This is a genomic window from Gilliamella sp. B14384G10 (assembly GCF_016101685.1).
GTDB lineage: Bacteria > Pseudomonadota > Gammaproteobacteria > Enterobacterales > Orbaceae > Gilliamella > Gilliamella apis_A.
This window is the reverse complement of record NZ_JACFQA010000002.1, coordinates 807399-865069: the sequence shown is the minus strand read 5'-3', so window position 1 is coordinate 865069 and position 57671 is coordinate 807399. Positions and strand designations below refer to the sequence as shown.

48 protein-coding genes, 1 other RNA gene, 1 pseudogene and 1 CRISPR repeat array (1 of these 51 only partly in view) are annotated in these 57671 nt (G+C 34.8%); of the genes and pseudogenes, 24 read left to right on the top strand and 26 right to left on the bottom strand.

Annotation, left to right across the window (positions count from 1 at the left end; translation table 11 throughout):
- Window positions 1-214: 214 nt before the first annotated feature.
- The 5 genes and pseudogenes from H3T54_RS08145 to H3T54_RS08140 all read left to right on the top strand — a co-directional run bounded on the left by H3T54_RS08145 (window position 215) and on the right by H3T54_RS08140 (window position 3968).
- Entirely contained in the window at window positions 215-643 is a 429-nt protein-coding gene (locus H3T54_RS08145) for a universal stress protein (protein ID WP_110448364.1), read from the top strand.
- 116 nt (window positions 644-759) lie between these two features.
- Window positions 760-1139: pseudogene (locus H3T54_RS12090) on the top strand (VOC family protein).
- Window positions 1140-1352: 213 nt separating this feature from the next.
- Window positions 1353-1481, top strand: coding sequence for a hypothetical protein (locus H3T54_RS11985; RefSeq protein ID WP_255520633.1), 129 nt, complete (start codon window positions 1353-1355; stop codon window positions 1479-1481).
- Window positions 1482-1737: 256 nt separating this feature from the next.
- Window positions 1738-1866, top strand: a complete 129-nt coding sequence (locus tag H3T54_RS11980) for a hypothetical protein (protein WP_255520632.1) — start codon at window positions 1738-1740, stop codon at window positions 1864-1866.
- Window positions 1867-2137: 271 nt separating this feature from the next.
- A CRISPR array of direct repeats spans window positions 2138-3547; the repeat unit is 28 nt; unit sequence GTTCACTGCCGTGTAGGTAGTTTAGAAA.
- A 163-nt stretch (window positions 3548-3710) separates the two neighbouring features.
- A complete protein-coding gene (locus tag H3T54_RS08140; protein ID WP_110448363.1) occupies window positions 3711-3968 on the top strand; it encodes a helix-turn-helix transcriptional regulator in 258 nt (85 codons plus the stop codon).
- 53 nt (window positions 3969-4021) lie between these two features.
- Here the strand turns inward: H3T54_RS08140 and H3T54_RS08135 are convergent, their stop codons facing one another.
- Complete coding sequence (locus tag H3T54_RS08135) at window positions 4022-5392, bottom strand: MFS transporter (protein ID WP_198221953.1); 1371 nt, start codon at window positions 5390-5392, stop codon at window positions 4022-4024.
- Between the two features lie 246 nt (window positions 5393-5638).
- Entirely contained in the window at window positions 5639-7759 is a 2121-nt protein-coding gene (gene rlmKL, locus H3T54_RS08130; protein ID WP_198221951.1) for a bifunctional 23S rRNA (guanine(2069)-N(7))-methyltransferase RlmK/23S rRNA (guanine(2445)-N(2))-methyltransferase RlmL, read from the bottom strand.
- A gap of 358 nt (window positions 7760-8117) precedes the next feature.
- Between rlmKL and H3T54_RS08125 the strand changes: the two genes are divergently transcribed.
- Entirely contained in the window at window positions 8118-9776 is a 1659-nt protein-coding gene (locus tag H3T54_RS08125; RefSeq protein ID WP_198221949.1) for a hypothetical protein, read from the top strand.
- 299 nt (window positions 9777-10075) lie between these two features.
- Window positions 10076-10384, top strand: coding sequence for a hypothetical protein (locus H3T54_RS08120; protein WP_198221947.1), 309 nt, complete (start codon window positions 10076-10078; stop codon window positions 10382-10384).
- Between the two features lie 378 nt (window positions 10385-10762).
- Here the strand turns inward: H3T54_RS08120 and glmS are convergent, their stop codons facing one another.
- Both glmS and glmU read right to left on the bottom strand, forming a co-directional pair.
- Window positions 10763-12595 (bottom strand): glutamine--fructose-6-phosphate transaminase (isomerizing), encoded by a 1833-nt coding sequence (gene glmS / locus H3T54_RS08115; RefSeq protein ID WP_198221945.1) that lies wholly within the window; start codon window positions 12593-12595, stop codon window positions 10763-10765.
- Window positions 12596-12598: 3 nt separating this feature from the next.
- On the bottom strand, window positions 12599-13981 hold the full coding sequence (gene glmU, locus H3T54_RS08110) for a bifunctional UDP-N-acetylglucosamine diphosphorylase/glucosamine-1-phosphate N-acetyltransferase GlmU (RefSeq protein ID WP_198221943.1): 1383 nt from the start codon (window positions 13979-13981) through the stop codon (window positions 12599-12601).
- A gap of 148 nt (window positions 13982-14129) precedes the next feature.
- Between glmU and hemG the strand changes: the two genes are divergently transcribed.
- Together hemG and typA are read left to right on the top strand one after the other, a co-directional pair.
- A complete protein-coding gene (gene hemG, locus H3T54_RS08105) occupies window positions 14130-14666 on the top strand; it encodes a menaquinone-dependent protoporphyrinogen IX dehydrogenase (protein ID WP_370527369.1) in 537 nt (178 codons plus the stop codon).
- Window positions 14667-14820: 154 nt separating this feature from the next.
- Complete coding sequence (typA, locus tag H3T54_RS08100) at window positions 14821-16644, top strand: ribosome-dependent GTPase TypA (RefSeq protein ID WP_065578484.1); 1824 nt, start codon at window positions 14821-14823, stop codon at window positions 16642-16644.
- Window positions 16645-16702: 58 nt separating this feature from the next.
- On the opposite strand, the gene H3T54_RS08095 is transcribed toward typA, so the two are convergent.
- Window positions 16703-17101 carry an RnfABCDGE type electron transport complex subunit B gene (locus tag H3T54_RS08095; RefSeq protein ID WP_198221939.1) on the bottom strand — a complete coding sequence of 133 codons (399 nt, stop codon included), beginning with the start codon at window positions 17099-17101 and terminating at the stop codon, window positions 16703-16705.
- Between the two features lie 14 nt (window positions 17102-17115).
- On the bottom strand, window positions 17116-18816 hold the full coding sequence (locus tag H3T54_RS08090; RefSeq protein ID WP_198221937.1) for a formate--tetrahydrofolate ligase: 1701 nt from the start codon (window positions 18814-18816) through the stop codon (window positions 17116-17118).
- Window positions 18817-18966: 150 nt separating this feature from the next.
- On the opposite strand from H3T54_RS08090, the gene sohB reads away from it, so the two are divergent.
- Entirely contained in the window at window positions 18967-20055 is a 1089-nt protein-coding gene (gene sohB / locus H3T54_RS08085) for a protease SohB (protein ID WP_198221935.1), read from the top strand.
- Window positions 20056-20909: 854 nt separating this feature from the next.
- On the opposite strand, the gene H3T54_RS08080 is transcribed toward sohB, so the two are convergent.
- Window positions 20910-21605 (bottom strand): hypothetical protein, encoded by a 696-nt coding sequence (locus H3T54_RS08080; RefSeq protein WP_086363700.1) that lies wholly within the window; start codon window positions 21603-21605, stop codon window positions 20910-20912.
- A gap of 203 nt (window positions 21606-21808) precedes the next feature.
- Here H3T54_RS08080 and rnr point away from each other — a divergent pair, with 203 nt between their 5' ends.
- Genes rnr through H3T54_RS08065 form a run of 3 tightly spaced genes read left to right on the top strand, consistent with a single transcriptional unit; the run spans window position 21809 to window position 25637 of the window.
- The gene (rnr, locus tag H3T54_RS08075; RefSeq protein WP_198221933.1) at window positions 21809-24247 is read left to right on the top strand and encodes a ribonuclease R; all 2439 of its coding nucleotides are present in this window, start codon (window positions 21809-21811) and stop codon (window positions 24245-24247) included.
- Between the two features lie 7 nt (window positions 24248-24254).
- Window positions 24255-25016, top strand: coding sequence for a 23S rRNA (guanosine(2251)-2'-O)-methyltransferase RlmB (gene rlmB / locus H3T54_RS08070; protein WP_198221931.1), 762 nt, complete (start codon window positions 24255-24257; stop codon window positions 25014-25016).
- A gap of 18 nt (window positions 25017-25034) precedes the next feature.
- Window positions 25035-25637, top strand: coding sequence for a hypothetical protein (locus H3T54_RS08065; RefSeq protein WP_198221929.1), 603 nt, complete (start codon window positions 25035-25037; stop codon window positions 25635-25637).
- A gap of 48 nt (window positions 25638-25685) precedes the next feature.
- Here H3T54_RS08065 and H3T54_RS08060 read toward each other — a convergent pair whose 3' ends face one another.
- The 13 genes from H3T54_RS08060 to H3T54_RS08000 form a co-directional block, all read right to left on the bottom strand.
- Complete coding sequence (locus H3T54_RS08060; RefSeq protein ID WP_198221927.1) at window positions 25686-26231, bottom strand: 5-formyltetrahydrofolate cyclo-ligase; 546 nt, start codon at window positions 26229-26231, stop codon at window positions 25686-25688.
- A gap of 29 nt (window positions 26232-26260) precedes the next feature.
- A non-coding RNA gene (ssrS, locus tag H3T54_RS08055) (6S RNA) lies at window positions 26261-26443 on the bottom strand.
- 65 nt (window positions 26444-26508) lie between these two features.
- Complete coding sequence (gene zapA, locus H3T54_RS08050; protein WP_034903801.1) at window positions 26509-26793, bottom strand: cell division protein ZapA; 285 nt, start codon at window positions 26791-26793, stop codon at window positions 26509-26511.
- Between the two features lie 7 nt (window positions 26794-26800).
- Entirely contained in the window at window positions 26801-28666 is a 1866-nt protein-coding gene (gene dxs / locus H3T54_RS08045) for a 1-deoxy-D-xylulose-5-phosphate synthase (protein WP_370527357.1), read from the bottom strand.
- Window positions 28667-28678: 12 nt separating this feature from the next.
- The gene (ispA, locus tag H3T54_RS08040; RefSeq protein ID WP_370527368.1) at window positions 28679-29551 is read right to left on the bottom strand and encodes a (2E,6E)-farnesyl diphosphate synthase; all 873 of its coding nucleotides are present in this window, start codon (window positions 29549-29551) and stop codon (window positions 28679-28681) included.
- A complete protein-coding gene (xseB, locus tag H3T54_RS08035; RefSeq protein WP_065614071.1) occupies window positions 29541-29786 on the bottom strand; it encodes an exodeoxyribonuclease VII small subunit in 246 nt (81 codons plus the stop codon). Before xseB ends, ispA begins: the two co-directional genes overlap by 11 nt.
- 118 nt (window positions 29787-29904) lie before the next feature.
- The gene (gene rmuC, locus H3T54_RS08030; protein ID WP_198221923.1) at window positions 29905-31278 is read right to left on the bottom strand and encodes a DNA recombination protein RmuC; all 1374 of its coding nucleotides are present in this window, start codon (window positions 31276-31278) and stop codon (window positions 29905-29907) included.
- A 2-nt stretch (window positions 31279-31280) separates the two neighbouring features.
- The gene (gene epmA / locus H3T54_RS08025; protein ID WP_198221921.1) at window positions 31281-32255 is read right to left on the bottom strand and encodes an elongation factor P--(R)-beta-lysine ligase; all 975 of its coding nucleotides are present in this window, start codon (window positions 32253-32255) and stop codon (window positions 31281-31283) included.
- 64 nt (window positions 32256-32319) lie between these two features.
- Window positions 32320-34680 (bottom strand): glucans biosynthesis glucosyltransferase MdoH, encoded by a 2361-nt coding sequence (mdoH, locus tag H3T54_RS08020; protein ID WP_198221919.1) that lies wholly within the window; start codon window positions 34678-34680, stop codon window positions 32320-32322.
- A gap of 21 nt (window positions 34681-34701) precedes the next feature.
- Entirely contained in the window at window positions 34702-36261 is a 1560-nt protein-coding gene (locus H3T54_RS08015) for a glucan biosynthesis protein G (RefSeq protein ID WP_232351541.1), read from the bottom strand.
- A gap of 20 nt (window positions 36262-36281) precedes the next feature.
- Window positions 36282-36947, bottom strand: coding sequence for a hypothetical protein (locus H3T54_RS08010; RefSeq protein WP_198221917.1), 666 nt, complete (start codon window positions 36945-36947; stop codon window positions 36282-36284).
- Between the two features lie 168 nt (window positions 36948-37115).
- Window positions 37116-37358, bottom strand: coding sequence for a YecH family metal-binding protein (locus H3T54_RS08005; protein WP_110448341.1), 243 nt, complete (start codon window positions 37356-37358; stop codon window positions 37116-37118).
- Window positions 37359-37546: 188 nt separating this feature from the next.
- The gene (locus tag H3T54_RS08000; RefSeq protein ID WP_198221915.1) at window positions 37547-39487 is read right to left on the bottom strand and encodes an exoribonuclease II; all 1941 of its coding nucleotides are present in this window, start codon (window positions 39485-39487) and stop codon (window positions 37547-37549) included.
- Between the two features lie 122 nt (window positions 39488-39609).
- On the opposite strand from H3T54_RS08000, the gene H3T54_RS07995 reads away from it, so the two are divergent.
- The 3 genes from H3T54_RS07995 (at window position 39610) to H3T54_RS07985 (ending at window position 41548) form a co-directional block, all read left to right on the top strand.
- On the top strand, window positions 39610-40359 hold the full coding sequence (locus H3T54_RS07995; protein ID WP_198221913.1) for an alpha/beta fold hydrolase: 750 nt from the start codon (window positions 39610-39612) through the stop codon (window positions 40357-40359).
- Between the two features lie 369 nt (window positions 40360-40728).
- Window positions 40729-41265: a LysR family transcriptional regulator gene (locus H3T54_RS07990; protein ID WP_198222032.1), complete on the top strand. Its 537-nt coding sequence runs from the start codon at window positions 40729-40731 to the stop codon at window positions 41263-41265.
- A 31-nt stretch (window positions 41266-41296) separates the two neighbouring features.
- A complete protein-coding gene (locus H3T54_RS07985; protein WP_198221911.1) occupies window positions 41297-41548 on the top strand; it encodes a hypothetical protein in 252 nt (83 codons plus the stop codon).
- Here the strand turns inward: H3T54_RS07985 and H3T54_RS07980 are convergent.
- From H3T54_RS07980 to H3T54_RS07965, 4 genes are read right to left on the bottom strand one after another with little or no spacing between them, the layout of a single operon-like run.
- Entirely contained in the window at window positions 41520-41843 is a 324-nt protein-coding gene (locus tag H3T54_RS07980) for a prepilin-type N-terminal cleavage/methylation domain-containing protein (protein ID WP_198221909.1), read from the bottom strand. The two genes, H3T54_RS07985 and H3T54_RS07980, sit on opposite strands and share 29 nt — an antisense overlap.
- Window positions 41836-42216, bottom strand: coding sequence for a DUF2509 family protein (locus H3T54_RS07975; protein ID WP_198221907.1), 381 nt, complete (start codon window positions 42214-42216; stop codon window positions 41836-41838). Before H3T54_RS07975 ends, H3T54_RS07980 begins: the two co-directional genes overlap by 8 nt.
- Window positions 42217-42256: 40 nt before the next feature.
- On the bottom strand, window positions 42257-42820 hold the full coding sequence (locus H3T54_RS07970) for a prepilin peptidase-dependent protein (RefSeq protein WP_198221905.1): 564 nt from the start codon (window positions 42818-42820) through the stop codon (window positions 42257-42259).
- Complete coding sequence (locus H3T54_RS07965) at window positions 42814-43290, bottom strand: prepilin-type N-terminal cleavage/methylation domain-containing protein (RefSeq protein WP_198221903.1); 477 nt, start codon at window positions 43288-43290, stop codon at window positions 42814-42816. The genes H3T54_RS07970 and H3T54_RS07965 overlap by 7 nt, the downstream gene beginning before the upstream one ends.
- Before the next feature lie 219 nt (window positions 43291-43509).
- Here H3T54_RS07965 and dapD point away from each other — a divergent pair, with 219 nt between their 5' ends.
- From dapD to H3T54_RS07930, 7 genes are all read left to right on the top strand, one after another.
- Window positions 43510-44334 carry a 2,3,4,5-tetrahydropyridine-2,6-dicarboxylate N-succinyltransferase gene (gene dapD, locus H3T54_RS07960; RefSeq protein WP_065563367.1) on the top strand — a complete coding sequence of 275 codons (825 nt, stop codon included), beginning with the start codon at window positions 43510-43512 and terminating at the stop codon, window positions 44332-44334.
- A 107-nt stretch (window positions 44335-44441) separates the two neighbouring features.
- Window positions 44442-44933, top strand: a complete 492-nt coding sequence (locus tag H3T54_RS07955; RefSeq protein ID WP_034903574.1) for a YajQ family cyclic di-GMP-binding protein — start codon at window positions 44442-44444, stop codon at window positions 44931-44933.
- A gap of 248 nt (window positions 44934-45181) precedes the next feature.
- Complete coding sequence (gene bglX / locus H3T54_RS07950; protein WP_198199143.1) at window positions 45182-47458, top strand: beta-glucosidase BglX; 2277 nt, start codon at window positions 45182-45184, stop codon at window positions 47456-47458.
- A 53-nt stretch (window positions 47459-47511) separates the two neighbouring features.
- On the top strand, window positions 47512-49206 hold the full coding sequence (locus tag H3T54_RS07945) for a sensor histidine kinase (RefSeq protein WP_198221901.1): 1695 nt from the start codon (window positions 47512-47514) through the stop codon (window positions 49204-49206).
- Entirely contained in the window at window positions 49206-49925 is a 720-nt protein-coding gene (btsR, locus tag H3T54_RS07940; protein WP_110448330.1) for a two-component system response regulator BtsR, read from the top strand. The genes H3T54_RS07945 and btsR overlap by 1 nt, the downstream gene beginning before the upstream one ends.
- 286 nt (window positions 49926-50211) lie before the next feature.
- Window positions 50212-52359, top strand: coding sequence for a carbon starvation CstA family protein (locus H3T54_RS07935; RefSeq protein WP_232351540.1), 2148 nt, complete (start codon window positions 50212-50214; stop codon window positions 52357-52359).
- Between the two features lie 247 nt (window positions 52360-52606).
- The gene (locus H3T54_RS07930) at window positions 52607-54277 is read left to right on the top strand and encodes a bifunctional UDP-sugar hydrolase/5'-nucleotidase (RefSeq protein WP_198221899.1); all 1671 of its coding nucleotides are present in this window, start codon (window positions 52607-52609) and stop codon (window positions 54275-54277) included.
- Window positions 54278-54524: 247 nt separating this feature from the next.
- Here the strand turns inward: H3T54_RS07930 and H3T54_RS07925 are convergent, their stop codons facing one another.
- The gene (locus H3T54_RS07925; RefSeq protein ID WP_198221897.1) at window positions 54525-54989 is read right to left on the bottom strand and encodes an NfeD family protein; all 465 of its coding nucleotides are present in this window, start codon (window positions 54987-54989) and stop codon (window positions 54525-54527) included.
- A 92-nt stretch (window positions 54990-55081) separates the two neighbouring features.
- Window positions 55082-55990: an SPFH domain-containing protein gene (locus H3T54_RS07920; protein WP_086359750.1), complete on the bottom strand. Its 909-nt coding sequence runs from the start codon at window positions 55988-55990 to the stop codon at window positions 55082-55084.
- A 404-nt stretch (window positions 55991-56394) separates the two neighbouring features.
- Here H3T54_RS07920 and H3T54_RS07915 point away from each other — a divergent pair, with 404 nt between their 5' ends.
- On the top strand, window positions 56395-57671 hold the 5' portion of the coding sequence (locus tag H3T54_RS07915) for an anthranilate synthase component 1 (protein ID WP_198221895.1). 286 nt of this gene lie beyond the right edge of the window; 1277 of the gene's 1563 nt are visible here — the first part of the coding sequence; its start codon is at window positions 56395-56397; its stop codon lies off the right edge, out of view.

The window sequence follows — 57671 nt, the reverse complement described above, 5'->3', positions numbered from 1 at the left end:
TACTGTCGGTTTGAGGTCATGATGATAAATAATGTTCGTTATAGTTGATCTCCATCATGGTTTTGCAAAAAAATTATTTCAATCTTTTAAATTCGCGTTAGGATAGTCATGTAACGACTGGATTTCATTTAAAATTAGTATCATACTGAACCAATACCGTTGGCCTTCACCAATAAAATGGTAAAGCCAAGTTTAAATATTGTGAGGAGGCGTTATGTACAAAAAAATATTAGTTCCGATTGATGTGCTTGAAGATGAACTCACTCAAAAAGTGATCCCTCATGTAGAGTGTTTAGCAAAATTATCTAATGCACAAGTTATCTTCTTTCATACCTTACCGGTTGCATCGGCTATCGTGAATGCTTACTCATTTGGTTTTGATGAGTTTAAAGATCAAGCTACTGTACAAACAGAACAGTGGTTACATCGTTTGATTGATACAATTAATTTACCTCGGGAAAATTTATCTTTTTCAATCGCTTTTGGTAATCCACGAGATGAGATCTTACGTCTGGCCGAAGAAATTGAACCTGATCTTATTATTTTAGGTTCAAGACGTCCTAATATCTCAACACACTTACTGGGATCAAATGCCTCAGGCGTGGTGCGAGGCGCACAAACATCAGTGTTAGTAGTTCGCTAATTCAGTTATAATCAAAGTGCCCTTTAAATGAGGGCATTATGTTGTTATTCATTTAGACACAAAATCTATCGATTTACCTATTATTAACAATTTTCATCTCAACTTAAGGAGAAAAAATGAAAATTAAAAATATCGATCATTTTGTTATTACCAGCCAAGATCTCAGTAAAAGTATCGTATTTTATTAAGATATTTTAGGATTGAAACATGTCGAACGTGACGGACGACATGCCTTTGTTTTTGGCAATCAAAAATCAATATTCATGCCCCAAAAGGTGAGTTTCAACCAGCGGCATTACACCCAGAATATGGAAGCCAAGATTTTTGTTTAATTGTTGAAGACGATATTGAAACCGTAAAAAAAGAGTTCGAAAAAAAGGGCTATCCCCTTGTAGAAGGGATTGTTGAACGACACGGTGCTAAAGGTAATATCAAAAGCCTATATCTAAGAGATCCAGACGGAAATCTTGTCGAACTAGCTAATTATTGTAATTAAAGTTAATACTGATCGACCAAATTTAAATAATTGGCTATCTAAATATAAAAATTTGAGGAAAGGGGTTTTTAAAGCTTAAAATCAATCCGATAAATCACTAAAACCAGTTATCTCATTAGCTAGGGCCAATAATAAAAGTTTATTTTGATAAATCAGTTTAGTGCTTCTCATTTAGCGACATTAGCAATGTGCTGACAACTGAGAGAGATTAGCATGGCAAACAGGGATGTTTGGCAAGGCTGGTGTTTGTCAGGAACAAATACAGCCGATGCGTTAAGAGCGAACGAAGGCGGAAGGCCGTCACATAGTGACCACTTGCGTGGTCGCCGAGGGAGTCGGTAAAGAGGGTTCGCGCAAACCCTCTTTACTCGGACGTACCCTCGGTATTGAAATAACCACCAAACAACAAAACGTCCGAAACTCATTGAGTAAAAAAATTTGAGGAAAGGGTTTTTTAAAGCCTAAATCTAGTCAATGAATCGCTAAAGTTAGTTATAAAATCAGCTAGTGACAATAATAAAAGTTTATTTTTATCAATCAGTTCGGTAAATTTTATCTAGCGACATGAGCAATGAGCTGACAACTGAGTGAGGTTAGCATGACAAACAGGGATGTTTGGCAAGGCTGTGTTTTGTCAGGAACAAATACAGCCGATGCGTTAACAGCGAACGAAGGCGGAAGGCAGTCACATCGTGACCACTTGCGTGGTCGCCGCGGGAGTGGGTAAAGAGGGTTCTCACCAACCCTCTTAACTCGGACGTAATCGCCGTATAGGAATAGCCACCAAACAACAAAACGTCCGAAACTCAAAGAATAAAAAAATTTGAGGAACGGGGTTTTTGAAGACTAAAATCCATCCCATCACTAACCCTTTTTTTTGACTTAAGATAAAATATTTAAAAATCAATAGGTTGAAAAATGGCTCAAAAAAAGGGTTTTTTTTGGTAAAAATAGACTTTGCCTTTTTGCCAACAACATTTATAGTATATCGGGTTCTAGTTCACTGCCGTGTAGGTAGTTTAGAAAACCAGCGCCCAGCAAATGAGAATTACGCATTGGTTCACTGCCGTGTAGGTAGTTTAGAAAGTCATGGGCAAAATACGCAACTGGCGTTTGATGTTCACTGCCGTGTAGGTAGTTTAGAAATGAATGTGGTCAAAAAGCCATCATCACCAAAAGTTCACTGCCGTGTAGGTAGTTTAGAAAGATACAACCGTGAGGGTAAGGCGGTCGGTTTTGTTCACTGCCGTGTAGGTAGTTTAGAAAAACTTAAGGGAAACACCCCGCTAGCCAAAGAAGTTCACTGCCGTGTAGGTAGTTTAGAAATTAACCGCCCCCAGTCTTTGTATAATTGATCCGTTCACTGCCGTGTAGGTAGTTTAGAAATGCATCGGCTGCGGCAAGCACTGGGGCGATTGGTTCACTGCCGTGTAGGTAGTTTAGAAAAAAACGCAACAGGAGGGATTAGGCGTTACTCAGTTCACTGCCGTGTAGGTAGTTTAGAAAACGGGCAATAAATCCGCGGTTAAACCGAGTACGTTCACTGCCGTGTAGGTAGTTTAGAAAAAAAACATAAAATCATATATCAAACAGGTAACGTTCACTGCCGTGTAGGTAGTTTAGAAACGCAAGGGCGGCTTGCTTAAAACTGTTTGCCTAGTTCACTGCCGTGTAGGTAGTTTAGAAATCTGGTCGCTTTGTGAGCGAGAGACGCCAGTTGTTCACTGCCGTGTAGGTAGTTTAGAAAAAACTTTATGGTTATATCGTAAACGCTACTATGTTCACTGCCGTGTAGGTAGTTTAGAAATTCGTTGCGCCAATATTTATTTTCGAACTGTTGTTCACTGCCGTGTAGGTAGTTTAGAAATACTAAGAGCCGAAAACGCCGCATTGACAAATGTTCACTGCCGTGTAGGTAGTTTAGAAAAACTAAATAAATCCGTTAGATTGGTACTACTCGTTCACTGCCGTGTAGGTAGTTTAGAAAATTAAAGCCAATGCGAAGCATATCTAGTGCGAGTTCACTGCCGTGTAGGTAGTTTAGAAATGCGCGCTCTCGCATGCGTCTAATGTTATCGCGTTCACTGCCGTGTAGGTAGTTTAGAAAGCAATTTATTAAATAGTTAACGGATTTTTACAAGTTCACTGCCGTGTAGGTAGTTTAGAAACTAACCCCATTTTCGTTTGGTGTATTGTTTGGGTTCACTGCCGTGTAGGTAGTTTAGAAAACCGTAGTCTGATATTCTCTGTTATAACGTGAGTTCACTGCCGTGTAGGTAGTTTAGAAATGCATTAATCATTGCTGGATTGATGCCGTTTTGTTCACTGCCGTGTAGGTAGTTTAGAAAAAAATCGAGCGGTTTTTTATTTTTAATTTCGAGTTCACTGCCGTGTAGGTAGATTAAAATTAGTTAAAGTTATAACGCTCGAAATCCACCAAACTAGAAACGTTTAGCAAAGGAGTTTTTTAAGGTGAATAAACTTATCACATGCTATAATCGTTTTCACTCATAATTAAACTTTACACCTATTGTGAATAATAATTCAATTGACAACAAACTAAATGAAAAAATGGTGCTTATTTTCAAAGCACTCTCTGATCCAGTTAGAATTGAAATAATTAAATACTTAAAAAACATAAGAACTGAGGTCATTTGTGGTGAAATAGGCCAAGCGGTTGGTATCAGTAAACCTTCGGGAACTTATCATTTTAGGTTATTACAACAAGCTGAATTAATTAATGTAAGAAAAAGTGCTAGAGAAAAATATATAGGACTGAATAAATCAACATTTGATAAATATGTTACAGGCTTTTTTGATAGTCTTTAATATATTTAAATGTTGATTTAATCTTGAGTTTACTACTGGATGTTTATTAACTATTATAATTTGCGCCTTGTCGTTAATTTGAGTGAAAAAACTATTCCTAATAATGATATCACTCCTGTTGTGATAAGTACCGCATCGAATCCGTGGGCAAAAGCTATCGAATTAGTTATTCCACCAAAAATATTGAATATAATTACTGATATTGTTGTACCTATGGCACCGCCAAATAAGCGAAATATATTGTATATCCCAGATGCTTTCCCTAAATATATTGGCTCGACAGCACTTAACACTGATTTTTGCAGAGCTGGTCCAGCCATTGAAAGTCCCATACCGGCGATCATTAAAGGTATTGCCATAGCTATATATGAATTAGTTACATTAACTAAAAGAATAATTAGCAAATAACCTATTCCCTGTAAAAATAATCCTAATGTTGCAATAATCTTTTCACCAAATTTATCTACTGCGTTGCCAGCAAATGGTGCTATTACTACTAATGTTGCTGTCCATGGTAATAATTGTAACCCAGCTATCAGTGGATTAGTTTTTTCAAACACTAAGAAATATTGAGGTAAAAAGAATAATACGCCAAACATAGATGCATATAATAAAAAAGTTGCGATATTACCGTTAGTGAATACTTTTGAATGAAATAATATCAACGGAATCATAGGGGTAGTAGTCATTTTTTGTCTAATGATAAATAAAATACCAAGTACTAGACAAGATAAGCCGGTAATAGTCGTTATAACGTGCGAGGTTTGTGTCGTTATCTCTGATAATGACCATATTATTCCCGCTGAAGAGATGGTGATAAGTAGAAAATCAGTAAAGTTCAATTTATCTTCTTTGCCTTTGCTTTCAGGTAATAATATATGGGCAAAATAGATTGTTATTATACCTATAGGTAAATTAATCCAAAATATCCATTGCCAAGATAATGTAGCGACAATAAACCCACCTAAAACAGGCCCAACAATAAGCGCTAAACCACCAATACCACTCCATATTCCCAATGCTTTTCCACGTATATTTGCGGGTAATGAATGGGTTAAAATAGCCATTGACATTGGTGTCATAACACAAGCACCAACAGCTTGTATCATTCTAGAAATGATTAATTCAATAATATTATTCGATAAAGCACAAAATATGGAAGCGATAGTGAAAATAGCGATACCAACAAGATAGACTTTTTTTCTGCCTATTTTTTCGCCTAGTGAGACACCAACAAGTAATAATGCCGCTATGGTTATATTATAAATATTCAACAACCACTGTAATAAATTAACTGATATTTGAAAATTATTCCGTATTGCGGTAGTAGCCGTGGTGACTATCATTGAATCTATCATTGACATGAAAAATCCTAATGAAGTTAAAATAATAATGGCTGATGAATTGACTGTTTTTTCTTGCATTTTATTAACCTTTTGCTTTGCTATACTTAGCTAAAATAGGGCTGTCAATGTATATGTTTAATGTATTGGCCTATGTGTAAACTAGCTTTTTTTGATTTAAAGTTTAATAGTTCATTAGTTATTTAACTATTTTATCATATTAATTAAAACAAGCAGAATAATCAATAGTAGATTGCAAAGATCAATTTGATTTAAATAATAATAAAAGTGGTAAGAAGTTACCGCCTTGCGGCGGTATTTTATTTATTATTGATGTTTAACAATAAAACAGCAGTGGATCTGTTTATTGCGTTTAAAATCGAGCGATAAAGTTTTATCGGTGATATCTTGAAAGGTTAGCCCTAGTTTTTGCATACCATCGGCATCCATTTTGAACCCACGTTTATTGTTTGAAAATACTATTACACCATTTGGTCTGAGTAAACGTTTTAAATCATTCATTAATTTTAGATGATCACGCTGAACATCAAAGGTATCGTTCATTCGTTTAGAATTAGAAAATGTCGGTGGGTCGATAAAAATCAGATCAAATTGTTCATCTGCTTGAGATAAATAGAGCAAGCAGTCTGCTTGTATTAATCTATGGTTTTTACCGGTTAAGCCATTTTGTTTTAAATTGCGATCAGCCCACTCTAAATAGGTACGAGACATATCAACAGTTGTGGTCGATTTAGCTTTACCAAGACCAGCATAAACTGTAGCACTACCTGTATAAGCAAATAGATTTAAAAAGTCTTTTCCGGCACTCATTTGGCCAATCATTTTTCTGGCTAAGCGGTGATCCAAAAATAATCCAGTATCTAAATAATCCACTACGTTAACCCAAAACTGTGTTTGTTTATTGTTAATTGGATATTCATGGACTAAAAAATAATCCTGTTTTTGTCCGAGTTTTTGATATTGTTGTTTACCTTTCTGTTTTTCGCGAGTTTTTAGTACCAGCTGATCAGCGGTTAGTTCTAGTACAGACATGGTCGCATTGATAATATCAAAAAGTCTTTGTCGAGTTTTTTGTGGATCAATATTTTTTGGTGCAGCATATTCTTGTACCACAATTTTGTCTTTGTAACGATCGATTGCCACGTTATATTCAGGTAAATCTGCATCATAAAGACGATAACATTCAAGTTGTTCTTGACTAGCCCATTTTTCAAATCTTTGGCAATTTTTACGTAAACGATTGGCAAAATCGGCTGCGGGTAAATTTTGCTTAGTGAGTGGTTGATCAGGTTGGCGATCAGCAATTGAGTAATTCTTTTGTACACAATCTAAAGGTCCATTTTTGGCTTTAAATTGTTTGTCGGCTCTCATTTGTAAACAATCTAATAGTTGTGGTGTACCACTAAATAACGATAATCGCCACCCCCCAAAATGTTGTTTAATTTGTTGACCTAGGGCTGAGTGCAAAGCAACTAAAGCTGGCTCGCTTTCTAACCGCTCACCATAAGGTGGATTACTAATGATCATACCATGTATGTTACGATCAAGTGGATTGGTTAATTGGGTTACGTCCTGCAAAGTAAAAGTAATTAAATCACCAACACCAGCATAGATAGCATTTTGTTTGGCACGTTCTAATACCATAGGATTATTGTCATAACCGATAAAAGTAGTTTTTGTTTTTTGGACATTATGCTTAGCTTTAAAGAGTAAATCATTCCAAAGTGTTGGGTTGAATCCTTGCCAAGCAAAAAATCCCCACTGTTTACGTAACAGTCCAGGTGGAATATTAGAGGCCATCATCGCAGCTTCAATTAGTAAGGTTCCTGAACCACACATTGGATCGATAAGAGGTTCATCTGTTTGCCAGCCTGAACGGAGAATAATTGCTGCAGCTAAGTTCTCTTTTAACGGTGCTTGACCTGTTTGCTGACGATAACCACGTTGATGTAGGCTTTCACCACTTAGATCTAATGATAAGGTAACTCGATTTTTGTTTAGATAAGCATGTAAACGAATATCTGGATTTTGTTTGGCAACATTTGGGCGTTGATTGGTTTGACGCATAAAATGATCAACAATTGCATCTTTGATCTTTAGCGCTCCATATTGGCTATTACGGATAAAGTCATTAACGCCAACAAAGTTGATAATAAATGAGTTATCGACTGCAAAAATATCGTTCCATTTGATATTCATCACACATGAATAGAGATCTAGGTCACTATAGATATCAAACTCGGCAATGGGTAATAGGATCCGAGAAGCCAAACGTGACCATAATAATGATTGGTACATGGTTGATTGATCAGCGTCAAAGTAGACACCACCTTGCGATACTTTACAATTTACCGCGCCAATATTTTCTAACTCTTTTTTTAATAACTCTTCAAGCCCGCGAGAGGTGCTGGCAAATAGCGTTTTCATGCATAATCCACTTAACAATAAAATTGCAGGCATTATACCGACTAATTGCAATTGTGGGAAATGGTCAAATTAAACAATCTATAAACAAAAATAATAAGAATAAAAAATTTGCAAATAATAGATATAAAGTTAAAACATCGAAAATACTTTTTGCTCATGTTTACGATTCTTAACAAAATCCTCGCGAACAAGGTTTGCTAAATAATGCTTATTTCTTTATAATTTTTTGATTTATAACAAAAAATATATAACTTTTATAAGTAAAACAAATAGTTAAAATAGTTAACTATATTGTTATGTCAAAAGATAGTTGTTCAAATGCTATCTATAATTTAAATTCTTATCAAGAAATCTATTTATGCTAATTTTTAATAAACAACTCTGCAATATTATTGTTACATCATTAATCATTTTGTTTGTTGCTATCACTTTATCATTAACAATAAATGTTAATGATGTTAATGCTTTGAGTTCATCATCAGTAAAATCAATTCATGGACATTTGCCGTATTTAACTTTTGATAATGGAATTACTAAAATTAATGATACAGATTCATTGCTTGGCATAACTCTATCTGATAATACAATTATTAGGCCAAGTAAAGATGTATCTAGTGAAGATAATCCAATAATTTTACCCAATACAGCTGATACATTTGAAAATATACAAACTATCGTACCTTTGGCAAACAAAGGAAATAATAACTATCCAAATGTAAACCTTAATACTCTTATTGATGAACCTTATAATTATTTTATTGATGAAGATGGTGATAGTGGTGCAAAAGTAACCGGAAATATTTCGATTAAATGGAAAAATTATCAATCAAGTCCAATATATCCATATAAAATAGAGGAGCGAGATATCACTGATTTAGTCAAAAATAACCCTAAAATGAAACTTAATCCTTGTAATGGTATCTATAAGCTTATTATAAATACAACCAATGGTTATATTAAAACTAAATATGGGTTACCAAATTATAGTGAATTTAGTGATGGAAACCATACTTATTATATCAAACCTAATGCTGAACAAGCTTTTGTATGTTATGCCCAACCTAATATAGTCTATCATTCAGGTTTTGAACCAGGATTTTATGATGGAACAACCTGGACAAATTACCAAGGTTATAGAGTATTTAGTCCTTCTAATAGTGGAAATTATTCTGGTCAATCAAGTATAACTAAAAATAATTTTCCATCTACTGGTGCTGATGGTCTGTATTTTTATTTGACTTTAGCCGGCATTATCCCTGAAAAAGTGGTAGAGATAAATGGTAATATTATTAGATCTGATGAGAATAGTAACATAAGTCTAGTTCTAAATGCAGGCAAAACAAGTTACTGGTCTGCAAGTAAATGGAGAGCAGGCTCTAAAAACACAAAAGGTAAATTTGTTGGAACTCATTGGAATAAAGGTATTGAGCCAGCTGTAAAGGTAACTTTAAATGGACCAAAATTCGATTCGACAAATAAAGATTTTAAACCTGTTACATTTAAAATTTATGCCGATAAAGCGAAAAGTCAGTTATTATACGAATTTAGATTAATGCGTTGGTACATAGTGCAACCTGAAGTTGAATATGAAAATCAGATGGCAGCGATTAATTATTGTCAAAAATTAGGCGTCAATTATAGATTGCCTGATGTAAATGACTTTACTAATGCTAATGAAACTAATGTTGGTTGGTCGAATGGTTTTCCTGGACAAGGCGATAAGTCTGCGCGTCAATTAAGTTATCAAGATAACGCGCGATGGATTGGCGGATTATTTAATGAATGGGGTTGTTTAGCGAATGGAGCTAGTATCATAGGTAAAGATAAATATACAAATGGTTTATGTTCAGGTTATCCTTCCACGAATTGGGACTCTTATTATTACTGGACTAAAAGTACAGCATTAAATTCTAATGATTATGGTAAAGGTTTATTAGTGTTTTCAGGATATGGTCGTCCAGTTTTATATGATGCTAGTCCAAATTATATACGTCGTGTTGCATGTGTCACCCCTTAATACACAAATTTAGACACTATATGTAAATCATGTAGTGTTAATCAGTTATTGTATTATTCGCTAGCTTTTTAAACCGTAAATTTACGGTAAATCATCAATGAGTACTTTTAAAAAATATGTGGCTTTTAGCATAATTTATATTTTGCATTTGAAACACAATATTTAATTAGGACAAGTGGAAATGTTTATCTCTATATCATAATTTGTTAATATGCACAGGTTTTTGGTTTCAGATTAATTTTATAATAAATTATTTAATCAGTAGATTTTAATTAAGCATCTTTTTGAATAGAGGTAAAATGAAAGCACTATCAATTGTTGGATTAATTTTCGCTATAATATCTATTTTTATTCCTATATTTGGTATATTTATCGCCATGTTATGTAGTTTATTAGCATTAATTACATTCGTTAAGCAACCAACTATTTCTGGTGCTATTTTTGGGATTAATATCTTTAACACAGCATTTTTGTCTCCAGTATTAGCTTCTGCAGCCGCAAATTCAGGAATTGGTACTTATCTATTTTTTGTTAAATATCATTTAGTATTGATGTTTGTTGCCTTTATTTTGTATTTAATTTTCCGCAAAAAAAACAGTGCGGCATAGTCTCTGGTTAGACTGAAAAATCAATTTGCTGAATAACCCTATGAGTTTATAAATTTTATTAAATAATAGTTAGTAAAAGTTAATAGTCATTCTATTTTTATCAATCCAATTTAATAAAACTTAATTAACTATTTTATTGATATTTAAAATATTATCTATTATTGCTAACAACATTATAAAAAAGAGTTTAGTCATTTTAGATGAAAGGTGGCAATAAAGTTAAGATAACTATTTAAACAACTAGAAATTCATTAGTAAGAGAAGCTATGCAAATATTTTTATAAACTATAAATGCTTGTTATAAGGTTTTAATAAGTAAATGTGAGAACTTTGGCTAAACATACTATTAAAGCAAGTCCTCACATTTAATCTGATAAATTACTCCACTGTTACTGATTTTGCTAGGTTACGTGGTTGGTCGACATCGGTACCTTTAATTAGGGCAACATGGTAAGCAAGTAATTGCGTCGGTACGGTGTAGTAGATTGGCGCAGTAAGTTCTTCAATATGGGGTAAGTTGATAATATGCATAGTATCGTCGCTGACAAAACCAGCATCTTGCTCAGCAAATACATAAAGTTGACCGCCACGGGCACGCACTTCTTCAATATTGGCTTTGAGTTTTTCAAGTAAGTCATTCGTCGGCGCCATAACAATAACTGGCATATCTGCATCAATCAACGCTAAAGGCCCATGTTTTAATTCACCAGCTGCATAAGCTTCGGCATGAATATAGGAGATCTCTTTTAGCTTTAATGATGCCTCTATAGCGATTGGATATTCGTCGCCACGACCTAAAAATAGTGCATGATGTTTATCGACAAAATGACCAGCAAGTTTTTTGATTACAGGTTCGGCCATTAATACTTGTTCTATACGGTTTGGTAAAGTTTGTAATGCATGGACGATTGCTTGTTCAGTGATTTCTGCCATATCATTAAGTCGGCCTAACTTAGCCACTAACAGTAATAATACCGTTAATTGTGTGGTAAATGCTTTGGTTGAGGCGACACCAATTTCAACGCCAGCTTTGGTTAGTAAAACCAAATCAGCTTCTCGAACTAAAGTCGATGCTGCCACATTACATACCGCAAGAGTACTTAGGTAATTGTTCTGTTTAGCTAAGCGTAAAGCAGCAAGGGTATCGGCAGTTTCCCCGGATTGTGATAGGGTGATAAATAAACTGTTTTTGCGACGAGCTGGTTTTCGATAACGAAATTCCGAGGCAATTTCCACATCACAAGGAATGCCGGCTAAGGATTCAAACCAATAACGAGCAACCATGCCTGCATTATAAGCTGTGCCACAGGCAACAATTTGGATGTGTTCAACTTGCTTGAGAATATTTTCTGCATTTGGGCCTAGTTCTGATAAATCTACTTTGCCATGAGCCATGCGACCTTCTAAGGTATTTTTAATCGCATTCGGCTGTTCATAAATCTCTTTTTGCATGTAATGGTTAAAACCAGCTTTGCTGCCAGCATCATATTTGGCATCTGATTCAATGCAAGGGCGATTTATTTGATTAAAATTTTTGTCATAAATCGTTACTGAACGTTGAGTGACAAGCGCTATATCACCTTCTTCTAAGAAGATAAACTGCCGAGTTACCGGTAATAAAGCCAGTTGATCTGAGGCAATAAAGTTTTCGCCAATGCCACAACCAATAACAAGTGGGCTACCAGAACGTGCGGCAACTAGGATATCAGGATTTCGAGTGTCCATAATTACTGTACCATAAGCACCTCGTAAGAGTGGAATTGCTTTTTGTACAGCTTCTAATAAGGAACATTCTTCAGTGCTGATGATGTCATGAATTAAGTGGGCAATGACTTCAGTATCTGTTTCTGAACGGAATTGGTAACCTTTCGCGATAAGTTTTTCACGCAGTGGTTCGAAATTTTCGATAATTCCATTATGCACAACGGCAATAAAGTCGGATATATGTGGGTGCGCATTATGCTCAACTGGTTCACCATGTGTTGCCCAGCGAGTGTGGGCTATACCGGTTGAACCGTCAACTGGTTGTTCGTTTACCGCATCTTTAAGCGCTTGTACTTTTCCGACCCGCCTTATTCGTTGTAATTCACCTATTGGTGAAATAATAGCAAGTCCGGCAGAATCATAACCACGATATTCTAAACGTTTAAGTCCTTCTAATAAAATATCTGCCACATCACGCTTAGCGATTGCACCTACAATACCACACATCGTCTATCCCTCTTTCGATTTCGTTGGTCTTTGCCAACCCGCAAGTTGTTTCTGTTTTACACGACTAACCACTAATTCATTGTCGTTAACATCGTTAGTAACTGTTGTGCCAGCCGCAATAGTTGCACCTTTACCTATTTTGACTGGGGCAATAAGTTGGCTGTCAGATCCAACAAAAACATCATCTTCGATAACTGTTTTAAATTTATTAGCACCATCATAATTACAGGTAATTGTGCCAGCGCCAATGTTGACATTACTGCCAATTTCACTGTCACCTAAATAACTTAAATGTCCGGCTTTGGTTGCATGGCCAAGATGAGCTTTTTTCAATTCAACAAAATTACCAACGTGGGCATGATTATCTAGTTTGCTGCCAGGTCTTATTCTGGCAAATGGTCCGATAGTACAGTGCTGAGCAATAATCGAATCTTCAATCACCGAGTATGGACTAATTTCGCTGTTATCGGCGATGGTACAGTTTTTCAAAATACAACCTGCACCGATAATGACATTATTTCCTAATGTCACATCGCCATGAATAATCACATTTGTATCAATGATAACATCTTTACCATGAGTTAATTTTCCACGTAGATCAAAACGGGCTGGATCAAGTAAAGTTACTCCAGCAAGTAACAATTGCTCGGCTTGATACCATTGATAATGGCGTTCTAAAGTTGCTAACTGTAATCGATTGTTGACGCCTTCAACTTCAAATTGCTTTATTGGATGTGAAGTTAAAATTTCATAACCATCTTGATGTGCAAAGGCAATAATATCGGTTAAATAATACTCTTTTTGCGCGTTGTTATTGGTTAAACGAGCTAACCACTGTTTAAGTAATTTGCCTGTAACTAGCATAATACCAGTATTAATTTCGGTGATTTTTTGTTGTTCGGCATTGGCATCTTTTTGTTCAACGATAGCCACAACTTTACCATCTTTGCGTTCAATTCGACCATAGCCAGTTGGGTCATCTAAAATCACTGTTAATAAGGCAATACCTTGTTTGGGTTTACTAGCAATAAGATTTTGCAAAGTTTCAACTGAGATAAGTGGCGTATCGCCATATAAAATCAAGATATCTTCATCATCTTGAATGTAAGGGATAGCTTGTTGTACCGCATGTCCTGTCCCTAATTGTTCTGCTTGATAAACAAGTTGCACCGGCTGATTTTGTAACGATTTTTCAAGTTCGTTTTTGCCATGCCCATAAACAATATTGATGCGATTAGTATTAAGTTGTTGAACTGTATCAATAACATGTTGTAACATCGGCTTACCGCCGATTTTATGTAAAACTTTAGGTAGGTTGGAATACATCCGTGTGCCTTTTCCTGCCGCCAAAATAATAGCACTACGTTTTGGAGGTGAAATTGCCATAATCAGTTCCGGTCTGGTTAAATAAGGCTAATACTATAATCAAAGTTTTCCATGAAATCACCCCCGAAATTGTTAATTTTTATCCTAAAAAAAGAATTATTGATATTTACCAAGAGTTTTAATAAAAGGAAGCATTGTTATGAATAGCATTATCAAGGTTTTATTGCTTTATACCACTCACGAAAAGCAAACCCTTAAAATTATGCAGCGAATAAAAACACAGCTTGCTGGTAAATGCGATTGTGATTTGATTGAGTTATTACCAAATAGCCATATAGATCTTGCTAATTACCAAGCGGTATTGATTGGGGGGTCTATTCGATATGGTTTTTATAGTAAAACCATGAAAAAATTTATTGATGCTAACTATCTGCAATTAAACACACTCAAATCTGGCTTTTTTGGCGTGAATATGGTGGCAAGAAAACCGAATAAAAATACGCCTGAAACGAATATATATACTAAAAAACTCTTAGCTAAAATTGCATGGCAACCAACGATTAAAGCGGTATTTGCTGGAGCACTTTATTATCCAAAATATAATTGGTTTGATCGTAATATGATTCGTTTTATTATGTGGTTAGGTAAAGGTGATACCGATGTGACTAAAGAAGTGATTGAGTATACAAATTGGGACAAAGTAGATGAGTTTGCTCATCAATTTGCGACACTTATCAATGAGTAATCTTAGTTATCCCTATAAAATAAGTCAGTATTCTCGTTATATATCAAGTCTTAAAGTTCTTTTTAAGAAACTTTGTGATATAGATCAACATTTTTACTAAAAAGGTGTACAATATTGCGCCTAAAGAATTTATCTCCTAATTGGGATTTTAATTGTGATTGAAAATTTAAGAAATATAGCCATTATTGCTCACGTTGACCATGGTAAAACAACCTTGGTTGATAAATTATTAAAACAGTCTGGTACGCTTGATAATTTACGTGGCGACGACAATGAAAGAATAATGGACTCTAATGCGCTAGAAAAAGAGCGTGGTATTACTATTTTAGCTAAAAATACGGCTATCGATTGGAATGGTTATCGTATTAATATTGTTGATACTCCGGGACATGCTGATTTTGGTGGTGAAGTTGAACGTGTAATGTCAATGGTTGATTCGGTATTATTGCTGGTTGATGCAATGGACGGACCAATGCCACAAACACGTTTTGTTACCCAAAAAGCGTTTGCTTATGGTTTAAAACCGATTGTTGTTATCAATAAGGTTGACCGTCCAGGCGCTCGTCCTGATTGGGTTGTGGATCAAGTATTCGATTTATTTGTAAATCTAGGTGCAACTGATGAACAGCTTGATTTCCCAATTGTTTATGCATCAGCATTAATGGGATTTGCAGGACTTGATCATGAAGATATGGCTGAAGATATGACGCCATTATTTGAAGCAATTGTTGAACATGTTGAGCCACCAGCAGTTGACTTAGATGGTCCTTTCCAAATGCAAATTTCACAACTTGATTATAATAACTATGTTGGTGTTATTGGTATTGGTCGTATTAAACGTGGTCGTGTTAAACCAAATCAACAAGTCACTATTGTTGATAGTGAAGGTAATAAACGCACTGGTAAAGTAGGCCAAGTATTAGGTCATTTAGGTTTACAACGTTATGAAGCTGAAGTTGCTGAAGCAGGTGATATTATTGCGATCACTGGTTTAGGCGAACTCGGTATCTCTGATACGATTTGTGATAATAGTTGCGTTGAAGCATTACCTGCATTAAGTGTTGATGAACCAACTGTTACTATGTTCTTTAATGTTAATAGTTCACCATTTGCTGGCAAAGAAGGTAAATATGTGACTTCACGTCAAATTCTTGAGCGTTTAAACAAAGAACTGGTGCACAATGTGGCTTTACGCGTTGAAGAAACTCCTGACCCAGATGCATTTAAAGTTTCAGGTCGTGGTGAGTTGCACTTATCGGTTCTTATCGAAAATATGCGTCGTGAAGGTTATGAGCTTGGGGTATCACGTCCTAAAGTTATCTATAGAGAAATCGATGGTAAAAAGCAAGAACCTTTCGAACAAGTTACTTTAGATATTGAAGAACAGCACCAAGGTTCAGTGATGGAAGCTTTAGGTTTACGTAAAGGTGATTTAACCAATATGTTACCTGATGGTAAAGGTCGTGTACGTTTAGATTATGTGATCCCAAGCCGTGGTCTTATCGGCTTTAGAACTGAATTTATGACTATGACATCTGGTACTGGTTTACTTTACTCAACATTTAGCCATTATGATGATGTACGTCCAGGTGAAATCGGCCAACGTAATAATGGTGTAATGATTTCGAATGGTACAGGTAAAGCGTTAGCTTATGCACTTTATAGCTTACAAGATCGCGGTAAATTATTCCTTGGTCATGGTGCAGAAGTGTATGAAGGACAAATTATTGGTATTCATACCCGCTCAAATGATTTAACCGTTAACTGCTTAACGGGTAAAAAATTAACTAACATGCGGGCATCGGGTACTGATGAAGCGACTACGCTTTCACCACCAGTTAAAATGACATTAGAACAAGCATTAGAATTTATTGATGATGATGAATTAGTAGAAGTTACACCATTATCTGTACGTTTGCGTAAACGTCATTTAACTGAAAATGATCGTAAACGAGCATTCAGAAGCAATAAAGAGTAATGTCAGTAAAAAACTAGCAAGTTTGACTTGTCAGTTTAAATTAGAAATGAAAACCTCGCTAATTAGCGAGGTTTTTTTTGGCTTTCACTCTGGCAATAGCATCGGCAATTGATTGCTTGCGATCTTTTTGTGTCGTCGCATTACTATTGCTTATTGGCATCGACCTAGGGAATAAAATGGTTGGTGGTACCAGTTGATTGTGATTTAATCGTTGCTGTTTTTTTTGCGTTAACAGTAACTCTTCCTGTTCATTTAAGGCATTACCTAGTGTACTTAAGGTAATACAGTCAGTTGGACAAGTATTAATACAATTACTACAAGATGTACAATATTGTGGCAATATGGTATGTAATACTTGTTTGCTCCCTACAATAGCATCAGTTGGGCAAACGCGTATACATTTGCCACAACCAATACAATTTTCTTCATCAATTAACGCTTTATATTGTTTTTGCATAATAATTTTTTAAATTAACTTAAACCAACAATATTACCATCTTTGTCAATATCGATATTTCGATAAGCCGGATTAGTACCAAGTCCAGGCATTGTCATCACATTACCTGCATAAACACGAATAAAACCAGCACCGGCAGATATTGCTAAATGACTGATATCAACATCAAAATCGGTTGGCACATTTTTTAAGTTTGCATCAGCACTAATTGACATTGGTGTTTTCGCGATACAAAGTGGTAAGTGATCTAATTTTAATGCTTCGATTTCTTTAATGTTTTTAAGCGCTGTGTCTGATAAATTAGCTTTATTTGCACCATATTTTTTTACCATTGTTTGGATTTTATCTATTAATGGCATACTGTCAGGATAAGGTAACTTGATTTCACTTGGCATATCACACGCTTTAATCACATGTTTAGCCAGTTTCTCTGCGCCTTTACCACCTTGAGTAAATACTTCACTGACTTCACAAGCAAATGCACCGTGTTCAATGGCGTATTTTTGTAAAAATGTTAATTCTTCTTCACTATCATGTGGGAATCGATTGATTGCGACAATCACTTGTAAACCATAACTTTTAGCATTATTGATATGCCACGCTAAATTAGCTGCACCAATTTCAAGTAATTCTACATTAGACTCTGAAATCTCTTTTGGTATGGCTTGTCCTGGTTTGATATTATATTTACCACTATTGGATTTTAAGCTACGCACAGTTGCAACAAGCACTACACAAGATGCCTTGATACCAGCTTGACGGTATTTAATATTAAAGAATTTTTCCATTCCCATGTCTGAGCCGAATCCTGCTTCGGTTATAACATAGTCAGCTAATTGCATAGCAATGCGGTCTGCAATTACAGATGAATTACCATGAGCAATATTGGCAAATGGACCAGCATGGATTAATACAGGCGTATTTTCCACTGTTTGCATAAGGTTTGGATTAATGGCATTTTTAAGCAGAACGGTCATTGCTCCTGCAACTTCAAGTTGTTCAGCAGTAATTGGTTCACCACTAGTATTATAGGCTAAAATAATTCGTCCAATTCGTGCGCGCATATCGTGTAGATCAGATGCTAACGCTAAAATTGCCATAAGTTCTGATGCAGCGGTAATTTCAAAGCCATCTCGGCGTTCAACACCGTTAACTCCACCACCGACACCAACAGTAATATTTCGTAGCGCACGGTCATTGTGATCGATAACTCGTTTCCAGACAATACGGTTTATATCGATATTTAGACGAGGCAAACCTGTTTGTGCTGTAAATTCCTCACCCAGACGTTCTTCATGGTAAAGTCGAGAATCCAATGCTGCAGACGCTAAATCATGCGCAGCGGTGATCGCATGAATATCACCAGTAAGATGAAGATTTAATGTTTCCATTGGTAATACTTCAGCCTGTCCACCACCTGCTGCACCACCTTTAACGCCAAACACTGGCCCTAAACTAGGTTGACGAATACAAGCGATAGCAGATTTTCCCAAATAATTTAAACCTTCACTTAATCCAATAGTATTGACGGTTTTTCCTTCACCGAGTGGTGTAGGGGTTATTGCTGTGACTAATACTAATTTACCCTGATCCTTATTTTGATTTGCTTTAATAATAGATAAATCAATTTTAGCGACATATTTACCATGAGGCAGCACATATTCATCAGGGATATTACATTGTTTTGCGATTTCAGTTATTGGACGTAAAGGCATATTCGTTCTCGTATTAAATTAAACAGGTTGTCAGTATAAAGAATTTAAAATGCCGAATAAAGCAACAATTTTATCTTTATTGATTTTCGGCACAATCTTTAATTATATTGTTATAATGGGCAAATTTTTAAACTATAGGATAATTGTCAAATGAATTGGTTTTCACAGTATTCGCTTTTCCTGGCTGAAACAGTAACCGTTGTTGTTGCTATTTTAGCAATATTAATATTTATTTTATGTCAGCGTCGAAAATCATCCACTGTTGCTGGGCGAATGTCAGTCAAAGATATAAGTAAAGAGTATGAACAAGCTAAAGATGAAATGTTAATGTCTAGTATGGACGAGACCGAAGTCAAACAATTCACTAAAAATCTGAAAAAACAGAAAAAACTTGAAAAGAAACAGGCTAAACAAACAGCTAAACTAAATAAGAAACAAACCGATAATGCGTCGTCGGACGATACTGTAAAATTATCCGAGACAACATCAGCTTTACAGACAAAACCTAAACTGTTTGTTCTATCATTCAATGGTAGTATGGATGCGCATGAAGTAGAAGAGTTGCGCCAAGAAATTACTGCCGTATTAGCTATCATCAAACCAGAAGATGAAGTTGTGGTAAAACTTGAAAGCCCTGGTGGGGTAGTGCATGGTTATGGGTTGGCCGCTTCGCAATTATTACGCTTTAGAACACGAAATATTCCTTTTACTGCGGTGGTAGATAAAGTTGCAGCAAGTGGCGGCTATATGATGGCATGTACAGCCAACAAAATAGTTGCAGCACCATTTGCTATTGTTGGTTCAATTGGGGTAGTTGCGCAAATTCCTAATTTTAATCGATTACTCAAAAAGCATGATGTCGATATTGAATTGCAAACAGCAGGTGAATACAAGCGAACTTTAACCATGTTCGGCGAAAATACCGACGAAGGTCGCCAAAAATTCAAGCAAGAATTAGAAGAGACTCATCTATTATTTAAAGACTTTGTAAAAGAATATCGCCCTAATATTGATATTGAACAGGTTGCTACAGGAGAACATTGGTTTGCAACACAGGCTAAAGAAAAGGGTTTAGTCGACGAAATTAGTACCAGTGATGATTTTATCTTATCGCATTTGGACACGCATAAAATTATTGCAGTTAGCTATCAACGTAAACAAAAGTTATCAGAAAAACTTTCGAAAAATGTTGTAAAAGGCATGGAAAGGTTATTCTTTAGACAAGGAAACGGACTGTAACAGTCCGTTTTTTGATTAAGATAAAATCAAACTGTTCGCATGCGAACAGCATAAATAACCCTACGATAATATTGTAAAAAATTAAAAAAGCATTTTAGAACGTTAATATGTGTTACATTCAACCTAACTCAATTGTTAACAAGCAATTTTAATACTTAAAATTTGCTTGTTAGCATTATTAGATAATTGCTTTTAAATGATATTTTGTCGGTATTTTACAAAAGTTAATAATTTATACATGAAAATATTTTACGTCGATTTTTTGAACTATTAGAATTTTATCTGCTGAAGAAAATCAGTTAGAAAGCAATCAAATATAATAAAAATTAAAATAACACATTGTGTTAATTAAAAAATATCGAAATACATTATAGTTTTCATCACCCAATTTATCCAACCAATAACTAAAGCCGTTTAATTTAGGTCATCAAGATTCACTATTTCATTTTGGTTTATTTTTTAGTAAATTTTAAGCACTTTGCTAAAATCATTTCACTGCTATTGGTTATGCCGGTAGATCTTTTTAGTGGTATTACTTATTTTACTGTTATTGACCTCTTGCCCTAGTTAAGCGTTGATCATCAAAACATCAAAGATCATTCATGATAAAGGGTCATATTGCTTTATTTACGTTTGTGAACGAAAAAGCTAACTAAGGTTGCTATCATTGTTGGCGTTGAGTGAGAGAGTCATTGAGATAGGTTTATCTACCTTAGGAGGATTAGGTTTGAAATGATAGATTAAACTATGTATTTGCCTAAAATCTCATTTTATCCTTTTTTGTTAGTATCAACTTTTACTAAAGTTAAGTATTGTTATAACAACAGCGTTAAAAAAATTATGAATATTAATAATCAATTATCTCTCTTCACTCCTCTTTTGTTTAAGTTTTGATAAAAATAGTCTGTTTTCAGCTCTGTTGAGTTTGAGTCAAAATAATAATCAGTCATTTTATTATCGGGACCCAATATATATATAAAATGCCTATCATTTAACTCATCTTTTTGATAGCCAACAGCAATAAAATGATCTTCATCTAGCCAAAAAATGGCTTCTAAAAATTGGGTTGTACCAAACCAAAGCACGATCTTTTTGGTTTTATTTTTACGATCGATTAAATAGATTTCTTGGCAATCATCATTGCCGTAAAAAATATATTTATCAGATTGGGTATCATGATCAACATTTAAAAAACTAATATATTTTTGTTTACTTGGTGAATAGTCATACATTTGTGGTATGTAAACATCATCAGTAGCAGATTCAAACCTTTGGTTATGAATACCGTGATAATTTTTATCAAATAGCCAAGAACTTTCATTTCCAGTATAAAAATTTGTTATATCTAAATGATAATAATCGAGCCAATTTTCAATTAAGGGTTTAATCTTGTCGATTGTGGCATTAGATATTTTGCTTTTATTTCTGAACGGATTTGATGCTTGATTTTGTTGCTGCAGATTAATAGAGTTTAGATTATTAGCCGCTATCGCTGTTGATAAACAGCTATTTAACCCAATAAAGGCGATAAAAACAATAATATACTTCATATGATTAACCGATCGATTAGGTGAACATACAATTAATAATTTTTAATCAGAATGTTAATTATTTAATTTTCGAAAATTATAAATTTATAATTATAGTGTAATTAAAATAATGTGTATATTGCTAATAATCGTTAGGATGTAGATTTTAAGTTAAACAACTCTATGTTATGCTTAACCTAATATTCCATCGCAGGACGTTCCATATGATAAAAGATCCATTTTATGATCGTGAGGCGCAAAAATATGATTCGCCGATCGCCAGCCGTGAGCTGATTTTGGACTATTTAACTCAAGAAGCAAAACCAGCTAATTTAGACAAGATAGCTCAAGCAGTATCAATTAAGAATGATGAACAAAAAGAAGCATTACATCGAAGATTGCGGGCGATGGAACGTGATGGCCAAGTGGTGTTTACACGCCGTAAGTGTTATGCCTTACCGGAAAAATTCGATATGGTGAAGGGGAGTGTTATTGCCCACCGTGATGGCTTTGGTTTTTTAAGGGTAGAAGGAAAACCGGAAGATTACTTTTTATCACCTGAACAAATGAAAAAAGTGTTACAGGGCGATGTTATATTAGCACAACCAATTGGAAGCCAATATCGTGGTAAAACAGAAGCACGTGTAGTACGAATTTTAGAGCCCAGAACTAATCAAATTGTTGGACGATATTTTATCGAGCAAGGTGTTGGCTTTGTGGTGCCCGATGACAGTCGATTGAACTTTGATATTTTAATCGCGGGTAAACCAAATCGTACCGTAAGAATGGGGTCGGTTGTGGTAGTTGAATTACAACAACGTCCTGAGCGTCGTCAAAAAGCAGTAGGTATTATTAAAGAAGTTCTTGGTGAGATTATGGGAACCAATTTAGCAATAGATATTGCGTTACGTAATCATGAGATCCCCTACGAATTTCCTAAAGCAGTTGAAAAAGAGGTCAACAAATTTAGTGATCAAGTGCCTGAAAGTGCTAAAAAAGGACGTAAAGATCTACGAGATTTACCGTTAGTTACTATTGATGGTGAAGATGCCCGTGATTTTGATGATGCAGTTTATTGTCAAAAAAATCGTGGCGGTGGCTATCGATTATGGGTAGCAATTGCTGATGTGAGTTATTATGTTCGCAACGGTAAAGCTTTAGATAAAGAGGCTTGCTTACGAGGTACGTCGGTCTATTTTCCATCACGGGTGGTACCAATGTTACCGGAGGTGTTATCTAATGGCCTTTGTTCTCTCAATCCACAAGTTGATCGTTTATGTTTAGTTTGTGAAATGACGGTGTCGAACAAAGGACGTTTAACCGGTTATCAATTTTATGAAGCAGTAATGAACTCACACGCTCGCTTAACTTATACTAAGGTTGCCAAAATTTTAGAAGGTGATAAAGAGTTACGTGAACATTATCGAGAGTTAGTACCTCATCTTGAAAATCTTTATGGCTTATATAAGGTATTAGATAATGCTCGGGTTACTCGCGGAGCAATTGGTTTTGAGTCAGAAGAACCAAAATTCATTTTTAATGCAGATAAACGTATTGAGAGTATTGAATTAGTACAGCGTAATGAAGCACATAAAATTATTGAAGAGTGTATGATTTTAGCCAATGTTGCTGCGGCAAAATTGGTCATTAATGCTGCGATTCCGTCTTTATTCCGCGTGCATGATAGACCGGATGAAGATCGCATGAATAATTTACGCAGTATTTTAAGTGAACTCGGTTTATCACTTGGCGGTGGAGCAAATCCAACACCTAAAGATATTGCCAAATTAATGGGTGATGTTGAAGCAAGACCCGATCATGAGATGTTACAGACTGTAATTTTACGCTCAATGAAGCAAGCAATTTATGATCCCGAAAATCGTGGTCATTTTGGCCTAGCGCTTGACGAATATGCCCATTTCACGTCGCCAATTCGTCGTTATCCTGATTTATTATTACATCGAGCCATTAAATGGGTACTGGCAAATGAACTGCATAAAACTAGTAAAACGGGTGGGTATCGTTATACCACTAGCGAAATGCTTTATTTTGGTGAACACTGCTCAATGACTGAACGTCGTGCGGATGAAGCCGTGCGTGATGTCATTGATTGGCTAAAATGTGACTATATGCAAGATCATGTTGGTGAGGTATTCAATGGTACTATCTCTAGTGTGGTTAATTTCGGCTTTTTTGTCCGGTTAGATGATCTGTTTATTGATGGTTTAGTGCATGTTTCGTCACTGGAAAATGATTATTATATTTATGATGCATCACGTAATCGTCTAATTGGTGAGAATACTCGCTTTAGTTATCGTTTAGGTGATAAAGTTCAAGTAAAAGTCGATAATGTTAATCCAGAAGAGCGTAAAATTGATTTTTCTTTGGTCGGCAGTAATAATAAGCCACAACGTCAAGGTAAGACGGCAAGAGATAAAGCTAATAAAGCTGATATAAGTTTTGCTACTGATTTACCAGTAAAACGCAAAGCTAAAAGTCCACCAGATAGCAAAAAGAAAAAAGCGAACGCTAAAGTAGCAAATAAAGCAGAAGCTAAAGTGAAAAGTAAAAAACGAACAAAAGCTAAAGCAAAATCTAAAGCGGCATCTAAGACTAAATCTAAATCAGCATCGACATCAAGTAATAAGAGAAAAAAAGAGTAATTAACAGATGAGTGAAACAGTATACGGTATCCACGCCATTGAAGCATTGTTAACGCGTGCTCCAGAAAGAATTATTGAAGTTTTTATCGCTAAAGGTCGAGAAGATAAACGCTTGACTGCCCTTGTTCAAGAATTAGAACAGTTAAGTTTAACAGTGAAAGTAACCAATAGACAATATCTAGATGAAAAATCAAAAAATGGTGTTCATCAAGGTATATTAGCGATGGTAAAACCAAGCCGTGGTTACCAAGAAAATGATATCCCATTATTGATGGAACAACATCCCATTCCGGTTATTTTAATTTTAGATGGTGTGACCGACCCACATAATTTAGGTGCCTGCATTCGTACCGCTGATGCCGCTGGTGTCAATTTTATTATTGTGCCAAAGGATCGCTCTGCACCACTTAACTCAACCGCACAAAAAGTTGCTTGTGGCGCCGCTGAAAGCGTGCCTGTAGTTAGAGTTACCAATTTAGCTCGAACTATGCGGATGTTACAAGATGAATATCAAGTTTGGATTGTAGGTACTGCCGGTGAAGCAACCAGCACACTTTATCAGACTGATTTTTATAAAAGTTCAAAAGAGTTATCTCTGGCCTTAGTAATGGGTGCTGAAGGCGAAGGTATGCGTCGATTAACTAAAGAGCATTGTGATGAGCTAGTCAGTATACCTATGGCAGGAATTGTCTCTTCACTTAATGTTTCGGTAGCGACAGGTGTTTGCTTATTTGAAATTGTTAGACAAAAAAATAGAAAGTTTGAGTGATATATCATGTTAGGATTTTTGAAAAAACTTTTACCCAGCAAAAAAACACAATCTTTATCAGAACGAGACTTAAATGGTCGTAATAATGTTGGTTATCCTACCATGCAACTATCGCGTGAAATTGATAGTTTAGTTAAGTCGAAATATAGTGCAGCTAAACATATCATCAATTTGTATAAAGATACGCTGTTTTTTAAATGGGGGCCTAGTGTTTTCAATAACAAATTGTCTGACGAACAGCTTGCTAGTTTATCTGGGCGAAATGTTCAAATGGTCTATTTATTACTGTTTCGTGATATGTTGAGGCACATTGCAAGCTTTGCTAAATTTAAGCACTTTGCGGATGATTGGCCAGAACAATTTGCCCAAGAACTATTAGATAACTGTAAAATGCTTAGCGACAGTGATGATGTAGATATTGCTAAAAAGCAAGATTTATTTGCTAGTACTGAACTTTATACTGTAGATAATCCGATTGAACCAAAACATCCTGAGACTACTGAAATACCTGATTGGACTGTACCGTTAGCCGAATTAGTGATGTTAAAATCTGACATGATTTATCATTGCCATCGTCCGCTAATGGCAGCCATTCTGAAAAAGTCGAATAAGCTAAAATAACCAGTTATTGATTACTTATAGTTTGTTTGATTTTATGATAATGCCTGTTTAAGCATAAATTATTTCTGGCAATTTGATATCCCAAGGTTGATTATCAATATTGGCCAATTTTTGGCAGGAAAATGCGAGCCCAATAGGTAATATCTGTTGTTGTTGATAATTTGCTAGCATTCGGTCGTAATAGCCACCGCCCATTCCCATACGATAACCTCGTTCATCAAAAGCAACTAATGGTGTAAAGACGATATCAAGTTGTGCAAACGGAATGACATTATTGACATTAAGTTCTGGTTCAAAGATGCCAAAATGATTTTTTATGAGTGGCGTATTTGTGGTGTACTTTAAAAAGAGTAGGTGATTTTTACAAAATGGATGGGTAATTGGTAAGTAGACTGATTTGTTTTGTTGCCATAGATATTCAATAATCGGTTTAGTATCGACTTCCCCATCAAATGACAAAAAAATAGCGATATTTTCAGCTTGATTCAAAGCTGGATGATTTTTAATTTTTTGATAAATAATTTGCTGTGCATTACAGCGTTGTTGTGGAGATAAATCACGTCTTTTTTGACGTATCGCTTGCCGAATATTCATTAGTTATCGATTGAAAAAGAAAAGTAAAGAAGCACTCCAAGATGTCGTTAGGGTCGTAACCCTTGAACCCAAGGTTCAAGGTGAGTTGCATGTTTTAATTTTTAGGTTTCCTAAATAAATTAGGCATACACACCAATCAAAAACCACACCACTCTAAATTAAAGAATATCGGCTCAGGGGACTAACCCTTATCCCGAGCATCTCAGAGATAATTAATATAATACAAAATTTAGAGAATCATACAATAGTCTTTGTTGATTATTTACGTTTAAGCTAACTAATTGTTGGTATTTAAAGCGGAATCAAGTAACTGCTGTAGCATTTTTAATCTATTAGCAAACTCATCGCTTTTTTCTTTCTCTTTAGTTAGTTCATAAGATATATTTAGTGCAGCAGTCATAATAAGTTGATCGCTGCCAACTTGTGGTGATTTTTCTCGTAAATTTGTTAAGCGTGCATCTAAATCTTTAGCCGCATTTGTAAGTGCGTCAACTTCTTCAACAGGGCAATTAAATTTTAAAGTTCGCCCAAAAATCTGAACCGTGACAGCTTGAGTTTCCATATTTAACCTATAGTTTTATAAATGTATTAATTTTGTCGATTATATGTTTGGCGTTTAATCCAACTTCATCACGCATTTCTTGTTGTGATCCTTGTGGAATAAACACATCAGGCAATCCGATGTTTAAAATATCACATTTTGTTTTTTTCGATAACAAAAATTCATTGACGGCGCTTCCAGCCCCACCTTTGATACTGTTCTCTTCGATGGTTACAAGTATATTATGGCTTTGACCAATGTGCAAAAGGACTTTTTCATCTAGTGGTTTTACAAAACGCATATCTATCACTGTAGCATTTATTTGATCGGCTGCTTGTAAAGCTTCAGGTAATAATGTGCCAAAATTAAGTAAAGCAATATTTTCACCTTCACGACAGTATTTTGATTGTCCCAATGGTATTGGATTGAGTGGTTGTAAGCTAGCACCACATCCTTCACCACGAGGATAACGTACCGCTGATGGGCCATTATGTAAATAACCTGTATAAAGCATTTGTCGACATTCATTTTCATCACTCGGAGTCATAATAACAAGATTAGGAATACAGCGTAGAAAACTTAAATCGAAAGCCCCTTGATGGGTTTCACCATCAGCGCCAACAATACCAGCTCTATCTATAGCAAACAGGACAGGTAAATTTTGGATAGCAATATCATGGATCACTTGATCATACGCACGTTGCAAAAAAGTGGAATAGATGGCTACTACCGGTTTAAATTCACTAATAGCAAAGCCTGCGGCTAACGTTACCGCATGTTGCTCAGCAATGGCCACATCGAAAAATTGATTGGGATAGCGTTTTGCAAATTCAGTCATACCAGAGCCTTCGCCCATGGCAGGGGTAATTGCCATTAAACGTTTATCATGTTCGGCTATCTCACACAGCCAATCTCCGAATATTTTGGAATAGGTTGGTGCAACTTTTTTTGAAATCGGTAAAGTCCCTTCGTTGGGATTAAATTTGGGAACACCATGCCATAAAGTCGGGTTTTGTTCGGCAGGGCCATAGCCTTTACCTTTTTGAGTAATAATGTGCAGTAGTTGTGGTCCTTTTAACTGCCTCACCTTTTGTAAGGTAGCTACAAGTGTTTCGACATCATGACCATCTACTGGGCCAATGTAATTGAAGCCTAATTCTTCAAATAAAATGGCTGGAGTCACTAATCCTTTTAAATGTTCTTCGGTTTTTTTGAATAATTCTTTTAATGGCGGAATATTCGAAAGGACTTTTTTACCACTTTCACGAAAAGAGGTATAAGCTTTACTTGATAAAAGTTGCGCTAAATGCTGATTAAGTGCGCCGGTGTTTTCAGAAATCGACATATCGTTGTCATTAACAATGACTAGCATATCAGGTTTTATATGACCTGCGTGATTCATTGCTTCAAATGCCATACCAGCGGTTAATGCTCCATCACCAATAATTGCTGCTACTTTTTGTCCTGATTGCTTTTGTTGTTCAGAAATAGCAATACCTAGCGCGGCACTAATAGATGTTGATGAATGGCCAGTTGTTAACACATCGTATTCACTTTCATAACGATGAGGAAAAGGGTGCAATCCACCTTTTTGGCGAATGGTTAGCATCTGATCACGTCGACCAGTAAGGATTTTATGCGGATAAGCTTGATGCCCTACATCCCATATAATTTTATCAAATGGAGTGTTATAGACATAATGTAAAGCAACGGTTAATTCGACTACACCTAAACCTGAAGCTAAATGGCCACTAGATTGACTAACACTATCTAATAAAAATTGTCGTAATTCCTGACAAATCTCTGGCAATTGTGATAGCGGATAACGTTTAAGATCCGTGGGAAAATTGATTTGCTTTAATAAAGGAAATTTATCTAAATTCATTTTTATCATCTAGTTATTAGGTTAACTATTTCGATTAATAATAAAACCAGCAAGATCTTGTAATGGTTGGCTATTATAAGGTATTTGCCGCAGACTATCGATAGCTTGCCGATATAATGTGTTTGTCATTTCAATTGCATTTTGTAAGCCAACTAATGCCGGATAAGTACTTTTTTCAAGTGCAATATCTGAGCCTTGTGGTTTACCCATTAGTTCTTGTTCACCAATAACATCTAAAATGTCATCTTGAATTTGAAATGCTAATCCAATAGCTTGAGCATAGTCATCTAAGATTTGATAATAGGGTTTGGCTACCTCACCACTAGCATAAGCACCAAGCCTAACTGCAGCTTGAATTAAAGCACCGGTTTTATAATTATGGATATTTTGTAAATGTTCAAGGGTTACTTTTTGTTGTTCTGCTTGCAAATCAAGTGATTGACCTAAGCACATACCTGCAAGACCACTGGCGTTAGCAAGTTCACTAATCATATTAATTTTACTTTGGTTATCAATATGTTGATTTTCGCATAATAAACCAAAAGCTAGCGATTGTAAGGCATCACCAGCAAGAATTGCTTCTGCTTGACCAAATTGAATATGACAAGTAGGTTTACCCCGCCTGAGGTTATCATTATCCATGGCAGGTAGATCATCATGAATTAAAGAATAAGTATGCATTGATTCAATAGCTGCTGCAATGGGATCAAGTTTTTCTAAAGGACAATTAAACATCTGCCCAGTTAGATAAACTAGAATGGGGCGGATTCGTTTGCCTCCGGCAAGCAGACTGTAGCTCATCGCCTGTTGCAAGTTTGAAGGGGCAAATTGCGAAATATACGTTGTTAAATAATTATCAATACGTTCTTGTAATGGTTTTGTGCTATTCATTATTATCAATTGAAAATTCAGATAATTGAGCATCACTATTTTCAGATAACAAAATTTGGATGCGTTGTTCAGCCTCATTAAGTTGTTTTTGACCTGAACGGGCTAATTTAATCCCTTTTTCAAACTCATTTAAAGCTTCATCTAATGGTAAATCACCATTTTCAAGTTGAGTGACAATTGCTTCAAGTTGTTTGATCGTTTCTTCAAAACTTGCTTCTTTATCTTGTTTTTTTGCCATATCGTCCCCCTCTATGTTAAATGAGTATACACGTATTTTTTCTGATGGTGAATTAAGATATTTAAGTTAAATTTTTACATTAATTAAAACGTCATTGCACAATGAGTTGTGATTAGTTTTATTGAGTATCGTGGCAAGATGGATAATCTTCTTGTTCACGTTCAAGTTCATCAACTGATAGTTGGGCTATATCAGGATTGATCGGTTTTTTTACTTCAATTCCTAATTCCCTGAATCGTTCTATTTGACCAACAACATTACCTCGTCCTTTAGATAGTTTGTTCATTGAAGATTGATAGGTTTGTTGCGCTTTATCTAAGCAGTTACCTAGGTTTTCCATATCCTCAATAAAACCACGAACTTTATCATATAGTTTACTTGCTCTATCAGCAATAAGTTCGGCGTTACGATTTTGGTATTCAAATCGCCACAAATTATGAATAGTTCTTAACGCTACCAATAAGGTTGTTGGACTAACAATCATAATATTGTTTTTTAAAGCATCATTAATTAATGTAGGATCTTGATCAATTGCTGACAAAAATGCTGGTTCAACTGGAATAAACATTAAAACATAATCTAATGAATTGATACCAATGAGTTTGTGATAATCTTTTTGGCTAAGCTGTTTTAAATGATTACGTACCGAAGCAAGATGATCGGAAATAGCCTTAGTTCTAATATCATCGTCATCACTGTTAAAGTAACGTTCATAGGCAACTAAAGTAACTTTTGAATCAATGACAACATCACCACCTTGAGGTAAATGAACAATTACATCTGGTTGCAATCGTTGATTATTTTCATTGGTTAAATTAACCTGAGTGTGATACTCATGTCCCAAGCGGAGTCCTGAATTATCCAAAATTTGACTAAGAATAAACTCTCCCCAATTACCTTGAGTTTTGTTATTGCCTTTTAATGCATTAGTTAAATTAGTGGCTTCCTTAGTCATTAATTCATTAAGCTGTTGCAAATTGCGGATTTCATGGGTGAGAGTATGACGCTCTTTGGCTTCTTGTCCAAAGCTGTCTTGAACCTGTTTCTGAAAGCTTTCTAATTGTTGTTTTAGTGGTGAAAGTAGAAAATCTAAACTTTGTTTATTTTGTTGCTCAATCTTTTTGCCGCTTTGTTCAAAAATTCGATTAGCTAAATTTTCGAACTGAGTTGTTAAGCGTTGCTCACTTTGTTCCAGAATGGTTTGCCGTTGCTGTGCCGCATTCATGGTCTCTTCCAAACGAGTTTGTAACTCGCTAATTTTGATATTTTGGGCGATATTTTGTTGTTGGCATTGGTTTAATTCTTGTTCCAACTGTGTTATTTGAGTGGTTAAAACTTGATTTTCTTGTTTTTTTTGATTTAGTTGTAAATCAAATAAAGCATGTAGATTATTGGCTCTAAATTGCGTTTTTAATAAAGCGATTAATAAAACAACGGCGATAATAGCAATTATTATCGCTGTCCATTCACTTAAGCCTAAACTTCCAAACATGATCAAGCCCTTGCAAAAGTGAATGAAATGACATCGTCTAAATTCATGGCATCAAGTGCTAACATAATTAAGCGGTCAAGTCCTACGGCAACACCGGCACAATCAGGTAAACCAGCTTCCATAGCCGCAATTAACTCAATATCAATATTTTGTGGCGGTAAATTTTGATTAGCCCTATCAATATTATTTTGTTCAAAACGCATCTTTTGTTCTTGCGGATTGGTTAATTCTTTAAATCCATTAGCCAGTTCAACCCCTTTATAATAAAACTCAAAACGGCTGGCGACTCGATGGTCTTCCGAACTGATTGCTGCTAATGCTGCTTGAGAAGCAGGGAAATTATATACTGCAACGGGCTTTTCTTGACCAATATGAGGTTCGACGCCGAAACTAAATAGGCATTGTAATAAAGTGTCTCGATCATAATCATCAGTATTGAGCTCGATATTAAGCTTTTTAATCGCATCAATTAGATTTGCTTGATCAGCTTCCAATGGGTCAATATTTAGATGGCGTTGAAATGCTTTTTGATAAGAAATACGTTCGGCTGGTTCGCAATCTAAAATGTTTTGTAGAAGATCATCGACCTCGTTAATCATTTGCATCATATCAAATTGGATACGATACCACTCTAGCATAGTAAATTCAGGATTATGATAGCGACTCACTTCTTCATGATTACGAAAGCATTTACAGATTTGATAAATAGGGCCACTGCCAGCCGCTAATAAACGCTTCATATGATATTCAGGACTGGTGATTAATGACATTTTCTGCCCTTGTTGTTCATTGGTTTCACCAGGTTTTAAAAATAAGGTATGAAATGAGCTCAGATGCACATCTGTTACTGCATATTGGCTTAAGGTTGGCGTCTCGACTTCTAATATACAGCGATCAGCGAAAAACTGTCTTACTTGAGATACAATTTTAGCGCGCTTAAGTAAATTATTAATTGATGCAGTTGGTTGCCAAGTCATAAAAAAATATCCATGGATTTTGATTAATTACTAAAAGAAGAAATAGGGCATTAAGCCCTATCTCTTATTGCTGGCGTTCATTTTGCCATAATGAGAACAAATTGTCGTATTTTTCTTGCTGATGCCAGATGTGGCAATGAAGTGCAGAAAGAATAATAGGGTCTTCTAAAATCGCTAATTGTTGTTCTTTACTGATTTTTTCTAAATCCACTTGCTGATAGTGCTCAATCAGTTGTTGGCGCAATTGCTGATTTTTTGTATTAGGTAAATGACGAGAAGTCGATAATGCACAGGCTAACGCATTATAAATAGGATCAACAAGTGCCATAATAAAGCCATGTTCCATAAAAGCAGCTTCGGTTTGCGCTAAATAGTCACCAGTGAGTTTTACTGCACGTGAAGGGTGGGTTTCTTCAGGTGTTAAAAATAACCCTGCTTTTTTAGCTTTCATACCAATACTGGATAAACCAGAAATACGAATTACTAGTGGTGAAATAGTTAATGGAATTAAAATTGCGATATACCAATAGGTAAATTGTGGATTTAACCAAATAATCACACATAACCACACAATTCCTAATAACGATAAAGGCCAACAAAAGTAGAATGATTCCCCCCAAGTTAAGGCATCATCACTTCGTGATGGTGACTTCCATTGAATTTTGCTACCAAGCCATGCTTTAACAACGAATTTGCTATGGAAGATCATACGGATTGGAGCAAGGATCATAGACCACACCATTTCAATAAGAATTGATAAGGTTAGTTTAAATATTCCACCAACATCTTTTGCTCCTGTTCTGGCTATAATAATACCATAGCTAAATAATTTAGGTGCAAACAGCAATACCATCGTGGTTGAAAGTAGTTGAATCGCTAATTGTTCATCCCATCTTGGCCAAGTTGGATAAAATTGGTTTGGTTGGAAAAAATATTGTGGTTCAGAAATATTGAACACTAATAATAATAGTGTTGAGAAAATTAAAAATACCAACCACAATAATGATGAAATGTAAGCCATACCACTGGTTAAAAACATAACTCTATGAGTTAAAGTAATGCCACTTTTGAATATTAATCGAAGATTGATCAGATTACCCATACACCAACGATTATCTCGTTTAAGATCTTCAATCATATTACCTGGCAACTCTTCATAACTACCGTTCATATCGTAAGCAATCCATACTCCATAACCAGCTCGGCGCATTAAAGTTGCTTCAACCAGATCATGCGATAAGATATGAATCGGACCTTTACGTTTTTGCAATGGTGATAAAATACAGTGTTCAATAAATGGTTTGAGGCGAATCATGGCATTGTGACCCCAATATTGGGCTTCACTTAGTTGCCAGAAGTGAGTACCTGAACAAAAAATATCGCTATAAATTTGATTGGCAAATTGTTGAATACGGCCGTATAAGGTTGTCATTCTGACCGATTTTGGTGGTGATTGTAATATACCCGCTGTTGGATTCATTTCCATCATGGCAACCATTTTTAAAATACAATCGCCAGTCATAATACTATCAGCATCAAGAATCATCATATACTCATATTGATGGCCCCAGCGACGACAAAAGTCATCGATATTACCGCTTTTACGTTTTACACGGCGTTTACGATGACGATAGAAAATATTACAACCATTATCTGCTTTTTTAGCATTAAAATCAGCCCAAGCCTTTAATTCATTAACATACAAATCAGGATCGTTAGTATCACTAAGAATATAAAAATCACAACATTGAGCATGTCCTGTTTCAACCAGTGATTCATAGGTGGCTTCAAGTCCAGCGAATACTCGTGAAACATCTTCATTACAGATAGGCATGACTAAAGCGGTACGATGTTTTGCGTCAATATGAGCTGCGGGATCATTTGGAATAGCAATGGTATAACGGTCTTTTTTTATCACTGCCAAAATAAGACCCATGATACTAGTCCAAAAACCGATTGAGATCCAACAAAATAAAATAGCAAAGAGACCAATAATAAAACCCTGTATGATATAAGGGATAATACTATAGATAGCGAGTTCAGGATTGATGTCCCAATTAGCCATGAAACTAATCCTTTGCCAGCTTTGATACGGCAAAAGTGACGATAAATAAATTGTTCCATAGTATGTTTGAACTGCTATAAGCACAAACATAATTAGACGACGAATAAGTGCGATAATATTCACACGAGGTTTTGATTTAGCTGTATACCGTTCATTCCAAATTTGTGGTTGTACTGACACACGTTCAACTTTGGGATAACTAGGTTGCTGTTGTCTTGCTTCATTAAAATGGTCAATGTTGCCGACTTGACTCAATCGATATTTTAAGAATTCGACATCATTGGCAAGAGAGTTATTGTTTTCCGATTTCTGACGCCAAATTTCGGCGTCAGATAGATTTTCGAAGTAATCTTTTTTCATATTATTGGCTGATTATTATAATTATTGAGCAGGGTATTGCCCACTCCAAGTTTCGGACAAAACTTCACCTGTTTGAGAAGCGAGTTGAACACGCAGATCGGTTGCTTTTTTGTTATCTTCAACGTTGAATCGAATAATAACACGCCAACCTTTAGTTACTGAATTGTATTGGGAATCACAACTTACAATTGAGCCGTTATTAATACTTGAAATAACTTTAACAGGATTTTTATCAGATAACTGAGGTCCAGTAAAATCAATAACATATGCATTAGAACCATCAAGTTTACGTATTAAATTGGCTTGCTTGATATCACCTAGCGATAAACGAGTACTTTCTGCTCTAGCGACGTTAGCCGGATAACGATTTTGTTCGTTTAAAGTGTAATGTAGTCGATATTTAAAAGTAAGTTGATCACCGCCTTTATATTGCTTTTCAGGAACCCAGAAAGAAACAATATTATCATTGGTTTCATCTGCTGTTGGAATTTCGACAAGTTCAACTCGCCCTTTTTGCCAATCATTTAAAATTTCAACCCAAACGCTTGGTCGTAGTTCGTAGTGATCATCTAAATCTTGATAATCATCAAAACCTTTATCTCGTTGGATTAGGCCAAAACCTTTTGGATTTTCTAAACTATATGATGAAAAAGATAAACGTTTAGGATTGTTTAAGGGACGCCAGATCCACTCATTATTATTAGCCAAAATAGATAACCCGTTTGAGTCATGCATTGCTGGACGATAATTAAGTAGTGGTGATGGCTGATTTGGGCCATATAAGAACATACTAGTTAATGGCGCAATACCCAATTTTTTAACTGAATTACGGAAGAATACTTTAGCTTCAACCGTAACGGTGGTATCGATACTTGGTACTAGGGTGATTTTATAAGCACCAGTCACACTTTGAGAGTCAAGTAATGCATAAATGACTAAATGCTTTTGATTTGGTTCTGGACGTTCAATCCAATATTCTTTGAAGCGAGGAAATTCCTCTCCTGACATTTCACCGGTGTCGATAGCAAGACCTCGAGCAGAAAGGCCATATCGTTGATCTTTACCAACAGCACGGAAGTAACTACCACCAAGCGCAGTAAATATTTCATCATCGGTTTTTGTTGGTTTGTTAATTGGATAATGAACTTTAAAACCGGCAAAACCAAGATTTTTAGTATTTAAATTATCTAAATGAAGTTGACTCAAGTCGAAATAATCTGGATCGTATTTAATTTCATTAACTTGGTTATTGACAATTTCGTTAATTTTAACCGGAATGTCAAAATACATACCTTCATGATAAAACTCTAGTTTAAAGCGACTTTTGCGATCATTCCAATAAGCTTTATCATGTTTAAAAGAAATTTTCTGATAATCAGCAAATTGCAGTGAAGATAGCTCACTAGGAATGTTTTTAGATGGTTGGACATAAGACTTTTTTGATAATTTTTCTGCTTTTGTCACTACATCATTAAAAGTAAAAGCCCATGAAGAAAAACTCAAACAAGATATTGATGCTATGCATAACATCTTGCAAGTTAGTGTTTTACTAAATCGACTAATAGGTAATAAATTGTACATAAAAAAGACTCACTTAAGTATTATCTAAAAATATTAATGTAATTGATAATATTGTCTTTAGGGCTACTTAAACAATTTTCAAGATAATCAGTTTTCATTTCGTCAAGAATACTTGGATTTTCATCAATTAAAAAATGCGAGTAATTATCTTTGAGAATTTTAGTTTGTAATGCAGCCAAATCTTGTTCTGACATTCTAAATAATGGTTGATAGCGATTGGTTATATTTTCGGTATCTTTGCTGTAAACTGCGGCAACAAAATCAGCTGACCATTGACAGTAATTGTTTAGATTATTGTCGGTTGGATTAATTTTCTTTAACTCAATTTTATGTTCGGCTTGATTTTCTTCAATCACTTTTTTGAGTTGTATATCATATTTTAACTTATAGAATTCGTTAAGATAAAAATTTAACACACAGGAAGATTCGTTACTATCATCTTTACAGTCTAAAATACCTTGTTTTTTTATATAACTGTCAAATTGTTTATCGCCGACTAATTGAAGTAATTGATTTTTGGCATTAGATACAAACGGGTTATTTTGTTCCGTTTGTTCTTTTAATATTGTTAATGCATCGACTTCAATATTTTTGCCATTATTTTTTGTTTTAGACATATTGTTTTTTACACAGCCTGTGGCAAGAATAAAGACAATGGCACATGTAAGGATATTACTTATTTTCATATATCAAATTCCATGAACATATTCTTGAGTTGAAATTTCAGGTTGAGAAACTTAACACTTTGTAGTGAAGTCGTAACGCGAAATTATATACTCTTATTCTTTTAAAAACACTAGATGATTACATTAATTTAGTAAAAAACGCACTAAATATTCGTTTGCCGATTTTGTTTAATGTCGGCATATTTTTTTAATATCGACAGTAAATTGTGAATCATCGGTTAAAGCTGGCTTAAATTTTCCTTTTGCTTTTAAAAAAGCAATAAGCTGCTCGGCATTCATATCGGAGTTAGAACAGGTATGAAATCTAGCTTCGGTACCAAATTTTTCATGGATAGCATTAAGTAAAGATGATTCGGTATAATTGTTTCCATCCATCATCTGTAGTACTTCATGACCGTGAATTGATATCATTTCCCTCTCCTAGATTGCGGTTTATCTCGCTCTAATTATTATTTTTTAAGCGGTGAAAGATAGCAGATATTTTTAATAAAAAAAAGAGGTTAAATGTTAAAAAAATCATTAATTGTATTTAGATTAACCCTGATTATTATCAGGGTTAAATAATTAGAGTGAAAAAAGACAAATTCACAAGATAATCTTTATTTATTTTCACCGATTTTTACAATAATTGAGTGGTTTTCAATTTTAACCTGATGGATCACAACTGATAGTTTGTCAGCTAGTTTAAGTATCAGTTCATCTTTAATTTTAATTGAACCTTCATCAATATTTAAGGTTATTTCATCACGAGCGTTATGAATCATTGATAGTGGTAAAAATGCGAATGCGCCTATCTCTGTTAATCGAACTCGGGCCCCACCTCGATTAATGTCAACTATTTCAGCAGTAAAACATTGCTCTTGTTTATCGTATAAGTATTGGCTATAAAGATTTTCGGCGATATCTCGTTCAGCTAAACGTAATTTCTTACGACGATCTGCCATACTTTCTAATTGTTCGTTAGTTGGTGCAGGGAATGGTTGCTGTTTAAGAGAAGCTTTAAGTAAACGATGGTTTATCATATCACCATATTTGCGAATTGGTGAAGTCCAAGTGGCATAGGCCAAAAAACCCAAACCATAGTGGGGTTGTGGCGTTATCGAAAAATCAGCAGGACTTTGGAATTTACGCAACTTAGTTGATAGAAAATCATTATTATCAATTAATCGGCGTAATCTAATATATCCTTCAAATGAAGTTAGTGACTCTTTATCAAAATCAGAAATGCCATTATCAACTAATATTTTTAAAATTTGTTCAATGTGCTTACTATCAAAGCCTGAATGAGTATTAAAGACACCGGTACCAATCTTTTCAGTTAAATATAAGGTCAAAGCTAAATTAGCAATAATCATCATTTCTTCAACGATATTATTGGCGATGCCGCGTTCTTCTTTGAGGATTGATTGCACTTGGCGATTATCATCAAGTACAAATCGATAATCATTGTTTGCTTTAAAAATTAACGCATTTTGTTGTCGCCAATTGATACGAACTTTTGCTAGATCAGCTAACAATTTCAATTGGGTTTTGATTTCTGTGTTAGCAAAATTTAAATCACTTTGATTTTCAAGGAAATTAGAAACATTGTTATAACAAAGCTTAGCTTTGGATTCAATCCAAGCCGAGGTGAAATGGATATCATCAGCAGTAAATTGTCCCGTTTTATCTAGGTGAATTTTACATACCATTGCTGGGCGTTTTTGATTGGCTTTTAATGAGCATAGATCATCAGCCAATTGTTTAGGTAACATTGGAATATTAAAATCGGGCAGATAAGTTGTAAAATTACGAACTTTGGCAATATTATCCAGCTCACTATCAGGTAAAATATAGGCCGTAGGATCGGCAATGGCTATCATTAAGTTATAATTACCCATTTCATCGTGGCAAATAGCAATCGCATCATCCATATCTTCGGTATTTTCATTATCAATAGTGAAAAACGACACATTGGTTAAATCTTGTCGATTTTGTTGTTCACTTTCAGAAATGATTAATGATTCAGCTTGGGGGGCATTATCCTCTAATTGGTAACGAGCTAAGGTTTTCAACCATAATTGATAAATTGAATCAGAACTTGCGATAAATTGTGTTACTTGAGCAAGAAATTGTTGTTTATCTTTTTGCAATGGATGCGATTGTAATGTTGCCACAACCCAATCACCTTCGGTTAATTTTTGCTTAACTTCGGTGTTAACTTGACAACGTATAGCAAACTTAGTTGGCATATTTTCAGGATAAATCACCATAGCGCGATCTAAAAAGCCGATTTTACCAATAAATTTTTGTAAGCTACTTTCAATTAATATTTCAGGTTCAAATGACTCTTTATCATTATTGCTGATGATGGTTCCCGATACTTTATCTCCATGGCAAAGCTGCTTCATTTTGGCAACAGGAATAAAATAATTTGTTTTATTATCAACATCTAAAAAACCAAATCCTTTTTCGTGTGCTCGGACGATACCTTCAACATGAGGTTTTTGTTCTGCAAATTCTTGTTTAAGTTGGGCGAGTAATGGGTTATTTTGAAACATATGGCTTAATATTAATTGAAAAATTTAGACTAAATTCTATCATACTTATGCTTTTGGGGTTATTGAATTGTTCATCAATGACTGGCTATTGAAGTCAGTTACAATAAATAAAGAGTTAAAACATGAAATTAAATTATAAATTACAAGGCAATAAACAACCGATTTTATTAATGCATGGGCTATTTGGTAGTTTAGATAACTTAAACATGTTAGCTAAAGACCTCGTTGCAAATTATCAAACTATACAAGTTGATTTACGTAATCATGGCCAATCGCCATGGTCAAATATCATGAACTATAAAGCTATGGCGGAAGATATCGCGGAACTATGCCATGTTTTGCAATTACAGAACTTAATCTTAATTGGTCATTCAATGGGTGGCAAAGTTGCTTTACAATTAAGCCAACTTATTCCGCAACTGATTAGCAACATTTGTGCAATTGATATTGCGCCAGTTAAATATACTCAAACAATTAATACTCCGGTCATAAAAGCATTGGCACAATGCATTGATCAACAATTAGTTGATAGAAAGCAAATCGCTGAAGTTATGCGACAACATGGATTGAATGAACCAACGATTTTATTTTTGCTTAAATCCTTTAAACGTGAGCGTTGGCTATTTAATGCTGATGTAATTATTAATCAGTATGCCAATATTTGTGATTGGCAAACTATTTCAGCCAGTGCCATACCAACGTTATTTATTGGCGGTGGTAATTCTAGTTATATCAGTGATGAAAATTATCCAGCTATATTTAATCAATTTCCCAATGCACAAATTGATATTGTAGAAGGCGCTGGTCATAATGTTCATGCTGAAAAAACAGAGCAAGTATTGCAACATTTATATCATTGGTTAGCTGACTGATTATAATTATTTCAACAATAAAATTAATCAGTACAGCAATTGCTTAATTGATGGTTACTGATTTTTATTTTTTAATTGAAACTAAAGATTGCATGATTTAATAAGCAATAACACTAAAAAATAAGATTGGTTGTTTGGTAAATTCAATCAACCAACATGAATAGTCATAGTATAAGCAGTATTAGCCAATACGTATTTCTTTTATTCTTTATGGTGTAATTTATTTATTATAAATCAATTTATGTTCATTATCTAACCAGATACTGGTATCGTTGTTGTTTTGGTTCATAATTTTGATTTTAGAAAAATTAGCAATTGCGGTTTGTGCACCATGTTGGATCAGTTCAGCATTACCAATGCCGACACAATATGCACCGGCTATTCATAACACAACCAGCGTTAACTAAACAAATTCAATCTTTTGAACGAGTCATCGATCAAAAACTGTTTATCCGTGGTCGGAATGGAACAACATTGACTGCAATAGGTAATGTGTTATATCCCGAAGCTAAAAAACTACTGCAACAACATCAGAAATTCCTGTTATTTGCCGATAATATTAAGAAAAAAGCGAATGAATGCTTATCAATTGGTTTTGGTATCTCTTGTTTTCAACAGGTGCCTAAATGGATTCGGACTTTTTCTGATGGATCCCCTGAATGTCATATTGTGACTAAACAACTACCTTCTAGTGAGCAAATAAATCTGTTAATGCAAGGTGAACTAGATATTGGTTTTGTCCGGATGCCGGTGCCAGAATCATTGCGTTCAATTATATTATCTAAAGAGTATATTGTATTGGCGGTACCAACTGAGGTAAAAGAGAGTTCCGGTAATATTAACGAGATACTGGCAACGCATCCGTTATTGCAGATAAATCCAGATTTAGCCCCCTTGTTTAACTGAACAAACCCAATTAATGCTTGAAGGAATTAATGTGACTTTAATACAAGGAGGAACAACTAATGATCTTCCTACGCTTTTAGCGTTAATTGCCGCTAAAAATGGAATTGCTTTTGTGCCAGCTAGTGTTCGTCATTTTTTACCTAAAGGTGTGAAACTCATCACACTAGATTTAGCGCAACAGGGATGGGATATTGCCGTGGCGTGGAATAAAAGAATTGAAAATAAAAAGCGCGATTTATTTTTGGACATGAATATTAATCACATAAAAAACGTTGTTGTTTAATCGTTTTGTGATGAATAGGGGTGACGCTAACAAAAACCATCTGACAAGACCTACCATAAGGTTGGCTATAAACTTGATATTGCCAATTATTTGGTATGATTTGCTGTACATTATGAGGATAACTATCAAGTAAAGCAAAGGCGATTTGTTCCGCTTTAAACTGTTTTTGGAAATAGTGGTGTTGACTAATGATTGCGGTTAAATAACCACTAAAACCTAGCATAATCATGGCAAACATTAAGCAAGAAATCATGACTTCAATTAAACTGAATCCGGCTATATTTTTACTATTCACAATCAACGAGCCTTTTTTCTGGACAATAATCTAGCCAATGGCCTTTTTCAATAATCAAGTGATTATCAGCAAAAAACGTTAACATATAAAGATAATAGTCATCAGCTTGAGCTCTCAGTAGAGTATAGTTATCGATTTTTAATCGTGATTTTTTGATGCAAGCCTTGAATTGATATTGATTATCTAATAAACATTGCCATTGCTCACTCGGTGATTGCCATACCTGTTTTTTTGCCCAATTTAAACTTGAGCTTGCTTGATTAAACTGACGATAATGTTGAATCTCAATCAAATAGTTTTTTTTTAATGAATTAACTAGAGCCTGAAAACCGGTTAATAAAATGAGGCCGACAATGGTTAGGATAATTACCATTATTAGCGTGCTAAAACCTTCGGCTTGCGTTGTTTTTTTATTAAAATGGATTTTCATTTTTGATAATGGTTACCGTTTGATAGGTTATTTTTTTGTTTTTCTTTAATTGAGCTCTAATATTTATTACAAAATAGTTGTTTTGCTGTTTTATTAAAAATTGCGTTATTTTAATGTCATGTGGATCGAATATTTTCTCCCAATTTACACCCTCACAACTTATTGAACCTACTTTATATTCCAAATTATTTTTGTAGAAACGATAAGCAAAGATGTCTGATTTACTTGGCGCATTACGATCATAAATCCAATCATTGCGAATTTCACTATCATAACGGAAAATATAACAATTGTTTGAAGTATTGATTTCAATTGGATATTGTTTCATTTTTTCGGGGCTATTGGCAATAAATCCAGCACGTTTTAGATCTTTGGTTATACTAGCTAAACCTTGATGAATATTTTTTTCTAAATGAATATGCAAATTTTTTTCCAACAATATCGATTGTAATTTACTATAGAATGAGGTGATACCTATAAATATTAAACTGGAAAATGCAATACTTAACATTATTTCAAATAATGAAAATCCATTTTGTTTTAGCATCGCGGTAGTCCTGGTAAATAACTATTTTTCTTACAAAATCGGATCCGCCCTCGATAAGAAATGATAATTTGCGTGGTACCAATGGCGTTGTGTAATTCGATTGTCCCCGTTTGTGCCATATTTTTCCGGCCCCAAAAGGAGATGGTTTTTTTATCAGTTAAATCACTCAATTCAACAGAATTATTAGGCTTCATAAAATAGGCGGTGCCTTCTTGGCAAGTGGTTGGTTTTTCGCCCTTGCTAATACTTATGCACCAAGGCTTAAAAAAATAATATACGTGATAGTTTTCATTAGTGTTGTAAGCTCTTGCTTGAGCTTCTTCCAAAAAATAGGCTAGCTGTTTTGTGGTGGTTGTTAGTTCATTACGCAGTTGTAATTCTTTCCAATGTTGTACACCAATTGCGGCCAAAATAGCACTAATGCTGATAACTAATAAAAGCTCTAATAAAGAAAATCCGCTGTTTTGCATTATTTTTTTATTGAGAAATTTAATGAGAATTAAATTTTATATTCAAATAAAATCACGGTATTAACTTTTACTAAGATTTTGTGAAAGGTATTCCAAATAATTAACTTTTTTTGAGAGATCTTAATGATAAGATAAACCACTTAAAAATAGCGGCATATTATATTATACTGTCAGACCAATTAAATTTGCTAACGGACTTTAAGTTAAAGGAAACGAGAAATGCAACAATTACAAACTATTATTGAGGCAGCATTTGAACGTCGTGCTGAAATTACCCCTTCAAATGTTGATACAGTGACACGTGATGCGATTAATCAATGTATCGCTTTATTAGACAGCGGTAAAATGCGTGTCGCAGAAAAGATTAATGGCGATTGGGTAACTCATCAATGGTTAAAAAAAGCAGTGTTGCTTTCATTCCGTATTAATGAAAATCAACTTATTGATGGTGGTGCAACTAATTATTATGACAAAGTACCGTTAAAATTTGCTGATTATGATGAAGCGCGTTTCCAACAAGAAGGTTTCCGCGTTGTTCCATCAGCAATTGCACGTAAAGGCGCTTATGTAGCTCGCAATACAGTATTAATGCCTTCTTACGTCAACATCGGTGCTTATGTTGATGAAGGGACTATGGTTGATACATGGGTAACTGTAGGTTCATGTGCACAAATTGGTAAAAATGTCCATTTATCTGGTGGCGTTGGTATTGGTGGTGTATTAGAGCCATTACAAGCAAATCCAACTATTATTGAAGATAACTGTTTTATCGGTGCTCGTAGTGAAATTGTTGAAGGTGTGATTGTCGAAGAGGGCAGCGTTATCTCAATGGGTGTATTTATTGGACAAAGTACTAAAATTTATGATCGTGCAACTGGTGAAGTTCACTATGGTCGCGTACCGGCTGGTTCTGTGGTGGTATCAGGTAACTTACCAACTAAAGATGGTAAATACAGCCTTTATTGTGCAGTAATCGTTAAAAAAGTAGATGCTAAAACGTTAGGTAAGGTCGGTATTAACGAATTACTTCGTACTATTGATTAATTTTATTAATCTATCTATCTATTAAAGCTACCGTAAATGTTACGGTAGCAATAAAATGAGTTGTTTAAAGTGAGTTATATCTTATAACGATTAGAAGAGGAAAATTTATGCCTTCTTTTGATATTGTATCAGAAATTCAAATGCCAGAAGTCAAAAATGGGGTCGACAATGCGACTCGAGAATTGGCAACACGTTGGGATTTCAAAAATGTCGAAGCATCATTTGAGCTTAATGAGAAAAATGAAACTATCAAAGCGACGAGCCAATCAGATTTCCAAGTACAACAATTACTGGATATTTTACGTGATAAGTTAGCTAAGCGTGGTATTGATGGTGGCGCGCTGGAAATTCCAGAAGAGATGGAACATAGTGGTAAGTTTTATAGTATTACAGTTAAGCTGAAACAAGGTATCGATAAAGAATTAGCTAAAAAAATAGTTAAATTAATCAAAGATAGTAAAATTAAAGTCCAAGCACAAGTACAAGGTGACCAAGTTCGGGTTACTGGAAAATCACGTGATGATTTACAAGCAACTATGGCACTAGTTAAAAATGGTGAGTTAGGTCAACCATTTCAATTTACTAATTTCCGCGACTAATCAATCATTCTAATCTTTATTATTGCCGACATTGTTTTGACAAAATTATTCGGCAATATGTTTTTATTTATTCACAGAATCAACTTTTAAAAAATTTGAGGAAAGCACTTTTTTGCGGCTAAATTTTTAATAATATGTGCTTTTATTTTTATTTTTGGTGAGGCATTATTTCAAATAACGAGATTTTTTTGACTAAATACGTTATTCTATTTGCTTGTCTATCCTCTTATATTATAACAATACTTATTATGCTGAAAAAATTAGTTTTCTTTTTTGTTTTTTTTATTTTTTCATGTCCTTTATTTGCACAAAATCCCAATGACGAAGAAAAGAAAGTATTTATTGATAACTTATTATCAAAAATGACTATTAAAGAAAAAGTGGGGCAATTGCGGTTAATTAGTGTCGGCGGTGATCTAACCTTAGACAAAGTACTTGATCAAATAGAAGCTGGTGAAATAGGTGGCATTTTTAATACTGTTGTGGAACCCGATCTATCCAGAATGCAGGAAAGAGCTTTAAGATCACCAAACCAAATTCCGGTTTATTTTGGTTTTGATATTGTTCATGGGCATCGTACAGTATTTCCAATTAATTTAGGTATAGCTGCAACTTGGGATCGTAATGCTTTCGCTAAAGTGGCTGAGGTCTCTGCTGATGAAGCTACATCTGATGGACTTAATGTTACTTGGGCGCCAATGGTGGATATTACTCGTGATCCTAGGTGGGGACGAGTTTCCGAAGGATTTGGTGAAGATCCTTATTTAGCTTCAGAAGCAGGGCGAATTTTTGTTGAAAAAATGCAAAAGCAATCCTTGGCTGATAAAAAATCATTAGTCACAACGGTTAAACATTTTGCACTTTATGGTGCGGTAGAAGCAGGACGCGAATATAACAGCACCGATATGAGTGAACGCAAAATGTTTCAAGAATATCTTGTGCCTTATAAAGCGGCTATTGATGCCGGTAGCCGAGCGGTTATGGTTGCGCTGGTTAGTGTAAATGGTATTCCTGCTACAGCTAATCATTGGTTATTAACTGATGTATTACGCAACCAATGGCACTTTGATGGAGTAGTTGTTAGTGACCATGGTGCTATCCGTGAATTAATTAATCACGGCGTTGCACAGGATGCTAAAGATGCGGTACGTATTGCTATCAAAGCTGGTATTGATGTGAGTATGAATGATGAATACTTTTTACAGTTTTTACCAGAATTGGTTGATGAAGGTGCAATCTCAGAAGATCTGATTAATCAAGCTTGTCGCCATGTGTTAGAGCTTAAATATGATATGGGGTTGTTTAAAAATCCGCATCGAAATTTAGATCCTAATTTTGATATTGAAACTATGTTTGCTAACGATCGCCTACATCGTACTGAAGCCAGAGATGTAGCTCGTCGTAGTATTGTATTATTAAAAAATGAAAATAATTTATTACCGTTAGACAAAAATAAAAAAATAGCTGTCATTGGACCATTGGCCGATTCAAAACGAGATATTTTAGGTAGCTGGTCAGGTGCTGGGCGTGCTAATTTAGCGGTAACACCGTTGCAAGGCATTAAAAATGCCATTGCAAATCCCAAATTAGTTAGCTATGCTTGGGGGGCGAATCTTTCTGATGATCCTAACCTTGATAAATTCTTAAATTTATATGGTGAAAGCAGCAAATTTGATAAACGACCCGCTAATAAGATGATAGCCGAAGCTGTTGCTCAAGCTAAAAAATCAGATGTCGTTGTGGTTTTTGTTGGTGAAGCACAAGGCATGGCTCATGAATCATCAAGTCGAACCGATCTTGATCTACAAGCTAGTCAAAAACGATTAATTAAAGCATTAAAAGCCACTGGTAAACCACTTATTATTGCTTTAATGAATGGCCGTCCACTTACTGTGAAAGAAGAATATCAGCAAGCTGATGCTATGCTTGAAACTTGGTTTTTGGGTACTGAAGGCGGGAATGCTGTGGCCGATGTGCTGTTTGGTGATTATAATCCGTCAGCTAAATTACCTATGTCTTTTCCAGATAATGTTGGCCAGATCCCTGTTTATTATAGCCATTTAAAAACTGGTCGACCACATGGTACAGTTAATATGGGTAAATACACAACGTCTTACTTTGATAGCCCGAATGAGCCTTTATTTCCATTTGGTTTTGGCTTAAGTTATACTGATTTTACTATTGATTTTTCATTATCAAAAACTGAAATGTCACCAAATGGTGAAATTGAAGTTATTGCTAATGTGGAAAATACTGGTGAAAGAGAAGGTTCACAAGTGGTGCAGTTCTATTTGCAAGATGTGACAGCATCAGTAAGCCGACCGGTAAAAGAGTTAATTGGTTTTGAATTTATTACTCTTAAACCGCATGAAAAAGGTCAAGTAAAATTTGTTATCAAATATGACATGTTAAAATTCTGGAATGATAAAATGCAATATGTTGCAGAACCTGGTAAATTTAATGTGTTTGTAGGTGCAGATTCTACAACTAAAGATAAGCAAACATTTACTTTACTTGATAATTAAAGTTAGCATTTTCCGTCGACTTTGGTCGGCGGTTTTGTGCCGTGGTTATTGTTATGTTTGAGTTTGATCTTGTACTACAGCTTTTACAGCAGATGTGCGTGTATTTGGTTATTGCTTATTTGTTAAGTAAAACCCCAATTGTTATTCCTTTAATGCAAGTCACCATCCATTTACCTCATAAATTAGTCTGTTATTTTATTTTTTCTTTATTTTGCATTATGGGTAGCTATTTTGGTTTACATATTGAAGATACTATTGCGAATACTCGTGCTATTGGCGCTATTTTAGGAGGGTTGCTTGGTGGTCCAGTAGTAGGCCTTTTAGTTGGCTTAACTGGTGGTATTCATCGTTATACATTAGGTGGTATTACAGCTGAAAGTTGTATGTTATCGACTATCTTGACAGGTTTAATTAGTGGGCTATTTCACTATACCTTAATGAAAAGAGGTCGAATTGATTTAGTCTATAATCCATTTTTAGTCGGAGTATTAGGTGTTTTTGTTGAATCGTTAGAAATGATTCAAGTACTATTAATATCGAGACCTTTTGATGTTGTTCTACATGCAGTGCGTAGTATTGCTGCACCGATGATTGTTGCTAATAGTATTGGCGCTGCAATGTTTATGCGAATTTTACTAGATAGACGGGCGATTTTTGAACGTTATACATCGGCTTTTTCTGCCAAGGCTCTTAAAATCGCAGTGAGTACTGAAGGTCTATTGCGCGAAGGCTTCAATCAAGAAAATAGTACTAAAGTTGCAGAAATTATTTATCAACAATTAGATATTGGCGCTGTAGCTATAACAGATAGAGAAAAAATTCTTGCTTTTATTGGGGTAGGTGACGATCATCATCTACCTGGTACTCAAATTACTTCAAATGTTACTTTAGAAGCAATTGAGCAAAATGATGTTAAATATCTTGATGGTACACATCAACCTTATCAATGTTCAATTAATAAAAATTGTCGTTTAGGTGCAACTTTGGTTATTCCTCTGCGTGGTGAAAATGATAATGTAGTTGGTACTATTAAACTTTATGAAGGTAAAAATACATTATTTAGCTCAATAAATAGAACTTTAGGTGAAGGTATTGCCAGCTTGTTATCTGCGCAAATATTGGCCGGGCAAAATGAGTACTACAAACAGTTATTGTCTAAAACTGAGATTAAACTATTACATGCCCAAGTAAATCCTCACTTCTTATTTAATGCCTTAAATACTTTACTGGCTATTATTAGGCGTGATAAAGAACAAGCATCGCAATTAGTGCAAAACTTATCAACTTTTTTCCGTAAAAACTTAAAACGTACTGATGAAATAGTAACGTTAAGAGATGAAATAGAGCATGTAAATGCTTACCTACAGATCGAAAAAATGCGTTTTATGGAGCAGTTAAGTATAAATTTTGATATTCCTGAACAACTCGAATATGCGCAATTACCAGCATTTTCATTACAACCAATTGTGGAAAATGCCATTAAACATGGTACATCACAATTAATTAGTCAAGGAGAAGTAACGATTAGAGCCTATGAAAATGATCAGACTTTAATTTTAGAGGTTATTGATAATGCAGGTAATTATCGAGAAAATAAAAAAGATAATAAAGGGCTTGGTCTTAATTTAGTAGATAAACGAATTAAGATCCGCTATGGTGAAAACTATGGTATAAAGATAATCTGTATACCAGACGAATATACAAATGTAATGTTATCTTTGCCTTTGCTAGAGGATGTCGTAGTTTAATGTTAAATGTGATTATTGTTGATGATGAATTACTTGCTCGCGAAAATTTACGTTGTTTGCTAGACAACGATAGCCAAATTAATATTGTCGCAGAATGTAATAATGCAATGGATGCTATACGTGAAATTCATCGGTTAGCGCCTGATGTTGTTTTTCTTGATATTCAAATGCCGAAGATAAATGGTCTTGAAATGTTATCAATGCTTGATCCACAAACTATGCCTCATATTGTTTTTTTAACTGCTTATAGTGAGTTTGCTGTAAAAGCCTTTGAAGAACAAGCTTTTGATTACCTATTAAAACCTATTGAACAAGATAGGCTAAATAAAACATTAAGCCGCTTACACAAAAAATGTCCTGTAGCTGATATAAATCAATTATCAGGCATTGATCAACAGTTAAAATATATACCTTGTATTGGTCATAATCGAATTTATTTACTATCTAATGATGATGTTTTTTATATTTCATCTAAAGTCTGTGGTATTTATGTTTTTAATCAAAATAATAATGAATATTTTACTGAACTGACACTAAAAACGTTAGAAGATAAAACCTCGCTTATTCGTTGCCATAGACAATATTTAGTTAATTTAAAAAAGTTAAAAGAGATTCGTTTTAATGAAGCAGGTAGTGTTGATATTATTTTAAATAATGATGTTGCTGTGCCTGTGAGTCGTCGATATTTAAAATCGCTTAAAGAGATATTAGGACTATAATCATTTTATCTGGGTTTATTTCATCTATAGAGATACCGTTTACCAACCATTTTTAACCACTCATATAGTCGTTTCAACCTGTAACTAAATTTCCTATACCATTCAATTAACTAAAAAATTACTATACCCTTGAGCATAAAGTAAGCTTTATCTCATGATTCAATACAACCAAATTCAAAAACAATTTGAAGTTAATATCAATAAATTTTATCTACCTTTTTAACTATATAATTAAGTTAAAAATTAAATAGATGATATTAATCTTAAAGCGATAAAGAGAATTATTATGAATAATAGAATACTAAAGCATATACCTTGGGTTATTCTTGCTATCGTTGGTGCATGCTGTTTAGCTGTCATCGCACTACGTCGAGGGGAACATATTAGTGCATTGTGGATTGTTGCTGCTGCAGTGTCCGTTTATCTCGTTGCTTATCGATATTATAGTTTATATATCGCCAATAAAGTAATGCAGTTAGATCCGACACGAGCGACACCGGCAGTTATCAATAATGATGGCTTAAATTATGTTCCAACCAATAAATATGTCTTATTTGGACACCATTTTGCGGCAATAGCCGGTGCTGGACCGCTTGTAGGCCCTGTACTTGCAGCACAAGTAGGTTATTTACCGGGTACTCTATGGTTATTGGCTGGTGTGGTATTTGCTGGTGCAGTACAAGACTTTATGGTGCTATTTTTATCATCACGCCGTAAAGGGGCTTCATTAGGTGAAATGATAAAAGATGAAATGGGACCAATTCCTGGAACAATTGCCTTATTTGGTTGTTTCTTAATCATGCTAATTATTTTAGCTGTATTGGCATTGATTGTTGTTAACGCATTAGCTGAAAGTCCTTGGGGCGTATTTACTGTTTGTTCTACCGTGCCAATCGCATTATTTATGGGTATTTATATGCGATACCTCCGACCGGGTCGTGTTTTAGAGGTTTCAATAATTGGTATTGTATTACTCATCTTATCTATCTGGTTTGGTGGTGTTATTGCTCATGACCCATATTGGGGACCAGCATTAACTTTCAAAGCAACCACGATTACTTTTACTTTAGTTGGTTATGCATTAGTTTCTGCGATGTTGCCAGTATGGTTAATTTTAGCACCGCGTGATTATCTCGCCACTTTCTTAAAAATTGGTGTAATCGTTGGTTTAGCTATTGGTATTGTTATTTTAAATCCTGATTTAAAAATGCCAGATGTAACTAAATATGTTGATGGTACAGGTCCTGTTTGGAAAGGTTCTTTATTCCCATTCTTATTTATTACTATTGCTTGTGGTGCTGTTTCTGGTTTCCATGCCTTAATTTCATCAGGTACAACGCCAAAATTACTTGCTAATGAAACTGATGCACGTTTTATCGGTTACGGCGCTATGTTAATGGAATCTTTCGTGGCTATTATGGCTTTAGTAGCTGCATCAATTATTGAGCCAGGTTTATATTTTGCTATGAATACTCCACCAGCTGCGCTAGGAATAACTATGCCTGATTTACATAAATTAGGTACTGGCGATGCGGCGATGATAATGTCTCAACTGCAAGATGTGACTGCACATGCTGCGGCTACAGTTAGTTCGTGGGGATTTGTGATTTCACCTGAGCAAATTTTACAAACAGCCAAAGATATTGGCGAACCATCAGTGTTAAATCGTGCTGGTGGTGCACCTACCTTAGCCGTAGGTATTGCACATGTGTTCCATCAAATTCTTCCTGGTGCAAATATGGGCTTCTGGTATCACTTTGGTATCTTATTTGAAGCTCTATTTATTTTAACAGCGCTTGATGCAGGAACTCGTTCTGGACGTTTCATGTTGCAAGACTTATTAGGTAACTTTGTACCATTCTTGAAAAAAACTGATTCACTTATTGCTGGCTTTATTGGTACTTTAGGATGTGTTGGTTTATGGGGATATCTACTTTACCAAGGTGTGGTTGATCCATTAGGCGGTGTTAAGAGCTTATGGCCATTATTTGGTATTTCAAACCAAATGTTAGCAGCCGTAGCATTAGTATTAGCTACAGTTGTATTAATTAAAATGAAACGAGCTCAATTTGTTTGGGTGACTATTATTCCTGCCGTTTGGTTATTGATTTGTACTACTTGGGCATTGGCACTTAAACTATTTAGTAATGATCCTAATTTAGAAGGATTCTTCTATTTAGCTAATGAGTATAATCGTCGTATTGCCGAAGGCAGCGAATTAACTGCACAACAAATTGATAATATGCATCATATTGTCATTAATAACTACACTAACGCCGGTTTAAGTATCTTGTTCTTAGTGGTTGTGTATAGCATTATCTTCTTTGGTATTAAAACTGCACTTAAAGTGCGTAATAATAAACAAAGAACTGATAAAGAAACCGCTTATGTGCCTATTCCTGAAGGTGGTGTTAAAACTACGATGTCACATTAATTAACAGTAAACAGAATGTTGAATTAAAGTAACATTCTGTCTGTTTATGAAAATAACTTTCGTACTCCTTATTTTGCCTAACAATAGTCACTATCGTTAGGCATTTTTTATCACTGATTAAGCATCTTGTTTTTTATAAAAACGCTTTAATTGAAAAAATAATAATTTAGAATAATAGACTGTTTTTATAAAAATGATTTAAATTAATTAGGATGTTAAATTTACATAATAGTGATAGGAGATAAGGATGTTGGTAAGCAAAAAACGTGCTTTGTTAAGCAGTTTATTCATATTAGGTTGTGTATTTCAGGTTAATGCAAAAGAAGTTGATGTTGCTATTTTAGCAACGTCAGATGTGCATGGGCGAATGTTACCATGGGATTATGGTACTGACAAAGCAGACTCTTCAGGCTCTTATGCGCAGATATCTTCGTTTTTAAAGGAGTACCGTTCACTACATGAAAATGTCATTGTGGTTGATGCTGGTGATATTATTCAAGATAATCAAATTGAACGATTTCATAATGTGCAAAATCATCCGGCTATTGCGGCATTAAATGCCATGCATTATGACATTATGGTACTTGGCAATCATGAATTTAATTTTGGTATGCCGATAGTCGATAAAGTTATTTCTGAATTTAAAGGCCAATCTTTAGCTGCTAATATTTATTATAAAGATTCCGGTAAACCTTATTTACCCGCCACAACCATTATTGAGAAAGAAGGTATTAAAATTGGCTTTATTGGTGCAACTACCCCTTTTGTTCCTGAATACGAGAATAAAACTGGCTATGTAAATCAAATGGAATTTACCATGCCAATACCGGAAATAAAAAAACAAATTGCTAATCTCAAACAACAATCAGTTGATGCTATTGTTTTAGTTACCCATATGGGATTAGATAATGAAAACAATAAACCTGGTACAGGTGTTGCCGATGTTGCTAATCAATTACCTGAAATTGACATAATTATTGCCGGACATAATCATCAAAATATTAGTGAAAAAGTCATTAATAATGTGGTTATTACTGAACCTCATCGCTATGGAACAGTAGTATCGGTGGTTGATCTTAAATTTGATATTGATGGCAATAAAAAAACCTTAAAAGCAAAAAAATCGCAAACATTACCAGTAAAAACTTATCCAGCTGATTCTGAAATCGAAAAAATTTATTCACCTTATCATCAACAATTAAGAGAAATTTCTAATCAAGTTATTGGTGAAACAGATAAAGATCTTGTACCACAAGAGATAATACATGGTATACCAGCGGTTTACTTGCAAGAAAGTGGTTTAACTAATTTACTTAATTCTGTACAAATTTATTATAGCGGTGCGGATGTGACTGCGGTTTTAGTCGATAATAAAAAAGCGATATTAAATAAAGGGCCAATTGCTCGCAAAGATATTGCTAACAATTATCAATATACTGCTGGTGAAACCTCTATTTTTGAAGTTACAGGGAAGGATCTTAAAGATTATATGGAATGGTCTGCGGCATATTTTGCTCAAGTACAACCAACGGATAAAAATTATCAATATGATTCAGTGCGAGGCGCATCTAAATATATGACTTATGATATGTTTGGTGGCGTTAAATATATTATTGATTTAAGTGAACCAGTAGGAAATCGAATTAAAAATCTAACACTTTTAAATGGTAAAGTTATTACTGATGATATGAAACTCAAACTAGGTATGAATGCTTATCGTTATGAAATGCTGGTGAAAAAAGGTGGTCCATTAGAAGGGCGCCGAGTCGAGCCAATTTGGAATTCTCGCACGGCATTAGGTGATGAAGAAGGTACCATTCGTAATATGACCATTAAATATATTACCGATGTGAAGAAAGGTAAGATTACCGATGAATCAAATAATAATTGGAAAGTTATTGGTATTGATCCTAAATAATCGAATTAGTGTTAGCATTCTTATTGGCTTATTTTTACACTAGTTTTTAGTAAAAATGATAATTACTGTTATAAGTACTTAAGCACTTTAAATTTTATATTGAAGCTGGATTAACAGTAATTATCTTATTATGATAATTACCATGAATTTTTACTATAGAAGATATTTAATAATCGGTTTATCTGATTGATTATTTTTTATGATAAACAAAAAAATACGAGTCATTGACTCGTATTTAATTATTAATTTATTTATTGAGTGCTTTTACTTTCAGTATTATGCCCTCAACTGCAACAACCTCAACAGGATGACCTACTTCTAGATCTTGATTACATTTTGCTGACCATGTGCCGTCTTTGATTTTTACTCGACCTGAACCATTAGTAATGGCTTCGGTAACGATTGTTCTAATGCCAATTAATTCTTGTTGTGGTTGATTAATTTCAACTTTACTTGATTTGTTATTATCGCGTTTTTTTAACCAAGCCCACCAAAGATAAGCTGATATTAACGTAAAAATAGCAAACAAAATCCATAAAACAGGCCAAGACAGTGGTAAAATCCAAGCAATCAAGCCAACAATAATGGCTGCCATTCCACTCCAAAGTGCATATCCGCCAGTTCCTAATAATTCAGCTATCAGCAAAATACCGCCTAAAGCAAAAAATACCCAGTGAGGAGAATCATAAATAACCATTAAAAAATCTGTCATTGGTTGTTACCTATTATTAATTAAATTATATTTCCAATCATCTCTCAAACCAATTTATTATCAGTTAGGGATATGATTTTGCTAAACTTAGTCTATTTAGTATTTTTGATTAATTCGGCAATACCACCAATGCTACCCATTAGACTTGAAGCATCAAGCGGCATCATCACAACTTTACTGTTATCTGAAGCACCGATTTGTTGTAACGCTTCAGTATATTTTTGCGCAACAAAGTAGTTGATAGCATTAATATTACCTGCTGCAATAGCGTCCGAAACCATTTGTGTTGCTTTAGCTTCTGCTTCGGCCGCACGTTCACGTGCTTCAGCTTGTAAAAATGCTGCTTGTTTTTCACCTTCAGCTTTTAAAATTTCTGACTGTTTTTCACCTTCAGAACGTAAAATAGCTGCTTGACGGATACCTTCCGCTTCAAGGATTTCCGCACGTTTATTACGTTCAGCTTTCATTTGTGCATTCATGGCTGCAATTAGTTCTGCCGGTGGTCGAACGTCACGAATTTCAATACGAGTAATTTTTATTCCCCATGGGCTAGTTGCATCATCGACAATACTAAGTAGTTTTGAGTTAATATGGTCACGTTGTGATAACATCTCATCTAGTTCCATACTACCAAGTACTGTACGGATATTTGTCATCATCAGATTAATAACAGCACGCTCAAGTTGGTTAACTTGGTAAGCTGCTCTTGCAGCTTCTTGTACTTGTATAAAGCAAACTGCGTCAATTTGTACATTTGCATTATCTTTAGAAATAACTTCTTGAGATGGGATATCAAGCACTTGTTCCATCATATTAATTTTACGGCCCACACCATCCATAAAAGGAATAATAATATTTAAGCCCGGTTCTAAGGTATGAGTGTATTTACCGAAACGCTCGATAGTATATTGGTATCCTTGCGGAACAATAGTGATGGTTTTAAAAACAGTAACTAAAGCAAGTAAAACGATTACTGCTATAAAAATATAAAATATAGGCATAGATCAAAATCTCTAATTTTTATCAATTATTTATCGGAGTCGTTCATTTTAAAGACTAATATCTTGTTTGGCTAGCTTTAATTTGTTTGTTAAAAAATAATAAATTTTTTACTGTAAAAAGATCTTCTGATTGGTAGCAGGTAGACTTAATTTAAATGTACATAAAATATTCACTTGACAATACATCACTGAACTAGTTTAATAGTACAAAATCTTTTCTAGCAAATATAATAATGATAAATCAGCAATTCACATTAACGTATTGTAAACAAACTACCGTTTTGGGTTGGTGGCGCATTACTTCCTGCGGGTGATGTGATGATATCCTTTTTTCATAATACCCGCTCAGTGCGGGTATTTTAGTTTTGCAAAGATAAAAATAATTTTATAAAAGAGAGTCAACAATGAATAAGCCTACATTAACACAGATAATTAAAACCATTGGTTATTATCAGGATCCGACTCAGGTATTTTATCAACTTTGTGATAACAAACCGGCAACATTGTTACTGGAATCAGCTGAAATTGATAATAAGCAAGGTATTAAAAGTGTAATGATAGTTGATAGCGCTTTGACTATTTCTGCACTCAATAACCAAGTCACTTTTCAAGCTTTAACCAGTAACGGACAAAAATTATTGCCTTTATTGCTACAAGCTTTTCCTGATAACGTCGCTAAAACACAATTAGATGAACATAATCTTCAGCTAATTTTTCCGGCTATTGATAATTTGCAAGATGAAGATTCTCGCTTAAAGTCATTATCAATTTTTGATGCACTAAGAACATTATTAAACATCGTTAATATCCCACAACAAGCGAGTTCTGATGCAGTGTTTGTCGGTGGTTTATTTGCTTATGATCTTGTTGCTGGCTTTGAGGATTTACCTCTGTTACCAACCGAACAACGTTGCCAAGACTTTCGCTTTTATTTAGCTGAAACATTACTGGAAATTAATCATAAAGATCGTGTTTCATTGTTAAAAGCAACGGCATTTACTTCTTGTCCTGATGAGACAAAACGCTTGAATCAGCGCTTAACTGAGTTGCAAAGTAAACTCAATCAACCGATGAAAGCGATTAAGACTCAATCTTTAGCAGAAATAAATGTTTCATGTAATAAGAGTGATGATGATTTCAATACTATAGTTAAAAAAATGCAGGATGCTATCCAACAAGGTGAGATTTTCCAAGCCGTTCCTTCAAGACGTTTTTCATTACCATGTCCTGAACCATTATCTGCTTACCAAGTGTTAAAAAATACCAATCCAAGTCCATATATGTTTTATATGCAAGATAGCGATTTTGTTCTGTTTGGTGCATCACCGGAAAGTGCCCTTAAATATAACAAGACCAATAATCAAGTTGAAATTTACCCTATTGCCGGTACTCGACCTCGTGGTTTAACCGCAAGTGGTGAGATTGATTATGATTTGGATAGCCGACTGGAACTTGATATGCGCACTGATAAAAAAGAGTTGGCTGAACACTTAATGCTGGTTGATTTAGCCCGTAATGATTTAGCTCGTATTTGCCAGCCGGGCACTCGTTATACTAAAGAGTTATTAAAAGTTGACCGTTATTCGTGTGTTATGCACCTTGTTTCAAGAATAGTTGGCCAGTTGCGGACTGATCTTGATGCACTACATGCTTATCAAGCAACAATGAATATGGGAACATT

Bases quoted from the DNA above. Each gene is read 5' to 3' on its own strand.
- H3T54_RS08135 (WP_198221953.1), bottom strand. From the start codon at position 5,392: ATGCAAGAAAAAACAGTCAATTCATCAGCCATTATTATTTTAACTTCA.
- H3T54_RS11980 (WP_255520632.1), top strand. From the start codon at position 1,738: ATGACAAACAGGGATGTTTGGCAAGGCTGTGTTTTGTCAGGAACAAAT.
- H3T54_RS07995 (WP_198221913.1), top strand. From the start codon at position 39,610: ATGAAATTAAATTATAAATTACAAGGCAATAAACAACCGATTTTATTA.
- H3T54_RS07945 (WP_198221901.1), top strand. From the start codon at position 47,512: ATGTTTGAGTTTGATCTTGTACTACAGCTTTTACAGCAGATGTGCGTG.
- H3T54_RS08095 (WP_198221939.1), bottom strand. From the start codon at position 17,101: ATGCAAAAACAATATAAAGCGTTAATTGATGAAGAAAATTGTATTGGT.
- rnr (WP_198221933.1), top strand. From the start codon at position 21,809: ATGATAAAAGATCCATTTTATGATCGTGAGGCGCAAAAATATGATTCG.
- H3T54_RS07955 (WP_034903574.1), top strand. From the start codon at position 44,442: ATGCCTTCTTTTGATATTGTATCAGAAATTCAAATGCCAGAAGTCAAA.
- H3T54_RS08145 (WP_110448364.1), top strand. From the start codon at position 215: ATGTACAAAAAAATATTAGTTCCGATTGATGTGCTTGAAGATGAACTC.
- sohB (WP_198221935.1), top strand. From the start codon at position 18,967: ATGAATTGGTTTTCACAGTATTCGCTTTTCCTGGCTGAAACAGTAACC.
- H3T54_RS07965 (WP_198221903.1), bottom strand. From the start codon at position 43,290: ATGCAAAACAGCGGATTTTCTTTATTAGAGCTTTTATTAGTTATCAGC.
- H3T54_RS08125 (WP_198221949.1), top strand. From the start codon at position 8,118: ATGCTAATTTTTAATAAACAACTCTGCAATATTATTGTTACATCATTA.
- H3T54_RS08090 (WP_198221937.1), bottom strand. From the start codon at position 18,816: ATGCCTTTACGTCCAATAACTGAAATCGCAAAACAATGTAATATCCCT.
- H3T54_RS08010 (WP_198221917.1), bottom strand. From the start codon at position 36,947: ATGAAAATAAGTAATATCCTTACATGTGCCATTGTCTTTATTCTTGCC.
- H3T54_RS08000 (WP_198221915.1), bottom strand. From the start codon at position 39,487: ATGTTTCAAAATAACCCATTACTCGCCCAACTTAAACAAGAATTTGCA.
- H3T54_RS07975 (WP_198221907.1), bottom strand. From the start codon at position 42,216: ATGGTAATTATCCTAACCATTGTCGGCCTCATTTTATTAACCGGTTTT.
- bglX (WP_198199143.1), top strand. From the start codon at position 45,182: ATGCTGAAAAAATTAGTTTTCTTTTTTGTTTTTTTTATTTTTTCATGT.
- H3T54_RS08140 (WP_110448363.1), top strand. From the start codon at position 3,711: ATGGTGCTTATTTTCAAAGCACTCTCTGATCCAGTTAGAATTGAAATA.
- H3T54_RS07990 (WP_198222032.1), top strand. From the start codon at position 40,729: ATGCACCGGCTATTCATAACACAACCAGCGTTAACTAAACAAATTCAA.
- dapD (WP_065563367.1), top strand. From the start codon at position 43,510: ATGCAACAATTACAAACTATTATTGAGGCAGCATTTGAACGTCGTGCT.
- H3T54_RS11985 (WP_255520633.1), top strand. From the start codon at position 1,353: ATGGCAAACAGGGATGTTTGGCAAGGCTGGTGTTTGTCAGGAACAAAT.
- H3T54_RS07925 (WP_198221897.1), bottom strand. From the start codon at position 54,989: ATGACAGATTTTTTAATGGTTATTTATGATTCTCCTCACTGGGTATTT.
- dxs (WP_370527357.1), bottom strand. From the start codon at position 28,666: ATGATAAAAATGAATTTAGATAAATTTCCTTTATTAAAGCAAATCAAT.
- H3T54_RS08005 (WP_110448341.1), bottom strand. From the start codon at position 37,358: ATGATATCAATTCACGGTCATGAAGTACTACAGATGATGGATGGAAAC.
- rlmB (WP_198221931.1), top strand. From the start codon at position 24,255: ATGAGTGAAACAGTATACGGTATCCACGCCATTGAAGCATTGTTAACG.
- H3T54_RS08015 (WP_232351541.1), bottom strand. From the start codon at position 36,261: ATGTACAATTTATTACCTATTAGTCGATTTAGTAAAACACTAACTTGC.
- zapA (WP_034903801.1), bottom strand. From the start codon at position 26,793: ATGGAAACTCAAGCTGTCACGGTTCAGATTTTTGGGCGAACTTTAAAA.
- H3T54_RS07970 (WP_198221905.1), bottom strand. From the start codon at position 42,820: ATGCTAAAACAAAATGGATTTTCATTATTTGAAATAATGTTAAGTATT.
- H3T54_RS07920 (WP_086359750.1), bottom strand. From the start codon at position 55,990: ATGCCTATATTTTATATTTTTATAGCAGTAATCGTTTTACTTGCTTTA.
- rlmKL (WP_198221951.1), bottom strand. From the start codon at position 7,759: ATGAAAACGCTATTTGCCAGCACCTCTCGCGGGCTTGAAGAGTTATTA.
- epmA (WP_198221921.1), bottom strand. From the start codon at position 32,255: ATGACTTGGCAACCAACTGCATCAATTAATAATTTACTTAAGCGCGCT.
- rmuC (WP_198221923.1), bottom strand. From the start codon at position 31,278: ATGTTTGGAAGTTTAGGCTTAAGTGAATGGACAGCGATAATAATTGCT.
- glmS (WP_198221945.1), bottom strand. From the start codon at position 12,595: ATGTGTGGTATTGTAGGTGCAATCGCTAAGCGTGATGTGGCAGATATT.
- xseB (WP_065614071.1), bottom strand. From the start codon at position 29,786: ATGGCAAAAAAACAAGATAAAGAAGCAAGTTTTGAAGAAACGATCAAA.
- H3T54_RS08080 (WP_086363700.1), bottom strand. From the start codon at position 21,605: ATGAAGTATATTATTGTTTTTATCGCCTTTATTGGGTTAAATAGCTGT.
- H3T54_RS07930 (WP_198221899.1), top strand. From the start codon at position 52,607: ATGTTGGTAAGCAAAAAACGTGCTTTGTTAAGCAGTTTATTCATATTA.
- H3T54_RS08060 (WP_198221927.1), bottom strand. From the start codon at position 26,231: ATGAATATTCGGCAAGCGATACGTCAAAAAAGACGTGATTTATCTCCA.
- glmU (WP_198221943.1), bottom strand. From the start codon at position 13,981: ATGGCAATTTCACCTCCAAAACGTAGTGCTATTATTTTGGCGGCAGGA.
- H3T54_RS08120 (WP_198221947.1), top strand. From the start codon at position 10,076: ATGAAAGCACTATCAATTGTTGGATTAATTTTCGCTATAATATCTATT.
- btsR (WP_110448330.1), top strand. From the start codon at position 49,206: ATGTTAAATGTGATTATTGTTGATGATGAATTACTTGCTCGCGAAAAT.
- mdoH (WP_198221919.1), bottom strand. From the start codon at position 34,680: ATGAAAAAAGATTACTTCGAAAATCTATCTGACGCCGAAATTTGGCGT.
- H3T54_RS07935 (WP_232351540.1), top strand. From the start codon at position 50,212: ATGAATAATAGAATACTAAAGCATATACCTTGGGTTATTCTTGCTATC.